The organism is Nocardioides sp. (assembly GCF_044226765.1).
Taxonomy (GTDB): domain Bacteria; phylum Actinomycetota; class Actinomycetes; order Propionibacteriales; family Nocardioidaceae; genus Nocardioides.
The window spans coordinates 169,715-227,385 of sequence record NZ_JBGAGJ010000006.1 but is presented as its reverse complement, the minus strand read 5'-3'; the positions used below and the strand labels follow the sequence as shown (position 1 = coordinate 227,385).

The window sequence follows — 57,671 nt, the reverse complement described above, 5'->3', positions numbered from 1 at the left end:
ACCGCTCTGCGGGCCCGGCTGGCCAAGGAGGTCGTGACGGCCGGGCTGGCGGACGACGGCGAGCGGTGGATCGAGGAGGCGGCGGGTGCGGTCCTCGCCCGCCTGGTGGACGGCTCCGAGCTCTCGGCACAGCAGCTGCGCGACGAGCTGCCCGAGCTCGCCGGCCGCCTCGACATGTCCCCGGGCAAGCCCTACGGCGCCAACGTGCCGATCGCGCCGCGGGTCCTCACCCAGCTGGGCGTCGAGGGCCTGATCGTCCGCGGGCGCAACAGCGGGCACTGGCGCACCTCGCGGCCGCAGTGGACGGCCATGAGCACCTGGTTGGGCGACGTGCCTGAGCCCGCCACGGAGCGGGACGGGTACGCCGAGCTGGTCCGGCGCTGGCTCACGACCTTCGGACCCGGCACGGAGGCGGACCTCGTGTGGTGGCTCGGGTCGACCAAGACCGCCGTGCGCGCGGCGCTGGTCGACCTGGCTGCGGTCGAGGTGGCGCTCGACGGCGGGGCCACAGGCTGGGTGCTCCCGGACGACCTGGAGCCGGAGGTCCAGGACCCCCGCCCCGGGGCGGCGCTGCTGCCGGTGCTCGACCCGACCGTGATGGGCTGGAAGGAGCGGGGGTTCTTCCTCGGCCCGCACGCGTCCGCCCTCTTCGACCGCAACGGCAACGCCGGCACCACCTGCTGGTGGGACGGCCGGGTGGTCGGGTGCTGGGTGCAGGACCCCGACGGCGTGGTGGTGGTCCACCTCCTGGAGGACGTCGGTGCCGACGGCGTGGCCGCGCTGCGGGCAGAGGCTGCGCGCCTCTCTGCCTGGCTCGACGGCCACCGGGTGAGCACGGTCTACCCCTCGCCCGCGATGAAGGAGGCGGCCGCACCGTAGCCTGAGCGGGTGCGCGACCAGCCCGAGCAGCAGGCCCCTCCCGTCCAGCGGCTCCGGATCCGCTACGCGAAGCGGGGGCGGCTGCGCTTCACCAGCCATCGCGACTTCAGTCGGGCGTTCGAGCGGGCGGTCGTCCGGGCGCGCGTCCCGATGGCCTACTCCTCGGGGTTCAACCCGCACCCGCGGATCTCGTACGCCGGGGCGGCACCGACGGGGGCGGCCAGCGAGGCCGAGTACCTCGAGATCGGCCTGGCGCAGGTCGTCGACCCCGCAGAGGTCCGCGACCGCCTGGAGGAGGCGCTGCCCGACGGCCTGGACGTCCTCGAGGTCGTCGAGTCGCCGGGCGGAGCGCTCGCCGACCGGCTCGAGGCGAGCCGCTGGTGGATCGACCTGGACGCTGATGCCGGCGCCGCCGCTCGCGCGGTCGCGGCGTTCCTGGACGCCACCGAGGTCACGGTCCAGCGGATGACCAAGAAGGGCCTGCGGCAGTTCGACTGCCGGGCGGCGGTCGTGTCGCTCACGACGGCGGCGCGTCCCGGGGGGAGCCGGCTCGACCTCGTGCTGCGCCACCTCGAGCCGGCGGTCCGCCCGGACGACGTCCTGGCCGGCCTGGCCGCCGTCGCCGTGGACGACACGCCCGGAGCACCGCCGCTGGCGGGGCTCGCGCCGCTCCTCACCCGGGTGGCGCAGGGCCCGCTCGATGCCGCCTCGGGCGGCGTCGGTGACCCCTTGGCCGCCCCGGGCTGAGCCGGACCGCGCCGCCGTCCCCGGGTGTCGCGATGACCGACGGGCCGTCCGGGTGTGCGATACTCGCCGTGGTCGGACCGGGCACCATCCGGATCGACCCGGAGACGTTCTCGCCGGTCCTCGAGCACCACAGGGGTCCGGCACGCCGGACGGCACGGAACGACACCAGACCGCGACGCGGCCCGGTCGGTCGGTGACAGCGACCAACCGCCAGGTGGTCCCACGGGACCCGCCTGAAGGGCCCGGCGACCGCGGCAGGTGCGCGACGGGCCCCCGGTGACGCACCGCGGAGGGTGTCGCCGCCACACGAAAGCTTTGCGTCGCCTGCCTTGTGTGCCCGGGCTCGTGACGTCGGACCGCCCAGGCGCAGTGCGCCGGGCGCTAGGAGTGCACCAGATGGCCGACGACCTCCAGGCCGGAGCAGACCAGACCACCTCCGCCGGCGCTGATCCCGCCGACGACTCCGTCGCGAAGCCGGCGAAGAAGGCAGCCGCCAAGAAGACGGCGGCCACCAAGGCCGCCGCCAAGAAGACGACGGCGAAGAAGGCTGCCGCGAAGAAGACGACGACGAAGAAGGCGGCGAAGAAGAAGGCCGCGACCACCGACGTGGTGGCCGAGACCGCGCAGGCCCCGGCTCCCGAGGAGCCCGCTGACGCCGCGCCCGCGAAGAAGGCGAGCACGCGGAGGTCCGGCGCCACGACCTCGACGAGGAAGAAGACCGCCTCCTCCCGGGCTGCCGCCACGACCGAGGAGGGCGCCAGCGCGCCCCACGGTGACGCCCTCGGTGAGGACGGGCCGGCGGCTCCGGCCGTGCTGTTCCAGACGCCCGAGGTGACGACGACCACCCGCCGGCGTGGTCAGAAGGCCGCCGAGCCCGAGCCGACCCCTGAGCCGATCGCTGAGCTGGCCACCGAGGGGGAGGGCCCCGAGGAGAAGAAGGCGGCCGCGAAGAAGTCCGCCGCCAAGAAGTCCGCCGCGAAGAAGACCGCCGCGAAGAAGACCGAGAAGAAGTCGTCGGCGAAGAAGACGTCGAAGGCGGACCCAGGCTCGACCCCGGCCGAGGAGTCCGAGGAGTCCGAGGACGCAGCGGACGAGCACGCAGCGACCGAGGACGCGACCGCGCCGGAGACCGGCGACGAGACCGGCGACCAGACCGGCGACGAGGCTGGCGACGAGGCTGCAGGCGAGGGCGGGACCGGCCGTCGCCGCCGTCGCCGCGGGGGCCGGCGCCGCCGCAAGTCCGGTGATGGTGGCGACGCTGCCACCGACGCGAACGCCGAGGGCGACTCCGCCGCCGAGGCGACCGACGGCTCCGCCGCCCCGGCCGAGGACGCCGCCGGCGGTGGTGACGAGGGCGGCGGGGAGAGCACCTCCTCGCGCCGGCGCCGGCGTCGGCGCCGTTCGGGTGACGACGGTGCGGAGGGCGCCGACGACCCCGAGAAGACCGTCACCCGCGTGCGCAGCCGCCGGGCGGCGGAGGACGAGATCACCGCGGTCTCCGGCTCGACGCGCCTGGAGGCGAAGAAGCAGCGCCGCCGCGAGGGCCGCGAGGCCGGCCGCCGCCGCGCCCCGATCGTCAGCGAGGCCGAGTTCCTCGCCCGCCGCGAGTCGGTGGACCGCGTCATGGTGATCCGGCAGCGCGAGGACCTCACCCAGATCGGTGTCCTCGAGGACCGGGTGCTCGTCGAGCACTACGTGGCCCGCGAGTCGCAGACCTCGCTGATCGGGAACGTCTACCTGGGTCGGGTGCAGAACGTCCTGCCGTCGATGGAGGCGGCGTTCATCGACATCGGCAAGGGTCGCAACGCGGTCCTCTACGCCGGCGAGGTCAACTGGTCGGCCCTGGGCCACAAGGACGGGCAGCCGCGCAAGATCGAGTCGGTGCTGAGCTCGGGGCAGACGGTCCTCGTGCAGGTCACCAAGGACCCGATCGGCCACAAGGGCGCGCGACTGACCAGCCAGATCAGCCTCGCGGGGCGGTTCCTCGTCTACGTCCCCGACGGCACCACGAGCGGCATCTCCCGCAAGCTGCCCGACACCGAGCGCAACCGGCTCAAGACGCTGCTCAAGGAGATCGTCCCCGACACCGCAGGCGTGATCGTCCGGACGGCGGCCGAGGGCGCCAGCGAGGACGAGCTGACCCGTGACGTCGAGCGCCTCAAGGCCCGCTGGGAGGACATCGAGAGCAAGGCCAGGGGCAACGCGCCCCAGCTGCTCTACGGCGAGCCCGACCTGACGCTCAAGGTCGTGCGCGACCTGTTCACCGAGGACTTCTCCCAGCTGGTCATCCAGGGTGACGACGCGTGGGACACCGTGCAGGCGTACGTCGAGCACGTGGCCCCGGACCTCGCGGCCCGGCTGGTGCGCTACGAGCCCGGCCCCGACGGCGCGGGCGGCAAGGCCGACGTGTTCGCCGAGTACCGCATCGACGAGCAGATCGCCAAGGGGCTGGACCGCAAGGTCTGGCTGCCGTCCGGAGGGTCGCTCGTCATCGACCGCACCGAGGCGATGACCGTCGTCGACGTCAACACCGGCAAGTTCACCGGCTCCGGGGGCAACCTCGAGGAGACGGTCACCAAGAACAACCTGGAGGCCGCCGAGGAGATCGTGCGCCAGCTCCGGCTGCGTGACATCGGCGGCATCATCGTGGTCGACTTCATCGACATGGTGCTGGAGTCCAACCGGGACCTCGTGCTGCGCCGACTCGTGGAGTGTCTGGGCCGTGACCGCACCCGCCACCAGGTCGCGGAGGTCACCTCCCTCGGCCTGGTGCAGATGACCCGCAAGCGGATCGGCACCGGTCTGCTGGAGGCGTTCAGCGAGACCTGCGAGCACTGCCAGGGCCGCGGCCTGGTCGTCCACGACCACCCGGTCGAGCCCCGGCGCGGTGACGACGAGCCGCGCCGTGGCGGCGCCGGCGGGCGTCGTGGCCGTCGTGGCCGTGGCGCCGACTCCGCGGGCAACTCCGCGGGCAACTCCGCGGGCAAGGAGCAGGACGCCCCGAAGCCTCCGCCGTCCCCGAAGGACGTCGCCGCGATGGCGGTGCGTCCCGAGCCGCCCGCCGACACCGAGCCGCCTGCCGACAGCGAGTCGCCCGCCGACACGGAGCCGACGGAGCCCGACGTGCTCGCGGAGGCACCGGTGACGGCTGCGGCCACCGAGTCGACCGACCCCGCTGTCCAGTCCGAGACGGAGCCCGTCACCGAGCCGGCTGCCGAGACGGGGTCGCAGCCGGTGGCGCCCGAGCCCCCGCAGGTGGTCACCCGCACCCGTCGTCGATCGGCCAGCCGGCCGGCCGGTGAGCCGACCCCGGTCACCCCGGTCGCGGTCGTCGAGACCGTCCCGCAGGCCGAGCCGGAGCCCGAGGTCGCTGCCGAGCCCGCCGCCGAGCCCGCCGCCGAGACCGCCGCCGAGCCCGCCGCCGAGACCGTCGCCGAGACCGAGGCGACCCCGGCTGCGCCCGAGCCGCCCAAGGTGGTGACCCGGACCCGTCGTCGCTCGGCCAGCCGCCCTGCCGGACCTCCGGTGGCCGAGCCCGACCAGGCAGCGGACCTGGCGGCGGAGCCGCCGCCCCCGCCGGGAGCGATCGGCAGCGTCGGCTCCCCGCCCCAGGACGGGGCCGTCGAGCCCGGGACCGCCGAGGGCGAGCCGGGGGAGGACCACGCCCACGTCGAGCACGTCCCGGTCAAGAAGAAGGGCTCGCGCAAGCGCTGACGGCCGCCCGCTCCGCCGGCGCGGACCGGCGCAGCCTGGGGGTGTTCGCCAGCGTCACGAGCGCCGACGCGACCGCCATCACCCCCATGGCGTGGGCCGGCGAGACGACGCTCGCGACCAGCCCGCCGAGGAGGGCGCCGATCGCCTGCCACACCATCAGCCCGGTGCCGTAGAGGCCCATCGCCTGGCCGTGGACCGCCTCGTCGGTGTGCGTGAACAGCCGCTCCTGGAGCGGCAGGCCGGCGGCGTACCCCACCGAGGCGACGAAGGCCACGGCCACGGTCACCGCCGGCGGCGGGCCGAGGAGCAGCAGCAGGTACGGCGCCGCCAGCACGAACCGCAGCGGCCCGATGAGGGCGTCGCGCCGGTGGGCGGGCACGAACCGCCCGACCAGGAGGTCGCCCACCATCATCCCGGCGGCGCCGGCGGCGAAGAGGTAACCGGCGACCGACCCGTGGCCGTAGGGCACGAAGAGGGCCTCGGCGCCGACGACCAGCCCGTTGGGCACCCACATGGCCACGTAGAGGGGCCGGGTCACCCGGGACCCGAGCAGTCGCCGGTTCACCGCAGCGGTGCGGCGCACCACGCCGGCCTCGCCGTCGGCGCCCCGGGCGGGCCGGTCGCGCAGCCCGAGCCGGACGTTGACCAGGCACACCGCGTCCGCCACGGCCGCCACGAGGAAGAGGTCGCGGGGTGAGAGCCACAGCAGGGCGAGCCCGCCCAGCCCGTAGCCCACGACCTGCATGCCGCCGACGGCGAGGTTGAAGGTCGACCGGGCGAGGACGTAGGAGCCGTCCGGCACGATCTCGCGGACGACCACCCACTGGGTGCCCGAGAACATCGCGTTGACGACGTAGGGGATCGCGAGGAGCGCGAACCGTGCCTGCCACGGCAGCCCGGGCAGGGCCTGGAGCCCATTGGCCACCAGGGGCGCGGCCATCTGGAGCATGAGCGCGGTCCGTGGGCGCACCGAGTCCGACGCGGCCAGGAGCAGCTGCGAGGCGACCAGGGACATCAGGGGCCCGCCGAACATCGCCAGCGCGGTGAGCACGGCCGACCCGGTGGACTCGTACGTGAGTGTGCCCAGCGCCAGCCCGGACGCGGCGACCGAGAGCATGACGACGCAGCGGTTGACGAACAGCACGCGGAACTCGGCGATGGCGAACAGGTCGCGGTAGGTCGGCACGCCACGACCCTGCGGCCCGACCCGACCGGTGGGACAATGATTCGCGAGGAGGCGAAACATGGGGACGTGGCGGGTGCCGGCCGACCTGCTCGCGCGCAGCCGGTTCCAGGTGTCGCCGCTCAACGAGACCGTGGCCGCGCTCACCCTGCTCGACGAGGGGGCCACCTTGTCCGCGCCGTGGCAGCGCGCCTTCCACGCCCGGCACCGCGAGGCGTACGCCGAGATGCTGGCTGCCGACCCGGTGCGTGCGGCGCTCCGCGGTCGCCTGTGGCGTCCCCGTCGTGGCCGCACGCCCGGGTGGATGGCGGACTTCCTCACGCTCCCACCGCGAGGACCGGGTGCCACGTTCGAGGACGAGCTCGCCCAGCTCGGCACCTGGGACGACGCTCGGGTCCGCGACGAGATACGGAGTCTGCGTCCCGAACCGCTTCCGGCGGCGCTGGAGGCGCCGGGTCTGCGCCGGGGCGTGGCCGAGGTCCTGACCTGGGTCTGGACGGCGACCGTGGCCGCCGACTGGCCGCGCCGGCGCCGGGTGCTGGAGGCCGACATCGTCGCGCGCACCCGACGGCTGGCCACCCAGGGCTGGGCCGGGGTGGTCCCGACGCTGGGCCGGCAGATGGAGTGGCGGGGCGACGGCCACCTGCAGATCAACGGCTACGACCTGCCCACCCGGGACCTGGCCGACGCCCGGGAGCTCTCGTTCGTGCCGGTGCACAGCGCCGGTCAGTGGATCGCCTGGCAGCTGCCGGAACGGTTCGCGGTCGTCTACCCCGTCACGGGTGCCCAGGCGCCGGCGGACCGGTCCGCTGCCGGCGGGCTGGCCCGGCTGGTCGGCGCCAACCGCGCCCGGGTGCTGGTCCTCCTGGACGTGCCCCGGTCGACCACCGCGCTGGCGGCGCTCACCGGCCTGCCCGTGGGTGCGGTCGGCAACCACCTGCGCGTGCTGCTGGACGCCGGAGCGGTGCTGCGGAGACGCTCGGGCCGGGAGGTGCTCTACTGGCGCACCGCTCTCGGTGACGACCTGGTCGCCGCCGGTTTTGCCGACGGAGCACCTCGTCCGTAGTATTGACCCTCGGTGCGCGCTCTGGCGCGCCCGTCCTGTGTGGCGCCGACAGCCTGGCGCCCCAGGCCTGGACGCAGCAAGGACCCGACGAAGGAGACCGCGGTGTACGCGATCGTGCGCGCTGGCGCCACCCAGCAGAAGGTTGCCGTGGGCGACGTCATCGAGATCGACAAGGTCGCGACCGAGGTCGGCGAGTCGGTGACCCTGCCCGTGGTGCTCGTCGTGGACGGCGAGACGGTCACCTCCGACGCCGCGAAGCTCGGCAAGGCGTCGGTGACCGCCGAGGTCCTCGGAGCCACCAAGGGTCCGAAGATCGTCATCCAGAAGTACAAGAACAAGACCGGCTACAAGAAGCGCCAGGGTCACCGTCAGAAGTACACCCAGGTCAAGGTCACCGCGATCAACGCCTGATCGACTCTGATCGGCTCCACGACTCCTCCGAAGGACTGAAGAGATGGCACACAAGAAGGGCGCCGCGTCCACCAAGAACGGTCGCGACTCCAACTCCCAGCGCCTCGGCGTCAAGCGCTACGGCGGCCAGGTCGTCAACGCCGGCGAGATCATCGTGCGCCAGCGCGGCACCCACTTCCACCCCGGCAGCGGCGTCGGCCGCGGCGGCGACGACACGCTCTTCGCGCTGGTCGGCGGCGCCGTGGAGTTCGGCACCCGCCGCGGTCGCCGGGTCGTGAACGTCGTCCCGGGTGAGTGACCTGACGTCACTCGCACCCCAGCACCACTCGAAGGGCGTCCCGTCTGCGGGGCGCCCTTCGTGATTTCCACCGAACCTCCAAGAGAGTAGGCACCATGGCAGTCCCGACCTTCGTCGACCGGGTGGCGCTGCACGTCAGCGCCGGCCGTGGCGGCAACGGCGTGGCCTCGGTGCACCGCGAGAAGTTCAAGCCGCTCGGTGGACCCGACGGTGGCAACGGCGGGCCCGGCGGGTCGGTCATCCTGCGTGTCGACCCCGACGTCACGACCCTGCTGGACTACCACCACAGCCCGCGGCGTCGGGCCGAGCACGGCGGCCACGGAGCCGGGGGGCACCGCAACGGGGGTCACGGCGCGGACCTGGTGCTCCCCGTCCCCGACGGCACCGTGGTGACCGACGCCCGGGGCACGGTCCTCGCCGACCTGGTCGGCCCGGGCACCGAGCTGGTGGTCGCCCAGGGTGGTCGCGGCGGTCTCGGGAACGCGGCGCTGGCCTCCTCCAAGCGCAAGGCCCCCGGCTTCGCCCTGCTCGGCGAGCCCGGCGACGAGCTCGAGATCGTGCTCGAGCTCAAGGTGGTCGCCGACATCGGCCTGGTCGGCTTCCCCAGCGCCGGGAAGTCCAGCCTGATCGCCGCGATGTCCCGCGCCCGGCCCAAGATCGCGGACTACCCCTTCACCACCCTCGTCCCGAACCTCGGCGTGGTGACCGCCGGGGACACGACCTTCACCGTCGCCGACGTGCCGGGCCTGATCGAAGGCGCCAGCGAGGGCCGCGGCCTCGGCCACGACTTCCTGCGCCACATCGAGCGCTGCGCGGCCCTGGTGCACGTCGTGGACACCGCCAGCATCGAGCCGGGCCGCAACCCGGTGGACGACCTCGACGTGATCGAGCGCGAGCTCGCCAGGTACGGCGGCCTGGAGGACCGGCCCCGCCTCGTGGCCCTCAACAAGGTGGACGTCCCCGACGGTCGCGACATCGCGTCGTTCGTCGTCGACGAGCTCCGCGAACGCGGCCTCGCCGTGTTCGAGGTGTCCGCCGCCTCCGGCGAGGGCCTGCGCGAGCTCACCTTCGCGATGGCAGCGGTCGTCGAGGCGGCGCGGGCGGCGAAGCCGGTCGTCGAGGCCACCCGGATCGTGCTGCGACCCGCGTCGGCCGACGGCAGCGACGACTTCACGGTCAAGCGCACCGGCGAGGGCTGGCGGGTGCGCGGCGAGAAGCCCGAGCGGTGGGTGCGCCAGACCGACTTCAGCAACGACGAGGCCGTCGGGTTCCTCGCCGACCGCCTCAATCGGCTCGGTGTCGAGACCCGGCTGCTCGAGCTCGGCGCCGTCGAGGGCGACGCCGTGCTGATCGGTCAGCCGGACAACTCGGTGGTCTTCGACTTCAAGCCCGGCATCGACGCCGGCGTCGAGATGCTCGGGAGACGCGGGGAGGACCAGCGGTTCGGCGAGTCCCGCCCGGCCGCCCGCCGTCGCCGGGCCATCGACGAGGCGATGGACGACCGGGCCGAGGGAGAGACCCGCGCGGACGTCGCACGCCGCCTGGACCGCCCCGAGGACCACGGACCCACGTCCTACGAGATCGGGGGCGCGGACGACCCGGACTCCGTCGGTGCGGGCTCCGCCGACTCCGACTGGGCCGAGGACGACCCGGACCGATGACCGCGCGCACCGAGGTGACCGGGGCGAGGCGGGTCGTCGTCAAGGTCGGGTCCTCCTCGCTCACCACCGCGACCGGGGGGATCGACCCCGCCCGCGTCCGCGAGCTGGTCGACGTCCTGGCCGCCCGCCGGAGCGCCGGCACCGAGCTCGTGCTGGTGTCCTCGGGCGCGATCGCGGCCGGGCTCGCCCCCCTCGGCATGCCGAAGCGGCCGCGGGCGCTCGCGGCCCAGCAGGCCGCGGCGTCGGTCGGCCAGGGCCTGCTGGTGCACCGCTACACCGAGGAGCTGGCCCGTCACGGCGTGATCGCCGGCCAGGTGCTGCTCACCGTGGACGACGTGACCCGGCGCTCCCACTACCGCAACGCCTACCAGACCTTCGCCAAGCTCCTCGACCTCGGCGTCCTGCCGATCGTCAACGAGAACGACACGGTCGCGACCACCGAGATCCGCTTCGGTGACAACGACCGGCTGGCGGCCCTGGTCGCGCACCTGGTCCACGCCGACCTGCTGGTCCTCCTCTCCGACGTCGACGGGCTCTACGACGCCGACCCGGCGCACCCGGAGAGCACGCTGCTCGCCGACGTGACCTCGGTCGACCAGCTCGCCGACGTACGGATCGGGCGGACCGGCGCCGCGGGCCTGGGCACCGGCGGGATGCGGACCAAGGTCGACGCCGCTCGGATCGCCACCGGCGCGGGCATCCCGGTGGTGCTCACCTCGGCCGACAGCGCCTCCGCCGCGCTGGCGGGGGAGCCGGTCGGGACGCTGTTCCACCCCACCGGCCGGCGCCGGCCGACCCGGCTGCTGTGGCTGGCCCACGCCACCGAGCCCCAGGGCACCCTGCTGCTCGACGCCGGTGCCGTGCGGGCGGTCGTGGAGCGACGCGCGTCGCTGCTCGCGGCCGGCATCACCGGGGTCCAGGGCAGCTTCCACGCCGGGGAGCCGGTCGACCTGGCCGGCCCGGACGGGACCCCGGTCGCGCGCGGGCTGGTCAACTTCGACGCCACGGAGATCCCGTCGTTGCTCGGGCGCTCCTCGCGCGACCTCAAGCGGGAGCTGGGGGCCGAGTACGAGCGAGAGGTCGTCCACCGCGACGACCTGGTGCTGCTCTGAGCGTCGTGGCGACGGCCGCCTGGGTCGTCGCGGTCGGGCTGCTGGTCGCGGGTGTGGTCCTCACCAGCGCCCGGCTGGTCCAGCCGGCCGGCCGGTTCGGGATCCTGCTGGTGGCGCTCACCCCGCTCGGCCTGGTGGCCTACGGCCTCGCCACGCTCGTGCTCGGCGCGATGCTCCTCGCCGCACCCGTCCTCGGGCTCTGGGCGCTCGCGGTCGTCGCGGTCGGCGGCCTGGTCGTGCACGCCCGCTGGCTCGCTCCGCTGGTCGCCGGCGCCGGTCCCGCCCCCGCCGCCGATGCCCGCAGGCTCGTCGTCATGACCGCCAACCTGGCCCAGCGCGACGGTGACCCGGCCGCACTCGTGCGGCTCGCCGGTGCCGAGCGGGTCGACCTGCTGGTCGTCGAGGAGATCCTTCCCGAGGCCCTGGCCGCCATGGACGACGTCGGCCTGGCCGGGCTCCTCCCGCACCGGCTCGGCGAGCCGCTGGCCGGTGCCGCCGGCACGATGGTGTTCGCGCGCTCCCCGCTGACGCTGGTCGCACCGCTGGCCACCACCCAGGAGGGGTGGGTGGCGCGGGTCGACGGGCTCGTGGTCGTCGCGGCGCACCCGCAGGCACCGACGCTGCCGGCGGACTGGCACGCCGACCAGGCCGCCCTCCTGGCCGCCGTGCACGAGCACGCGCCGGACCTGGTCCTCGGTGACCTGAACGCCACGACCGACCACGCGTCGCTTCGGCGCCTGGCCCGCTCGGGCCACCGCGACGTGGTCGAGCTGACCAACGGCGGGTGGCAGCCGACCTGGCCCGCCGGCCGCCGCTGGGCCGTCCTCGGCTCGGCGTTGCCGGTCGCGCGGATCGACCACGTGCTGGCCGGCCCCCGGATGGCCGCCCTGAGCACGCGCACGGTGGCGCTCCCGGGCAGCGACCACCGGGCGGTCGTCGCGACGGTCGCCGTCCGTTGACACAGGTGGTTTGGACCAGACCTCACGGCATCGTCGGTTCGCCGGGGCGAGCCCCGTCGGCTTCGCCAGACTGACGGCCGTCTCGGGCCACCGTCCGACGTCTCCTGGGGGAACCGATGACCCGACACACCACCCTGCTGCGGATCCTGACACCCGTCGTCGCGTGCCTGCTCGCCCTCGTCGGCAGCCTCGGGCTCGCGGCCCCGGCCCACGCCCTCGGCGGGAAGGCGACCTACACCTGCAGCTACTACGACCCGATCATGATGATCACCCAGCAGTGGACGATGCCGACGACGTTCACCACGACCCTGCCCACCTCGGTCAAGCAGAAGACGATCGTGAAGAACGCGAAGGTGACCATGGTCCTCGCCTGGCCGGCGGCCACGGCGGCCGCGATGCACGACGTCACCGGCTCCCTGAGCGGGGCGTACCCCCGCCTCGACTCGCGCGTCCTCCCCGTGCTCTCGTCGAAGGCCACCACGATCGGCTCCGGTGACTCCACCAGGCTCAAGGTCGTCTTGACCCTGGGCCCGTTCCGTGCGCCGGCCACGGGCACGCACCGTCTCTACGGGCCGTCGGGGTTCTTGATGATGCTGCTGAACTTCGTCGGTGGACAGGCGTTCCCGACGAACCCGCAGTGCTCGACGACGGGACGCGTCGACCTCGGCACCCTGCGGACCACCGCCTAGCCACCACCGAGCGAGGCCACCACCGAGCGAGCGGCCCGGCGTCCGACGCCGCGCCGGGTGCGGCTCGTCCCACCGGGCGGAAGTAGGCTGGCGGGTGCGATGACCGACCACGCCCCGACCGTCTACCTCGACCACGCCGCCACCACCCCCATGGTGCCCGCGGCGGTGGAGGCGATGACCCAGCACCTGCTCGAGGTCGGCAACGCCAGCTCGCTGCACGCCTCGGGTCGCCGGGCGCGCCGCGTCATCGAGGAGTCGAGGGAGACCGTCGCCCAGGCGCTCGGGTGCCGCCCCGGCGAGGTGGTCTTCACCTCCGGCGGGACGGAGGCGGACAACCTCGCCGTCAAGGGCGTGTTCTGGGCGCGGCGCGGCGAGGACCCCCGCCGTACCCGGGTCCTCAGCACCGCGGTCGAGCACCACGCCGTGCTCGACGCCCTGCAGTGGCTCGCCGACGCCGAGGGCGCCGAGGTCGAGCTGCTCCCGGTCGACGCGCGCGGCCGGCTGGACCTCGCCGCGCTGCGCGCCTCCATCGAGCGCGACCCGGGCAGCGTGGCGCTGGTGACCGTGATGTGGGCCAACAACGAGGTGGGCACGCTGCAGCCCGTCGACGAGGTCGTGGCGGTGGCGGCCGAGCACGGCATCCCGGTGCACACCGACGCCGTGCAGGCCGTCGGCCAGGTCCCGGTCGACTTCGCCGCGTGCGGCGTGGACGCGCTGACCCTCACCGGCCACAAGCTCGGCGGCCCGTACGGCGTCGGCGCCCTCGTCGTGCGGCGCGAGCTCAGCGTCAGTCCGCTCGTCCACGGTGGCGGGCAGGAGCGCGACATCCGCAGCGGCACCCTGGACACGCCTGCGGTCGCCGGCTTCGCGGCTGCCGTCGAGCTCGCCGTCAAGCACCAGCCCGAGCACGCCGCCCGGGTCGCCGCGCTGCGCGACGACCTGGTACGCCGGGTGGTGGCGGCCGTCCCCGACGCCCACCTCCACGGCGCGCTGCTGGACTCCGGCGAGCGGCTGCCGGGCAACGCGCACCTGGGGTTCCCCGGCTGCGAGGGAGACTCGTTGCTGATGCTGCTCGACGCGCGTGGCATCGAGTGCTCCACCGGCTCCGCCTGCTCCGCCGGCGTCCCACAGCCCTCGCACGTGCTGCTGGCGATGGGCTGCGACGAGGAGTCGGCCCGGCACTCGCTGCGCTTCAGCCTGGGACACACCACGACGCCTGCCGACGTCGACGCGGTCGTCGACGCGATCGCGCCTGTCGTCGAGCGGGCCCGGGCCGCCAAGCGGTGAGGCCCTCTCGATGAAGGTCATCGCTGCCATGTCCGGTGGCGTGGACTCCGCCGTCGCGGCCGCGCGGGCGGTCGAGGCGGGACACGACGTCACGGGCATCCACCTCGCCCTCTCCCGCAACCCGCGGTCCTACCGCTCGGGCGCCCGCGGCTGCTGCACCATCGAGGACGCGAACGACGCCCGCCGGGCGGCCGACGTGATCGGGATCCCGTTCTACGTGTGGGACCTCAGCGAGCGCTTCCACGACGACGTCGTCGAGGACTTCCTCGACGAGTACGCCGCCGGCCGCACCCCGAACCCCTGCCTGCGCTGCAACGAGAAGATCAAGTTCGCCGCGGTCCTGGACCGGGCGCTCGGCCTCGGGTTCGACGCGGTCGCGACCGGGCACTACGCCCAGCTGCGCACCGGGCCCGACGGGCTGGTGGAGATGCACCGGGCCGTCGACCACGGCAAGGACCAGTCCTACGTCCTCGGGGTCTTGGACCAGGAGCAGCTGCGCCACGCGCTCTTCCCGCTCGGCGGGTCCACCAAGGCCGCCGTGCGCCAGGAGGCGGCCGAACGGGGCCTCCTGGTCGCCGACAAGCCGGACAGCCACGACATCTGCTTCGTGGCAGACGGTGACACCGCCGGGTGGCTGCGCGAGAAGCTCGGGGACCGGGCGCCCAACCAGGGCGGCGACGTCGTCGACGAGTCCGGGGCCGTCGTCGGCGCCCACCAGGGCACCTACGGGCTGACGATCGGCCAGCGTCGCGGCCTCCGCCTGGGCCGGCCCGCCCCCGACGGCCGCCCGCGGTTCGTCCTGGACATCGAGCCCGTGTCGGGGACCGTCACGGTCGGGCCGCGCGAGCGGCTGGCCGTGCACCACGTGACCGGCATCCGACCGCGGTGGTGCGGGACGGTGCCGACCGAGCTCTCCGGGACCGTCCAGCTGCGCGCGCACGGCGAGGAGCTGCCGGCCCGCGTGCAGGTGGGCGAGTGCGTCGAGATCGAGCTCCTGGAGCCGGCGTACGGGATCGCTCCCGGGCAGGCCGCCGTCCTCTACGACGGCACCCGCGTCGTCGGCTCGGCCACCATCGCCGCCACGGAGCGGGTCGGTGACCGGTCGTGGTGACCGCGACAGGGGTCGGCTCCTACCCGGGGGAGGACATGCACGAGGCGCTGCGGGTGGTGCTCGGAGAGCTCCCCGGCGACCGGCACGGCCTGCCACACCTGCCCGAGCTACCGGCTCGCGGGGCCGTCGCCGGCATGACCGGTCGCGCGCTGGCCGTCGTGGCCGAGCTCGGCGCCGACCTGCAGCCGGCCGGGTGGCGGCTGACCGGCGGGGGTGGTGGCGTCGACCAGCGCCGTGCCCGCAGCCTGCTCGCCCAGGACCTCGATGCCCTGGAGGAGCAGACCCAGGGATGGTCGGGCACCTTCAAGCTGCAGGTGGCGGGGCCCTGGACGCTCGCGGCGACCGTGGAGCGGCCGCGCGGCGACAAGGTGCTCGCCGACGTCGGTGCCCGCCGGGAGCTGGCCCAGGCGCTCGCCGAGGGGCTGGGTGAGCACGTCGCCGACGTACGCCGACGGCTCGGCGGGCTCGAGCGGATGGTCGTGCAGGTGGACGAGCCGGCCCTGGCGGCGGTCCTCGCGGGGCAGGTGCCGACCGCCTCGGGGTTCCACCGACACCGTAGCGTCGACCTGCCCGAGGCGGCCGCCGCCCTGGAGTGGGTGCTCGAGGCGGTCGGGGAGCAGGGCGCCGAGCCGTGGGTGCACAGCTGCGCGGCCGGCCTGCCCGTCGGCCTGCTGCGCGGAGCGGGAGCCCGCGGGATCTCGGTCGACCTCGCGCAGCTGACCGCCGCCGAGCACGACGCGGTCGCCGAGATGATCGAGAGCGGTGCCACCGTCGCCCTGGGGGTGCTGCCGGCGGTCGACCCGCCGGTCGGGCCGACCGACACCCAGCTCACCGAGTCGGTGCTGCGCTGGCTCGACATGGTCGGGCTGGACCCGGCCGAGGTGGCCGACCGGCTCGTGCTCACCCCCGCGTGCGGGATGGCGGGTGCGTCGCCGGCCTGGGTGCGCCAGGCACTCACCCTGCTGCGCACCGCGGCGGGTCACCTCAGCGGGTAGGAATCGCGCGAGTCGGCCTGGGTACCTCACCGCCATGAGCGACCTGACCGGAAAGACCGTGGCCATCATCGCGACCGACTTCGTCGAGGAGTCCGAGCTGGTCCAGCCCCGCGACGCCCTGCGCGCGGCCGGCGCGACCGTGCGGATCTACTCGTCGTCGACCGACCCGATCCAGGCGGTGCAGGGCGACACCGAGCCGACGCAGCAGGTCGACGTCGACGGGACCTTCGACGACCTCGACGCCGGGGCGATCGATGCGCTGGTGGTGCCCGGTGGCACCGTCAACGCCGACCGGATCCGGGTCGAGCCCGCCGCCCAGGACATCGTGCGTCGCGCCATGGAGGACAAGCTGCCGCTGGCCGTGATCTGCCACGGCCCGTGGCTGCTGGTCTCGGCCGGCCTGGTGCGCGGGCGGCGGCTCACCAGCTACCACAGCCTCGCCGACGACGTGCGCAACGCGGGCGGCACGTGGACCGACGAGGAGGTCGTCGTCGACGGCAACCTGATCACCAGCCGCAACCCCGACGACCTGCCCGCCTTCGTCAAGGCCATCGAGGACGCCCTGTCCTGACCGGCGCGGGCCTGACCCCCGCCCGGGCGCCGCACGACGACGGCCCGCCCGGAGCACCGGGCGGGCCGTCGTACGTCGTGCGGGTCGGTCTCCGGGGTCAGCCGACGTGGACCGGGGCCTCCGGGCCGTCGGTCGCCAGCTCCTCGTGCTTGACGTTGAGGAAGACCCACGTCACCAGCGAGGCGACCAGCATCAGCCCGGCCCCGAGCAGGAACGCGTCGGTCGCTCCCGCGGTGAAGACCTGCTGGGCGGCGACCGCCTGCTGGGCCTGCGTGGCCTGGGCGCCGGCCTGCTGGGCGGCCGCGGCGAACTCCTTGCCCAGGTCGGTCATCGTCTGCGTGGCGATGGTGGCGAGCAGGGACAGTCCGAGCGCCCCACCCACCTGCTGCATCGTGTTCAGCACGCCCGATCCGATGCCCGAGTCCTCGGCACGCAGGTGGTGCACCGCGGTGAGGGTGAGCGGCACGAAGGTCATCCCCATGCCGAACGACATCATCAGGATGTAGGGGAGGATGTGCGTCCAGTAGCTGGCCTGCACGTCCGCCGGCGGGAACGACGTGCTGTGCGGGATCCGCGAGAAGCCGTAGAGCGCGACCGCGGCCAGCAGGGTGCCGAACCCGGCGAGGATGCGCGGGTCGATCCGGTTGATCAGGTTCGACGAGAGGCCGGCCGCGAAGACCAGGCCGAAGCAGAACGGCAGGAACGCGACGCCGGCCTGGATCGGGCTGTAGCCCATGACCTCCTGGATGTACTGGCTGAGGTAGAAGAACATCGCGAACATCGCGGCCGGGGCGAAGAACATGGCCACGAAGCTGGCCGCGCGGGTGCGGTTCATGAAGACGCGCACCGGGAGCAGCGGGTGCTCGACCCGGCGCTCGACCATCAGGAAGCTGACCAGGAGCAGCAGGCCGGCGGCGAGGCTGGCCAGCGTCCAAGTGTCGGTCCACCCGTCGGTGCCGGCGCGGCTGATGCCGTAGACGATGCCGAGCAGGCCGAGGGTGCCGGTGACGGCACCGGGCAGGTCGAGCTCTCCGGGGTGCGACTCCGACTCGGCCAGCAGGCGCGGTGCGAGCAGCGCGGTGACGATGCCGATCGGGGTGTTGATCAGCAGGGTGAGCCGCCAGCCCTCGACGCTGAGGCCGAAGATGCTGTCCAGGCCGGTCAGCCAGCCACCGAGCAGCAGGCCGACGGCCGCGCCCACGCCGGACATCGCGGCGTACACCGCGAAGGCCCGGTTGCGCAGCGGCCCGGCCGGGAACGTGGTGGTGATCAGGGCCAGGGCCGCCGGCGACGCCAGCGCCGCACCGAAGCCCTGCAGCGCCCGCGCAGCGAGCAGCAGGCCCTCGGAGGTGGCCAGGCCACCGAGCAGGGAGGCGACGCTGAAGACGATCAGCCCGGTCATGAAGATCCGGCGGCGGCCGTACAGGTCGCCGAGCCGGCCGCCGAGCAGCAGCAGGCTGCCGAAGGCCAGCGCGTAGCCGGTGACGACCCAGCGCAGGTTCGCCGGGGCGATGTCGAGGTCGTGCTGGATGAAGGGCAGCGCGATGTTCACGATGGTGCCGTCGAGCACCACCATGAGCTGCGCCACCGAGATGAGCACCAGGGCCCAGGCCAGGTGCTGCTTGCGGCCGGAGCTGGTGCTCTCGGCGTTGGCCACGTCGGTCATCGGTCTTCCTCGTCTCGAAAGGTCTCGTGGGTGGGTGGTGGGACAGGTGTCAGGGGGTCGGCGCGCGCTCGCGGGTGGCGGCCGGCAGGATGATCTGGTCGATCACCCGGGTGATCAGCTCGGGGGTGGGCTGCTCGCCCATCATGAAGACGCGGTGCAGCACGATCCCCGCGAGTGCCGGCTCGAGCAGGGACACGTCGACGTCGTCGCGCAGCTCACCGCGCTCGCGGGCGCGCTCCCAGATCTGCTGGGAGACGGCGATCTTCGGTCCGACGACCTCGGTGCGGAACGCCTCGGCGAAGTCGGCGTCGCGGGCGATCGCGGTGATGACGCTGGCGAAGGTCGCCACCGTCTCGGGGTCGACCAGGCCGCCCATGCCGCAGAACACGCCCATCAGGTCGCCGCGCAGCGACCCGGTGTCCGGGACCTCGGTCGGCCCCTTGCTGTGGTGCAGCGCGTCGATGACCAGGCTCACCTTGTTGGTCCAGCGCCGGTAGAGCGTCGCCTTCGAGGCCTTGGCCCGCGCGGCGACGGCGTCCATGGTGAGCCGGTCGTAGCCGACGTCGGCGAGCACCTCCAGCGTGGCGGCCAGGATCTCCAGCTCGCGGTCGCCCTCGATGCGGGGCCGCTCGACGGGGGTCATGGTCTGGCTCTCCTGGGGGTCGGCGACGGTTAACAAAGATGAAACGAAACGGTTTCGTTTCATCGTGAACACGGTACCTCGGCCGGGCATTCCGTCCCCACCGATATTTCTTCCACCGATCCTGACCGGGACCACCGACAGTCCCGGCCCGGTCGTTCGCGATGTCGGCGCCGGCGGGCACAATCGGCGCCATGACGGACGCGCGCGAGGAGCATCGGCTCATCGCAGAACAGGTCGAGGACGCCCGCTGGCGCTACTACGTCCTCGACAGCCCGACCATCGACGACGCCGAGTTCGACCGGCTGATGCGGCGGCTGGAGGAGCTCGAGGAGGAGCTGCCCGAGCTGCGCACACCCGACTCGCCGACGCAGAAGGTCGGCGGTGCCGTCGCGACCGACTTCACCGCCGTCGACCACCTCCAGCGCATGGAGAGCCTCGACAACGCGTTCTCCTTCGAGGAGCTCGCGGCCTGGCACGCGCGCCTGGCGCGCGACGGCGTCACCGACCCCGCCCTGCTGTGCGAGCTCAAGGTCGACGGCCTGGCGATCAACCTGCTCTACGAGCAGGGCAGGCTGGTGCGGGCGCTGACGCGCGGTGACGGCACGACCGGGGAGGACGTCACACCGAACGTCCGCACCATCGACGTGGTCCCCCACCGGCTGCGGGCCGACGGCGACCTCCCGGTCCCCGAGCTGCTGGAGGTCCGCGGCGAGGTGTTCTTGCCCGTCGAGGCGTTCGAGCGGCTCAACGAGTCGATGACCGACGCCGGCCGGCCGGTGTTCGCGAACCCGCGCAACGCCGCCGCCGGGTCGCTGCGCCAGAAGGACCCCCGGGTCACCGCGACCCGCGCGCTCGGCATGGTGTGCCACGGCATCGGCGCGCGGCAGGGGTTCGAGCCCGACGCGCAGTCGCACTCCTACGAGGCCCTGCGGACCTGGGGGCTGCCCGTGTCCGACCAGGTCCGCGTCGTGGCGACCCTGGCGGAGGTCGAGGAGTACGTCGCGCACGCCGGCGAGCACCGGCACACGATCGTGCCCTACGAGATCGACGGCGTGGTCGTGAAGGTCGACGACGTCGCGCTGCAGCGTCGCCTCGGGTCCACGAGCCGGGCGCCGCGGTGGGCGATCGCCTTCAAGTACCCGCCCGAGGAGGTCAACGCCAAGCTCCTCGACATCCGGGTCAACGTGGGCCGCACCGGCCGGGTGACGCCGTTCGGGGTGATGGAGCCCACCAGGGTCGCCGGCTCCACGGTCGAGAACGCCACCTTGCACAACGCCCACGAGGTGCGGCGCAAGGACGTGCGCCCGGGTGACACCGTCGTCCTCCGCAAGGCCGGCGACGTCATCCCCGAGATCGTCGGGCCCGTGCTGCCGCTGCGTCCCGAGGGGCTCGCGGAGTGGGTGATGCCGACCGAGTGCCCCGCCTGCGGGACGACGCTGGCCCAGCAGAAGGAGGGCGACAAGGACCTGCGGTGCCCCAACCACCGATCGTGTCCCGCCCAGGTGCGCGAGCGGGTCTTCCACGTCGCCGGCCGCGGGGCCTTCGACATCGAGGGCCTGGGCTACGAGGCGGCCGCGGCCCTGCTCGACGCGGGCGTCCTCGAGGACGAGGGCGGCCTCTTCGACCTCGACGAGGCCGCGCTGCTCCGCGCGCCGCTGTTCACCCGGGCGCCGAGGAAGGGGGAGGAGGGCCCGCAGCTGTCCGCGAACGGCGAGCGGCTGCTGAGCAACCTGCGCAGCCGCCTCGAGGTGCCGCTGTGGCGGGTCCTGGTCGCGCTGTCGATCCGCCACGTCGGACCGACCGCCGCTCGGGCGCTCGCGGCCGAGTTCGGGTCCATGGACGCGATCCGGGCCGCCACCGAGGAGCAGCTGGCCGCCGCGGAGGGCGTCGGACCGACCATCGCCGAGGCCGTCATCGAGTGGTTCTCGGTGGACTGGCACGTCGGGATCGTCGAACGCTGGGCCCGTGCCGGCGTCTCGATGGCCGACCAGCGCGACGAGTCGGTGCCGCGCACGCTCGAGGGCCTCACGGTCGTCGTCACCGGCTCGCTGGTCGACTTCAGCCGCGACTCGGCGAAGGAGGCGATCCTCTCCCGTGGCGGCAAGGCGGCCGGCTCGGTGTCGAAGAAGACCGACTACGTCGTGGTCGGCGACAACGCCGGGTCCAAGGCCGAGAAGGCCGAGCAGCTGGGCGTGCCGATCCTGGACGAGGCCGGCTTCACGGCCCTCCTCGACGGCGGCCCCGACGCCCTCTGAACGTTGAGTTGTGCGTTGTGACCACATGACTCGAGGGTTCTGACCATCCGGGTCGAGGGGATCGACCATCGACCGGGACCCCGGTCGGTCATCTTCTCCAGCTCGAAGGTCACCACTCCTGATTCGACCGGTCACAACCCTCAACTCGACGGGGATCAGGGGACCAGTGGCCGGTGCGGCGGGACGTAGGCCTCTCGTCGCCGGGGGAGCGCCGTGCGCATGCTCGGGGCAACCCGTCAGGCCACGAAGGAGGCCGTCATGTTCCTCGCACTGATGATCGCCGCCGGGATCGTCGCCGTCACCGTCATCGTGGTCGTGGCGATGCGCAGCTGGGGCAAGGACGTCGAGCGGACCGAGGCGGAGCTGCACGAGCCCGGCACCCGCACGGTCGCGTACGACGTGCCGCCGGGTCGCGACCCGGCCGAGCTGATGGCCGCGCTGACGCACGCCGGCTACCGCGCCGTCGAGGAGCACCCGGGGCGGCTGCTGATCGCCTGTCCGCAGGACGACGACCCGGCGAAGGTCAAGACGCTGCTCGCCGAGGCGTAGCCGACGCGGGCCGGTGTGATGCCCAGGCACGTTGGTCGAGATCCTGCGACGACACGGTCTGACCTGTAGGTCGACGAAGGCCTCCCCGGTGTGGAGTGGAGCTGTCTAAGAACCGTTCCGCCACCCAGGAGGCCTTCGTGTCCCACGCTACCCATGCCAACGCTGCCCTGACCGTCCGCGCCCGACTCCGGCTCGCGCGCCTGATCGTCGAGCACGGCTGGCCGCCGGCCCGCGCTGCTGAGCGTTACGACGTCTCGTGGCGGACAGCGACGAAGTGGGCTGATCGTTACCGCGAGGAAGGTCCGGCCGGGATGTTCGACCGGTCTTCGGCGCCCCGGCACCAACCGAACCGGACGCCGGCCCCCGTGGTGCGCAGGATCGTGCATCTGCGCTGGAAGCAACGGCTCGGCCCGGTCGAGATCGCCGACCGGCTCGGGATGGCGTCCTCGACGGTCCACGCGGTCCTGGTCCGCTGTCGGATCAACCGGCTTTCTCACATCGACCGCGCCACCGGGGAGCCGATCCGCCGCTACGAGCACGAGAACCCCGGTGATCTGATCCACGTGGACGTGAAGAAGCTCGGCAAGGTGCCCGACGGCGGCGGTTGGCGCTACCTGGGCCGCCAGGACGGCAAGAAGAACCGCGTGGCGACGGCAGCACGCACCGGCTTGCGCAACCAGTACCGCAACCCGTTGATCGGGACCTGCTACCTGCACACCGTCATTGATGACCACTCGCGCGTGGCTTACGTCGAGGCACATGACGACGAGACCAAGGAAACCGCGACCGAGGTCCTCAAGAACGCGGTCGCCTGGTTCGCCGATCGCGGTGTCACCGTGCAGCGCGTACTCAGCGACAACGGCAGCTGCTACCGGTCGAACCTCTGGAGGCAGACCTGCGTCGAGCTGGGCATCACGCCGAAGAAGACCCGGCCCTACCGCCCACAGACAAACGGCAAGATCGAGCGCTTCCACCGCACCCTCGCCGAGGGATGGGCGTTCAAGAAGTTCTACAACTCCGAGTCAGCCCGCCTCGCGGCTCTGCCAGCATGGGTCCACGAGTACAACCACCACCGGCCCCACTCAGCGATCGGGAAGGCGGCGCCCATCACCAGGTTGAACAACCTGGCTGGGCATCACACCTGATATGTAGTGGCCGCCTGTCAAGAGCAGGGTGAGGCGCCCGTCCCGATCGTTGCGGGGCGGGCGCCTCGTGCTTCGCCGTCGTGGTTGCTGGTGAGCGTGTCGTTGGCGACGCGCGGTCAGACTGATATGCGCGGGTTGGTTACCGCAGGACGGTGCTTTCGGCAGGAGCGGGACCGCTTGTCTAGCGTCGAGCGTCGCGGACGAGGGTGTCGGCTGCTCATAGGTGTTTCGCGGGTCGCTCCACGCGCTGCCACCGGCCGCCGTGAACGACGAAGCAGATCGTGGTCGGCTACTCCTCGAGCACGGCCAGGGACCAGCACCAGCCGGCCAGTTCGCGGGCGATCGCGACGTTGGCGATGGTGGGCTTCTTCTTGCGGTCGATGAACTTCACCCACCGCTGGTGCAGCCGCCGGTTGCCCTCGTCGCCACGAACCCGAGCAGCTGCGGGGGCCAGGTCCCACCGATCCCGCATGGTCTTGCCCACGACGTAGCGGGCACGGTGGTGCCAGGCCGCCTCGACCAGTAGCCGACGCACGTGGGTGTTGCCGGTCTTGGTGATCGACCCCTGAACACGTGAGGACCCGGAGGAGTACTCGCTGGGCACCAGACCGACGAAGGAGCCGATGGTGTTGCCGGTGAACCGGTGCCAGTCACCAATTTCGACCGCAAGTGCGAACCCGGTCAGGGTGCTGACCCCACGCAGGCATCCGAGGCGGTGCACCAGGTCGGTGAACTCGGAATCGCCTGCCATCTGGCCGATCGCGGTGTCGAGCCGGTCCCGGCGAGCTTTGGCCGTCAAGACGTTCTCGTAGTCGGAGTCAAAGGTCAGCCGGGTCGCACGGCTGGTCAGCTGCGGGAGGGCTTGGTGCCGCAGCCAAGCGTCGTGCTTCCCGGTCCATGCCTGACCGCCGTAGTAGACGATCCCGTGGCGCAGCAGCAGCTTGGACAGCCGGTGCCGGGCCCGCATCAGGTCACCACGGCAGTCCTCGCGAGCACGGACCAGGTCGCGGGCGGCCTCTTGGTCCGCGGTGGGAGTCGCCACTGCGGTGATCTCGTCGAGTCGCAGCAGCCGGGCCAGGTGGACCGCGTCCTTGGCGTCGGTCTTGATCCGATCGCCCGAGGGCCTCTGCAGTTTCGATGGCGCCGCGACCACGCACCGGATCCCGGCTGCATCCAGGTGACGCTGAAGCCCGAACCCAGTCGGGCCGGCCTCATAGGTGACCGCCACCGGACCCGGCAGCTCTTCGATCCAGGACCGGATGTGCTCGTGCGAAGGGGTCAGCTTCGCTTGGACCAACTCGCCCGTGACGCCATCGATCGCCGCCGCCGCGACTGATCGTGCGTGCACGTCGAGCCCAACGCTCGTACGCTCGGTGAACACCGGGGCCTCCCACAACTGTTGGATAGGCCGAGCAGGCCAGCCCTACTCGGTAACCCACGACCATTTGTGAGTGGGGCCCCGGCCTACAACCCTCAGCAGCCCTGAGAGGTCACTCCATACCGTCTAGGCCTCGTAGCTCGTGCCGCCGAGTCGCAGGTCACGACCGCCGACCTCGACCGGTGTCGACCGGCAGGTGCCGGTGTCGGGGGAGCACACGTCGACGGAGTCCCGGTCGACCCGCAGCAGGTCGCCCCGTGGGGTCCAGCCGTAGGACGCGTCGGTCAGGTCGACCCGCACGTGGGTGCCGCGGTCGACGTCGTAGACCTGCGCCGTGGGCCGGTCGTAGGTGCAGGTGCCGTCCTCGTCGCACGTGCGCCAGGGCAACGCCATCGCGTGCCGCCCGTCCGGGGCCAGCGACACGATCACGTCGGGGTCGGCCACGCGCAGCAGCACCTCACCGGTCCCGACGTCGACGACCCGCGAGCCGCCGGAGCGGTTCTCCAGCACGCCACGGCCACCCTGCACGGTCGGCATCCGGCTGGGGGGCAGCACGTCGGACGTGGTGACGGCACCGCTGCGCCAGTCCACGACGAGCGTGGCGGCGTCCATGCCGACGTACACCCGGTCGCCGTCCAGCGACACCGGTGGGGCGACCCAGCCACCCCAGGTGAACCTCCCCTCGACCGGCACCGAGGCCGCGACCTGCCCGGATCTGACGTCCCGCAGGACGACGTCCCAGCGCGCGGGGTCACCGGTCGGCTCGGCGTACGCGAGGTAGGGCTCGTCGGGGTCGGTGCCGGGCACCCGGTCGCCGAGGTCGAGCGAGAAGTCGCTGGTCGTGCCGTCGTCCGGCACCAGCGTGTAGGCGGAGTCCGGGGCGTCGGTCGTCGCCGAGCGGCCGGTGCGGACCAGCACGCCGGCCGAGGTGTAGTAGACGGACTTGACCGTCCCGTCGACGTGGACCGTGCGGCCGTTGCCGAGCTCGACCGTGGAGCCGGACGCGGCCGCCCACCCCTGGAGCTCCGGCGCCGTCGCGTAGGTGTCGGGCGACCCGTCCCCGAGCAGCTGGCTGGTGATCCCGGCCAGGCCGACCGCGCCGAGGACCGTCGTGGCCGCGACGGTCGCACCGAGGACGCGGCGCCGGTGCTGGCGGGCGCGCCCCGCGGCCAGGATGCGGTGGGGGTCCGGTGCGGGGACGTCGAGGGCGTCGGACTCCTCGCGCAGGAGGAGGGCGAGTCGTTCAGTCATGCTGGGCTCCCAGGGGCTGCGGGACGACGGCCTCGCCGAGCACGGCGCGCAGCCGGGCGAGGGCGTCGGAGGTCTGGCTCTTGACGGTGCCCTCGGAGACGCCGAGGGCGTGGGCGACCTCGCGGACGCTGAGGTCGTCGTAGTAGCGCAGCACCACCACCGCCCGCTGTCGCGGGGCGAGGGTGGCCAAGGCGTCCAGGACCGCCGGCCGGGTGCTCGGGTCGTGCTCCACCCCGGGGTCCGGGAGGACCTCGGCGGGGTGCTCGGCCCGCCAGGACCGACGGCGGAACCACGAGGCGGCCGTGTTGGCGAGCACCACGCGGGCGTACGCCGGCGCGGCGCCGCGGTCGCGCACCGTGCGCCAGCCGGCGTAGGTCTTGGCCAGGGACGTCTGCACCAGGTCCTCGGCCAGCTGGTGGTCGCCCAGCATCAGGTACGCCGTGCGGTACAGGCCCGGCCACGCGGCCTGGACGAGCTCGGTGAACTCCTCGTCCGTCAGCGGTCTCGCCATCGATCCTCCTCGAGCGGTCACCATCGAAGACGCGGCGGGCGCCGGATCGGTTGGGTCCGGTCAGGAGAGGACGCGCACCGCCTCGGGGTACTCCCGCAGCCGGTCGGTCAGCGCGGTCCAGAGCGACTCGACCGCCGCCACCTCGCCGCCCCGGTGCACGACGACCTCCTCCAGCCAGACGCGCTCCTGCGCGACCACCGCCGGGTCGTCCACGAGGAGAGCACCGACCACGCAGTCCACGACGTGGGGGACGAACGTGGCCAGCACCGTCGTCCAGTGGTCCGGCGACCCGGGGCGCGAGCCCAGCGCCGCCGCGACCGCCGGGTCCGCGAGCACGTCGCGGGCCACCTCGTCGCCGCTCGCGGAGATGCTGCGGGCCTCCAGCGCGGCCGGGGTGCGCAGCGGCGCCGCCGGCGGGACGTGCCGGGGCAGCGTGTCGAGCATCCGCACCACGTCCGCCGGAGTCGCGGCGTACGCCGTGGCGCCGAGCCGCTGCGCGCGCAGCGCGTCGGCCCCGAACGCCCGACCCCCGACGACGACGGGGGTGCCCGTGCCGCGGATCGCCTCGACCTGACGGCGCACCCGGGGGAGCGAGGACGCCACGGACGCGCTCAGCAGCACCAGCCGGGGTCCGGTGTCCAGGATCCTGGTGACGACCTGCTCGCGCGAGGCGCTCGCCCCGAGGAACTCCGCCCGCACGCCGGCGGCGCGCAGTGTGTGGGTGACGACGAGCGCGGGCAGTGAGTGCCACTCGCGCTCGGCACAGGCGACGAGCACGAGCGGGCCGGAGGGCTCGACGACGAGCGGGGCGAGCCGGGTGACGACCGCCTCGCTGACCGCGGTCGCCGCGTGCTCCTGGGCGACGGTGAAGGCGTTGGTCGACCACAGGTCGCCGACCCTCGCCTGGCTGCCCGTCACCAGCCCGTCCAGCACGGCGGGCAGCAGGACGCCGCGCGACACGCAGTCGGCGGCCACGGCGTACGCCGCGTGCGCGTCGCCCGCGAGCACGGCCGACCAGTAGGCGTCGCGCTCGGTGGCGGCGACGGTCACCGGGCCTGCTCCCGGCCCGGCCGGTGCTGGACCGCCACGAGCGCGATGTCGTCGTGGGGCCGGTCGCCGAGGTGGTCGGTGACGGCGATCGCGACCGCGTCGACGACCGAGCGGGCCGGCAGGCCCCCCATGCCGGCGAGCGCGGCGCGCAGCCGGTCGTCGCCGAACATCCCCTCCGCACCGCGGGCCTCGGTGACGCCGTCGGTGTGGAGCAGCAGGGTGTCACCGGGCGCGAGGTGCACGGTGGTCTCGTCGTAGTCGCTGCCCTCGAGCAGGCCCAGCGCGATGCCACCGGCGGTCACCTCGGTGACCTCGCCGTCCGCGCGCAGCAGCAGAGCGGGCGGGTGCCCCGCGTTGGCGACGTCGACCTCGAAGCGGCCCTCGCGGTGGCGCAGCCGCAGGCAGGTGGCGGTGGCGAGGGACTCGTCGTCGGGGCCGGCCTCGGCGACGACGACCTGGTTGACCAGTCCCAGGACCCATCCGGGGCGGCGGTCGACGAACGAGGCGGTGCGCACGGCGTTGCGGATCCGCTTGGCGTGCACGGCGGCCTCGACCCCCTTGCCGGCGACGTCGCCGCACAGCACGAGCACGTCGTCGTGCGGGCCGTGCACGTCGAGGAAGTCGCCGCCCACGTCCTCGGACTCGTGCGCGACGCGGTAGAACGTCGCGAGGTCGAGGTCGGGGATCTCGGGGAGGTCGTCGGGTGCCAGCGAGCGGCGCAGGACGCCGGCGACGTAGCGGCTCTCGGCGACCACCAGGGTCGCGTCCAGCCCGACCGCGACCCGCTCGGCGAGGTCGTCGAGGAAGCCGTGGGACTCGCCGAAGCCGAACCCCTGACCGCGGCCGAGGACCAGCACGCCGAAGCTGCGGCCGCGCGCCCCGAGGGGGAGCGCCACGAGCTGCTCCACACCGAGCGAGTCGACCTGGGCGACCGCGTCCTCGTCGGCCAGCAGGGAGCGCAGCACGCGGGCGCGCCCGGGGCCGGACGCCGGCAGCGCGACCTCCTCGGCGACGCTGCTGCGCAGCACCTGCTCGATCGCGGACGGGGAGCCGTCGACCACCCACCTGCTGGTCTGGCTGTGCGGCTGCGCACCCTGGGTGCCGACGGTGCTCAGCTGCCACGCCCCGGAGCGGACGACCACGCCGGCGACGTCGACGAGGTCGTCGAGGAGCAGTGCGACGAGGGCCTCCAGCGCGCGCTGGGGGTTCTGCACTGCGGAGACCGAGCGCGAGGCCCGGAGCAGGAACTCTGCTCGGCTGACCGCCTGCGCCAGGCGGGCGCGCGGCTCCGAGGAGCGGGAGTCAGCAAGCAGGCGAGCATGCCGCTCCCGGACCGAGATCGACAAACGCGTGCGCCTCTCCTGGGGGTGAGGGCCCAGTCTACGGGGACCCGGCCTGGGCCCGGCCTCCCCCCAAAGGAGGTGGTGACGCGGGACTCCTAGGATTGCCCCCATGCCCGAGATCACCCGCGACGAGGTCGCCCACCTGGCGACGCTCGCCCGGATCGACCTGTCCGACGAGGAGCTCGACCACCTCGCACCCCAGCTGAGCGTCATCTTGGAGTCGGTCGCCTCGATCACCGGCGTCGCCGGTGACGACGTGCCGCCGACCTCGCACGCCCTCCCGCTGACCAACGTGTTCCGTGAGGACGTCGTCGCGCCGAGCCTCACCCCGGAGCAGGCCCTGTCGGGCGCTCCCGAGGTCGAGCAGCAGCGCTTCTCGGTGCCGCGGATCCTGGGGGACGAGCAGTGAGCCGCGACTGGACCCGCGCGACGGCTGCCGAGATCGCCGACGGGCTCGCCGCGGGCGAGACCACCTCGGTCGAGGTGACGCAGGCACACCTGGACCGCATCGCCGCCGTCGACGGCGCCGTCCACGCGTTCCTCCACGTCGACGCCGACGGAGCCCTCGCCCAGGCGGCCGAGTCCGACGCCCGCCGCGCGGCTGGCAGCCTGCTGTCGCCGCTGGACGGCGTGCCGATCGCGGTCAAGGACGTGCTGGCCACCGAGGGGCTGCCGACCACCTGCGGGTCGCGGATCCTCGAGGGCTGGGTGCCGCCGTACGACGCGACCGTGGTCCGCCGGCTGCGCGCGGCGGGACTGCCGATCCTCGGCAAGACCAACATGGACGAGTTCGCGATGGGCTCCTCGACCGAGCACTCGGCGTACGGCCCCACGCACAACCCGTGGGACCTCGACCGGATCCCGGGCGGGTCGGGCGGCGGCTCCGCGGCCGCCGTGGCGGCCTTCGAGGCACCCCTCGCGATCGGCACGGACACCGGTGGCTCGATCCGCCAGCCCGGCGCTGTCACCGGCACGGTCGGGGTGAAGCCGACGTACGGCGGGGTGTCGCGCTACGGGCTCGTGGCGCTGGCCAACTCCCTGGACCAGGCCGGTCCGGTCACCCGCACCGTGCTCGACGCCGCGCTGCTGCACGAGGTGATCGGCGGCCACGACCCGCTCGACTCCACCTCGATCGACCAGCCGCTGCCCGCGCTCGTCGAGGCCGCCCGCCAGGGTGCGGCCGGCGGCCTCTCCGGCCTCCGGGTCGGCGTCATCACGGAGCTGGCGGCCGGGGGTGGGCAGAGTGGGTGGCAGGCGGGCGTGATGTCCCGCTTCCAGGAGTCGGTCGACCTGCTGGTCGCGGCCGGTGCGGAGGTCGTCGAGGTCTCCTGCCCGTCGTTCGTCCACGCGATGGCCACCTACTACCTGATCCTCCCGGCCGAGGCGTCGAGCAACCTCGCGAAGTTCGACGCGATGCGCTACGGCCTGCGGGTCTGGCCCGAGGGCAAGCCCGAGGCCAGCGCCGAGGATGTGATGCGCGCGACCCGCGACGCCGGCTTCGGCGACGAGGTCAAGCGCCGCATCATCCTGGGCACCTACGCGCTGTCCAGCGGCTACTACGACGCCTACTACGGCCAGGCCCAGAAGGTCCGCACGCTCATCGCGCGCGACTTCGAGGCCGCGTTCGCGCGGGCCGACGTCCTCGTCTCGCCGACGGCGCCGACCACGGCGTTCAAGCTGGGGGAGAAGCTCGACGACCCGATCGCGATGTACCTCAACGACCTCGCGACCATCCCCGCCAACCTCGCCGGCGTCCCCGGTATCTCCGTGCCGAGCGGGCTCGCCGACGAGGACGGGCTGCCGGCGGGCTTCCAGGTGCTGGCGCCCGCGCTGGCCGACGACCGGCTCTACCGCGTCGGTGCGGCCCTCGAGGCGGCCCTGGAGCAGAAGTGGGGCGGTCCGCTGCTCGCGCAGGCGCCGACCCTGGGTCTCGATATGCTCGCTGGCGCTCGCAACTCGACCACCGAGGTGAACTGACATGAGCGACACCCTCGTCGCCTTCGACGATGTGCTGGCGGCGTACGACCCGGCGCTCGGCCTGGAGGTCCACGTCGAGCTGAACACCGCCTCGAAGATGTTCTGCGGCTGCCCGACCGAGTTCGGCGCCGAGCCGAACACCCAGGTCTGCCCGACCTGCCTGGGCCTGCCGGGCGCGATGCCGGTCGTGAACGGCAAGGCCGTCGAGTCCGCGATCCGGATCGGGCTGGCGCTGAACTGCCAGATCGCGGAGTGGTGCCGGTTCGCGCGGAAGAACTACTTCTACCCGGACATGCCGAAGAACTTCCAGACCTCGCAGTACGACGAGCCGATCTGCTTCGAGGGCTGGATGGACGTCGAGGTCGGCGACGGTGAGACCTTCCGGGTCGAGATCGAGCGCGCCCACATGGAGGAGGACACCGGCAAGTCGCTCCACGTGGGCGGCGCCACCGGCCGCATCCACGGCGCCGACCACTCGCTGGTCGACTACAACCGCGCCGGCATCCCGCTCATCGAGATCGTCACCAAGCCGATCGTCGGCGCCGGCGCGAAGGCCCCCGAGGTCGCGCGCGCCTACGTCGCCCAGCTGCGCGACCTGATCGTCGCGCTCGGCGTCTCCGACGCCCGGATGGACCAGGGCTCGATCCGCGCCGACGTCAACCTGTCCCTGTCCCCGAAGGGCTCCGGCGTGTTGGGGACCCGCACCGAGACCAAGAACGTGAACTCGCTGCGGTCGGTCGAGCGGGCCGTGCGCTACGAGATGTCGCGGCACGCCGCCGTCCTGGGCGCGGGCGAGAAGGTCCTCCAGGAGACCCGGCACTGGCACGAGGACACCGGCGTCACCACGAGCGGGCGGGAGAAGTCCGACGCGGAGGACTACCGCTACTTCCCCGAGCCCGACCTCGTGCCGGTCGCGCCGTCGCGCGAGTGGGTCGAGGAGCTGCGGGGGACGCTCCCGGAGAACCCCACCGCCCGCCGCGCCCGGCTGCAGGCCGACTGGGGCTTCACCGACCTCGAGATGCGGGACACCGTCGGTGCCGGCGCGCTGGATGCCATCGAGCTGACGATCGCCGCCGGCACGTCTCCCCAGGCCGCCCGCAAGTGGTGGCTGGGCGAGCTCGCCCGGCGGGCCAACGAGCAGGGCGTGGAGGTCACCGCGCTCGCGGTCACCCCGGCCGACGTGGCCCGGGTGCAGGCGCTGGTCGACGAGGGCACGCTCAACGACAAGCTGGCGCGGCAGGTGTTCGACGGCCTGTTCGCCGGCGAGGGCACGCCCGACGAGATCGTGGCCTCTCGCGGTCTCGCCATCGTCTCCGACGACGGTGCCCTGTCGACGGCCGTCGACAACGCGATCGCCGCCAACCCCGACGTCGCCGACAAGATCCGCGACGGCAAGGTGGCGGCCGCCGGCGCGCTCATCGGCGCGGTGATGAAGGAGATGCGCGGGCAGGCCGACGCCGGGCGGGTCCGCGAGCTGATCCTCGAGAAGCTGCAGTAGCCCCGACCCGGGCCGAGCGGGGTTTGTCACACCCGCCGGCGGGGTCGGTCGCCCGTCGCAGCGGGTTATGCTGCGCCGGCACGCCCACCAACAACTCGATACCGTTCACGCCCGCACACGGGGGAAGCCGGTCCAAGTCCGGCGCTGTCCCGCAACCGTAGGCACCCGGCCCACCGTGGCCGGGGCGAGCCGGAGCACCCGGTGCGTCGCGTCCCGAACACGCGCTGTCGTGGAAAGCAGCTGCGGGAAGGAACAACCATGCGACTCCGCTCGCGACGCACCGCCACCTTGCTGGCGGTCCCCACCCTCGTCCTCGGCGGGCTGACCCTCACGGGCCCGTCCGCGTCCGCCGACCCGGTCGTGCCCGCGACCGCGGTGTCGGCACGCACCTGGCTGACCGGTCAGCTGCAGGACGGTCTCATCCTGAGCCCCTACGACGACCCCGACGGCAACCCCTACCCCGACTACGGGCTGACCATCGACGTCGCGCTCGCGGCGCATGCCGTCGACCCGTCGGGACCGGTCGTCGGCGAGGTCAGCGCCGCGATCGCCGACCACCTGGATGCCTACCTCACCCCGGGCGGCGGCACCGACCTGGCCGCAGGTGGCGTGGCCAAGGCGCTGGTGCTGGCACAGACGGCCGGCGCGGACACCTCTTCCTACGGCGGGCACGACCTGGTCACCGATCTCGAGGGCCGCGTCGCCACGGAGGGGGCCCTGGCCGGCCGCATCCAGGACCAGTGGCACGAGGTGGACCAGTACTCCGGTGACTTCGCCAACGTGATCGGCCAGGCCTTCGCCGCCCAGGGCCTCGACGAGGCAGGCAGCAGCGACACCGACGAGGTGACCGACTTCCTCCTCCAGCAGCAGTGCGCCGCGGGCTACTTCCGCCAGTACTTCGCGGCCGCGGACGCCGCCGACCAGACCTGCGACGGCGGCGACGGCAAGCCCAGCGTCGACACCACCGCCATCGTGGTCCGCGCCCTCCAGTCCCAGACCGACGACACCGACGTCGCCGCGCGCGTCGATGACGCGGTCGCCTGGCTGCTGACCCAGCAGCGGGGGAACGGCGGGTTCGGCTCGGACGCCGACATCCCGACGGCGAACGCCAACAGCACCGGCGTCGCGGCGTACGCCCTCGCGATCACCGGGCACCCGACGGCGGCCGGGCGGGCTGCTGCCTGGCTGCGCGCCCACCAGGCGGCGAACGTCGGGACCTGCCGCCCCTTCGGTGCGGCGGACCGCGGCGCGGTGCTCTACGACGACGCCGCCCGCACGGCGGGACTCGCCGGGCCCATGGACGACCAGCTCGTCTACCAGTCGGCTCGCGCCACCGCGGACGCCCTTCCCGGGCTGCTGGCAACACCGGCGGGTCCGGGTGACCCGAACGTGCTCTACGCGCCCGGCTACGTGCACACCGGCAGCCGGACCCAGGTCGGCGTCAACGACGCCACGCCCGGCGCGCCCCTGTGCGCGGTGCTCGGCGCGCAGCGGGTGCTCCGCTGGGCGAACCCCGCCGGCGACGCGCACCTGCCGCTGGGGGTCCCGGCCCGTGCGGGCACCTACACCGCGACGGTGTCGGACGCGAGCGGTGCCGTCGGCACCGCGCGGATCCGGGCGCTCGGGGCGAAGAAGCTCTCCCTCTCGGTCAAGGAGCGGGTCCACGCCGGTGGCACCCAGGTGGTCAAGGTCCGCGGCCTGGCCGCCGGCGAGCAGGGGTCGGTGGTCGTCAGGTGGCCGGCCGGCCGGGGCGGTGCGGCGGGCTCCGGGGCCGCTGGGCAGGCCAACGGCAAGGGCGTCCTGCGGGTCGCCTTCCCCGTCCCGAAGAAGGTGTCCGGCCGGGCCACGGTGCGCGCGCACGGTCAGTTCCGCGACCGCGCGGGTCGCACGTCCTTCACCGTGACCCGCTGACGTGCGACGTCTCGTCACGCGACTCCTCGCCGCGTCCGCCCTGGCCGCGGCGGGGTACGCCGTTGCGCCCGTCGCCCCGGCGGCCGCGGCGGGGTGCACGGCCGACCACGGGGTCACCGTCGTCGCGGACTTCCACCAGCTCGGGGGCGGCGTGCAGACAGTGTGCGTCCCGGACGGGGGCGGTGACACGGCGGCCGCACTCTTCCCGGCGGCCGGGTTCACCCTCAGCTATGTCCAGCGGCAGCCCGGCTTCGTCTGCCAGGTCTCGGGCAAGCCGGCGGACAGCTCCTGCGTGAACACCCCGCCCGCGGACGCCTACTGGGGCCTCTTCTGGTCCGACGGCGAGTCGGGCGGCTGGACCTACGCCACGGCCGGGGCGGGGGGCCAGCACGTGCCGGACGGGGGCTACGTCGGCTTCTCCTGGCAGGGCAGCGACACCCGCAGCCCGCCGGGCTACCGGCCGGCCCCGCACCCCAGTGCCGCGCCGACCCCGACGGCCCAGCCGACGCACGCCCCGACGCGTGCACCCGGTCACGGCGGTCCGTCGGGCGGGGCGGCCGGGCCGCCGTCGACGGACGCGAGCCCGTCGGCCACCGGGTCGGCCACCGGGTCGGCCACGGCGTCGGACCCAGCATCCTCGACAGCCGTCCCCGGCGGGCCGTCGTCCCGGCGGGCCCACCACCGCGGTGGAGCGGCGGCCGGCTCGGCCTCAGCCACGCCCCCGGCGACCCCCGACGCGGAGGTCCCGGCGGATCCGGCCTCGTCCGCCGACGTGGCGCCGGCCGCCGCCGAGGCGGCCGAGCCCGACCACGGCCTGCCTGCCTGGGTCGCGCCGGCGGTGGTGGCAGCACTCCTGGCCGCGGCCGGGGCGGCGGCCGTCGTGCGTCGGAGGCGGGCCGCGCCGTGAGCCTCGCGACGGGCGACCGCCTCGCACGCGACCTGCACCCGGTCGCGTGGTGGGTCTGGGCGCTCGGGCTCGCCGTGGCGGCCTCGTTCACCACCAACCCGATGGTGCTGCTGATGCTGGTCGGTGTCGCGGCGCTGGTGGTCTCGTTGCGACGCTCGGACCAGCCGTGGGGTCGGTCGTTCCGGCTCTACGTCGGTCTGGGCGCCGTCATCGTCGCGGTCCGGGTGACCTTCTGGGTGGTCTTCGGGGGCTGGTCCGGCGGCCGGGTGCTGCTCGACCTCCCGGAGGTCCCGCTCCCGGCGTGGGTCGCCGGCATCACGCTGCTCGGACCGCTCTACGCCCAGGCCCTGCTGTTCGCGCTCTACGACGGCCTCCGGCTGGCGACGATCGTGATCTGTGTCGGTGCCGCCAACTCGCTGGCCAACCCCAAGCGGCTGCTGCGCTCGGTCCCGCCGGCGCTCTACGAGATCGGTACCGCACTCGTCGTCGCCGTGACCGTGCTCCCGCAGCTGGCCGAGAGCGCCCGCCGGGTCCGGGCCGCCCAGTCGCTGCGGGCGGGCGAGACCGGGCGGGTGCGGTCGATGCGCCGGCTGCTGGTCCCGGTCCTCGAGGACGCCCTGGAGCACTCACTCGCCCTCGCCGCCGGCATGGACGCCCGCGGCTACGGCCGGGCCGGCGGCGCGAGCCGGGCGCAGCGGCGTACCACCGGCGCGCTGATGCTGGCGGGGCTCTGCGGGATCTGCGTGGGCACCTACGCCGTCCTGGACACCACGGCACCGCGGTTGCTCGCGCTGCCCATGTTGCTGCTCGGCGCCGCCACCGCGACCGCCGGGCTGCTCAGCGCGGGACGCCGGGTCGACCGGACCCGCTACCGCCCTGACCCGTGGCGGTGGCCCGAGGTCGCGGTCGTCGTCTCCGGCGTGGTCACCGGTGCGCTCGGCTGGTGGCTCAGCGCCCACCAGCCCGACGTGGCCTACCCGTCGCTCGACGCCCTGCCGCCGGTGAGCGGCGCCGGCCTGGTGCTGGCAGCGGTCGCGCTGCTCGGTCCGCTCTGCTCCCCGCCGCCCCGGCTGACCCTGGGGGTGGCCGCGTGATCGAGCTGCGCGGCGTCACCGTCCGCTACGACGACGCCACCGACCCGGTCCTCGACGGCGTCGACCTGACCGTCGACGAGGGTGAGCTGGTGCTCGTCTCCGGCCCCACCGGCGTCGGGAAGTCGTCGCTGCTCGGGGTCGTCACCGGGCTGGTGCCGCGGTTCAGCGGCGGCGTCCTCGAGGGTGACGTCCTGCTGGACGGCGTGAGCATCGTGCGGACGCCGCCCCGCGACCGGGCGCACGTGATCGGGTACGTCGGACAGGACCCGGCCGCCGGCTTCGTCACCGACACCGTCGAGGAGGAGCTCGCCTACGGGATGGAGCAGCTCGGGCTGCCCCCGGAGACCATGCGGCGCCGCGTCGAGGAGACCCTCGACCTGCTCGGCATCGCCGACCTGCGCGCCCGCGACCTGCGTACGCTGTCGGGCGGTCAGCAGCAGCGGGTCGCGATCGGCTCGGTACTCACCATGCACCCACGGCTGCTGGTGCTCGACGAGCCCACCTCGGCCCTCGACCCGACGGCTGCCGAGGAGGTGCTGGCGACCCTGACCCGGCTCGTGCACGACCTCGGCGTCTCGGTGCTGCTCGCCGAGCACCGGCTGGAGCGGGTCGTGCCGTTCGCGGACCGGATGTGCCTGATGACCGGTGCGGGGCAGGTGCACGTGGGGGAGCCGGGCGAGCTGCTCGTCGACTCGCCGGTCGTGCCTCCGCTGGTCGAGCTGGGCCGGGTCGCCGGCTGGCACCCGCTGCCGCTCAGCGTGCGCGACGCCCGCCGCCGCGCCCGCGGTCTCGCCGAGCGGATGCGCCCCCCGCTCGAGCCGGCCGTCGCGGCCGAGCCGTCGGTCGTCGTACGCGACCTGACCGTCGCGCACGGCCGGTCCGTGGCGCTGCGCGAGGTCGGCCTGGCCCTGGGGACCGGGCGGGTGACCGCCCTGATGGGGCGCAACGGGGCCGGCAAGTCCTCCCTGCTCTGGGCCCTGCAGGGCAGCGGCCGCAGGTCGGGTGGCTCGGTCGACGTCGACGGCACGGACCCGGCCGGACTCGCGCCCGCGCAGCGACGGGCGCTGGTGGGGCTGGTGCCGCAGAACGCCGCCGACCTGCTCTACCTCGAGACCGTCGCGGAGGAGTGCGCCGCCGCCGACAGCGGGTCCGGCGACTCCCGGACGCTGCTCGACCGGCTCGCCCCCGGCATCCCCGACGGGCAGCACCCGCGCGACCTCTCCGAGGGGCAACGGCTCGCGCTGGCCCTCTCCCTCGTGCTCGCCAGCCGGCCGCGGATCCTGCTGCTCGACGAGCCGACCCGCGGGCTCGACTACACCGCCAAGCGCGTCCTCGCCGGGGTGCTGCGCGGGCTCGCCGCAGACGGGCACACGGTGCTGGTCGCCACCCACGACGTGGAGTTCGTCGCGCAGGCCGCCGACGACGTCGTGGTGCTCGCCGACGGCGACGTCGTGTCCTCGGGTCCGGTCCGCCGTGTGGTGGCCGAGTCGCCGTCGTTCGCGCCGCAGGTCACCAAGGTCCTCGGCCCGCCGTGGCTGCGGGTCGACGAGGTGGCCCGCGAGCTCGCCCGGCTGGACGCGTCGTGAGCGTGCCGCACCGGGTCGCCGCCGTCCGGGTCTCGCCCCGCTCGGCCCTGGTGCTGGTCGTGGCGTCGGCGGCCGGGGTGGCGATGCTGTGCTGGCCGCTGCTGCTCCGCGTGCACGGCAGCACGCGGGTGGACCCGCCCTTCCTCTTCCTCGCCCTGCTCCCGGTCGTCCTCGCGGTCGTGCTCGCCGAGCTCAACGAGGGCGGGCTCGACCCGCGGGTGCTCGCCGTCCTCGGGGTGCTCAGCGCCGTCAACGCCGTGCTGCGCAGCGTCTCGCCCGGGACCGGCGGCATCGAGCTGACGTTCTTCGTGCTCATCCTGGCCGGCCGGGTCTTCGGCCCGGGGTTCGGCTTCGTGCTGGGCTGCACGTCCCTGTTCGCCTCCGCCCTCCTCACCGCGGGCGTCGGACCCTGGCTGCCCTTCCAGATGCTGTGCGCCGCGTGGGTCGGCATGGGGGCCGGGCTGCTGCCGCGCCGACTCACCGGCCGCAGCGAGCTGTTCCTGCTGGCGGCGTACGGCGTCGTCTCGGCCTACCTCTACGGCCTGTTCATGAACCTGTCCGGGTGGCCGTTCGTCGCGGGCATCGCGGTCGAGGGGCACGAGGGCTCGCTGTCCTACGTCGCCGGCGCGCCGGTGCTGGACAACCTGCACACGTTCGTCGTCTACACCCTGCTCACCTCGACCGGCAGCTGGGACACGGCCCGGGCGATCACCAACGCCGTCGCGATCCTGGTGCTCGGGCCGGCCATCCTCACGACCCTGCGGCGCGCGGCCCGGCGGGCGACCGTGACCGGGGTCGTCACGGGCCAGGAAGGCTAGGGCCGCACCAGCAGGATCCGGTCGTCGCCGGGCCGGGGCTCGCCACGGCCGTCGCGGTTGCTGGTGGAGACCCACAGGTTGCCGTCGGGGGCGACGACGACGGTGCGCATCCGGCCGTACCGCCCGACGAAGTAGTCGACCGGGTGGACCGCGTGGTCGCCGTGCACGTCGACGCGCCACAGCCGCTCACCGCGCAGGGCGGCCATCCACAGGTGGCCGTCGAGGTAGGCCAGCCCCGAGGGGGAGGCGTCGTCGGTGTCCCAGACGACCTGCGGGTTGGTGAGTCCCGCTCCGTCACCGCGGCCCTCGACCATCGGCCAGCCGTAGTTGCGGCCCTTCTCGATGAGGTTGAGCTCGTCGTAGGTGTCCTGTCCGAACTCCGAGGCCCACAGCCGGCCGTCGTCGTCGAAGGCGAGGCCCTGGACGTTGCGGTGGCCGTAGGACCAGATCTGGGAGCCCGGGAACGGGTTGCCCGGCGCCGGCCTGCCGTCGGTGGTCATCCGCAGGACCTTGCCGGCCAGGGTGCTCCGGTCCTGGGCCAGGTCGGGCTGCCCGGTCTCGCCGGTCGAGGCGTACAGGTAGCCGTCCGGGCCGAACACCAGCCGGCCGCCGTCGTGGATGAAGCCGTTGGGGATGCCGTCGAGGACCACCGACGTCGGCCCGAGCCGGCCGTCGTCCAGGCGGGCCCGGACGATCCGGTTGTCCGAGGCGGTGCTGAGGTAGAAGTAGAGGAGGTGGTCCTGGGCGAAGTCGGGGGAGACCGCCACGCCGAGCAGCCCGGCCTCGCCGCCCTGGTCGCCCAGCGGCACGGCCGCGCTGATCGTGCCGGCCTCGCGGACGTCGTACGCCGGCGGGCTCAGGACGAGCACGCGACGGGTGTCGCGCTCCGTGACGACCGCGTCACCGTTCGGCAGGAAGCCGATGCCCCACGGAGCCGCCAGGCCGGTGGCGATCGTCCCCAGCACCTTCGGCGGGCCGTCGTCGACGGAGGGCGTGTTGTCGCCGACCGGCTTGGAGGGCGAGGGCGTCGCGGACGACGGCGGTGCCGAGGACGTCGGGCTCGCGGTGATGGTGTCCCCGGGGGCCGACGTGCCGGCGTCACTGCTGCAGGCCCCGGCCAGGGCGGTCGCGAGCAGCGCGACCCCGACAGTGGCGGCCCGGACGGCAGGACGTCGCATGTCACCCGACCCTATGCAGGAACTCCAACAGCTGCCGGTGGACCTCGTCGGGGTGCTCCATCTGGAGGAAGTGGCTGCCCCGGAGCTCGGTGTAGGTGGCGTCGGCCATCCGGGCCGCGGCCGAGCGCATCGCGCGGTGCCCGGCGAGCAGGTCCCACCGGCCCGCGACGAACGCCGCCGGCACCCGGACCCGGCTCAGGCGGATCCGCGGGTGGCGCGAGGTGTGGAGGGCGACGTGGAAGTACCACTCGACGGGCGTCTGGAGGAACGCCGACACCGCCCGCCGGGCCAGCTCGGGATCGGCCACGGGCAGCATGAAGCCGCTGTGGCTGACGACATCGATGGCGCGGCGGCCCACCGGGAGCCGGGTCGTCACCGGGCTGATCAGGTGCCCCGCCGCGTTGAGCGCCTTCGCGGCGCCGACCGTCATCGTGCGCGCGGCCAGCGGCGGCACCCGCAGCGGGCCGAGCATCGTGGCGAAGGTGTCTCCCGGGACGCCGGCGACCGCGAAGATGCCGGCGACCCGCTCGGGGTGCTCGACCGCGATCTCGAACGCGGTGTTGACGCCCATCGACCACCCGACCAGCACCGCCCGCTCGAGGCCGAAGTGGTCCATGACCGACAGCCCGTCCTCGGCGAACGCCTCGATGCCGACGTGGTCGAGGTCCGCGGGTCGCGCCGAGCCGCCGGTGCCACGGTGGTTCCAGGACACGACCCGGACGTCGCAGGCCGGGTCGAGGAACGCCGGCCAGGCGTACGGGCTGGTGCCCAGGCCGTTGCAGAGCAGGACCGTCGGCCCGTCGAGCACGCCGTCGGCATCGTTGGTCCAGGCCCGCAGCCGGGTGCCGTCGTCGGACAGCACGTCGTGGTAGGCGAGGCGGGGCGCGGTCGTCGTGCCGGACGGGGTGACAGGCATGGTCCCGATTCTGCCGTCCGGCCGGGGTCGTCGGGCGGAGGTGTGGCTGAGTTCACCGGCCGGCCGTGGGAGGGCGGCCGGGGCCGGTGAACTCAGCCGTGCGCAGCCTGGGCTGCCGCCTCCGCGACCGGAGTCCTGACGACAGCGGCCAGGAACTCCTCGACCTCGTCGAGCTCCGCACGCCGTTGTGCCAGAGCAGTGGAGGCGACCATGGCGTTGCGCCGGGAGCGCTGCTGCGACTCCACCGGCCAACGTCGTACCGCAGCGAGCGGGCGGCGCAGGAGGTGCGTGACGACCATCGGCTTGCTCCCCAACGTGCGGTTCCGAGAACGGGTGTGGCTCCACGCTAGGCGCCGGCCGGGTCGCCGGGGTCAACGCCGTGTGACGCTTGCGTGAACTCGGCCCCGGCGGCTTCCGGTGGTCGAGCACCCCGCGCGGGGCCTCCGGTGGTCGAGCCTGTCGAGACCCCCGCACCCGCGCGGGGGGTGACTGTCGACGTGCCGCGGGTCCGTTTGGGGGCGTGACCGAAGGGCTGGCTACGCGGGTACGGCGGGCGTCGGGCGCAGTTTCATCACGGGATGCAGGCGAAACAGCGCCTCCCGTGCTGGGCCCGCCGTGGGAGGCGCGGGTTCACCACCAGACCGTGGTGGACCTGTGACGGCTGGGGCGCCGGACTCCAGGACCCAGCAGCGGTACCACCTAGCGAGCCGCGTAGCCGAGCATCAGGTGGTCGTGGTGGCTGCCCCAGGTCAGGTCGAGCGACCAGCAGCCGGGGGAGGGGAGGTCGATGCCGGAGGGCCCAGGGGCGGGCTCGACGGTGCGGGTGACCGTCTTGCCCGTGCCGGCGAGCGTGGCGCGGATGTCCAGGGGTCCGTCGGCTGCCCCGACCCGCGCGACCCAGAGGATCTTGTTGGTCGTGCCGTCGGAGCGAGGCGGTGCGACCAGCGGGTGGTGGGTGCCCCAGACGACGGCCACCATGTCGCCGCGGTCGCCGAGGACGTACGACACCGGCTGGTCGGGCGGCGTGAACCCGGAGCGTGCCCAGGTCGGGAGCGGCTGCGGTGAGTAGTCGAGGGTGCAGGTGGCCGGGGGCGTCCCTGCCGGCACGCCGTCGGGCGCGGTGTCGGGGCCGTCCAGTGCGAGGGCCACCAGCACACCGCCCACCACCACGGCAGCGGCCGCGGCGACCAGCAGCGGTGCGGCACGCCGGCGCCGCCAGGTCGGTGGCCGCACGGGCTCCGAGGGCCGCGGGACGGCGGAGTCCGCCACCCTCCGCATCGTCGTGGCGATGAAGTCATCGGTGTCCAGGTCCGTCGGGCTGTCCATCGGGCTACCTCCCTTGATCCTCGGACTGCGCCGCGCGAGCGGCCTCGGCCGCCCGCCGCAGCGAGTCGCGTCCACGTGCCAGGTGCGTCTTCGCCGTGGCCACCCCACACCCGAGGATGTCGGCGACCTCGCCGATCGGCCGGTCCTCCAGGTAGGTCAGCGCCACCGCGACCCGCTGCCGGTGGGGCAGCGAGCGCATCGCGGCGTCGAGCCACGCGTCCAGCGCCGACGCGTCCGCTGGGGCCGCCGCCGCCCGGTCGAGAGGCTCGGCGACCAGCACCTCACGCCGACGGCGGCGCGCGTTGCGGTGCAGGTTGGCCAGGGTGGTGCGGGCGTACGCCGGCAGGTTGTCGTGGTGCGCGAGCCGGTCCCACCGGGCCGAGACGCGCGCGAGCGTCTCCTGGGTCAGGTCCCACGCGTCGTGGTCGTTGCCGCACAGCACGCGAGCGAGACCCAGCAGTCGTGTGGTCTCCACGGCGGCGAACTCGTCGAAGCCGATCTCCACGGTGGCCTGCCGCCCTCCTGTCACACCCATAGAACACATGGGGAGCCGGATCGGACTACACGCGCGCCCGATCAGTCGGGGGCGGGTGCCACGGTGCGTGCGGACCGGGTGGCACCGACCGACGCCACGACGACGCAGGCCATGGCGAGCCACTGCTCGGCGCTGAGCACCTCGCCGAGCACCACGATGCCGGCCAGGGCTGCGGCGGCCGGCTCCAGGCTCATCAGGATCGAGAACACCGAGGGCCGCAGCGAGCGCAGCGCGACCAGCTCGCAGCTGTACGGGATGACCGAGGAGAGCAGGCCAACCAGGGCGCCGAGCAGCAGGATGCGCGGGTCGAGCAGGTCGGCGCCGCCGACGGCGACCGCGGCCGGGGCGAGGGCGACCGTCGCCGCGAGGGAGGCGAGCGCCAGCCCGTCGAGGCCGGGCCAGCGTCGTCCGGTCTGCGCGCTCAGCAGGATGTACGCCGCCCAGCTGGCGCCGGCGAGGAGCGCGAACAGTACGCCGGCGAGCGTGACCGTCCCGCCGCCGCCGAGGCCGAGCAGCGCGACGCCGAGGCCGGCGAGAGCCACCCACAGGAGGTCGCGGGGGCGGCGTGACCCGACCACGGCCAGGGTCAGCGGACCGACGAACTCCAGCGTCACCGCGACGCCGAGCGGGATCCGCGCGAAGGCCTGGTAGATCGCCCAGTTCATCGTGCCGAGGGACAGCCCGAAGGCGAGGACGACCAGCCAGTCCGTCCGACTCCGACCCCGCAGCCGGGGCCGGGCGATCGCAAGCAGGACGACCGCGCTGGTCGCGAGCCGCAGCCACACCATCGTCGTGGGGTCGACCTCGTCGAAGAGCGACTTGGCGATCCCGGCGCCGAGCTGGACCGAGAGGATGCCGACGAGCACGAGCCAGACCGGCGAGGCTCCGCGGACCGATGAGTTCCGGGTAGCCACCGGGTCAACCTAACGGCACAGTGAGATGGGCAGTGGGACGGGCACAGTGCGATGGACACAGTGGGATGGGCACAGTGCGATGGGCAGTGCGATGGGCACAGTGGGACCACGAGAGCGGAGGGCGCAGATGGCAGACCGGACCGTGCTGATGGTCGGGACCCGCAAGGGCCTGTGGATCGGGACCTCGGACGAGTCATGTCGGGACTGGGACTTCACCGGCCCCCACTTCGACATGGAGGAGGTCTACTCCTGCCTGGTCGACAAGCGCGGGTCGGCGCCTCGGCTCCTCGCGGGCACGTCGTCACCCTGGCTGGGTCCGCAGGTCCGTCGTTCCGACGACCTCGGCGCCACCTGGGCGGACACCCCGAACGGGGCCGTCCGGTTCCCCGACGACACCGGCGCCACCGTCGAGCGCGTCTGGCAGCTCGTCCCGGGCGCCGAGGACGGCGTGGTGTACGCCGGCACCGAGCCGGCTGCGGTCTGGCGCTCGACCGACGGCGGCGAGACCTTCGCGCTCGAGCGGGCGCTGTGGGACCACCCCCACCGGCCGGAGTGGAACGCCGGCTTCGGTGGCCAGGCCTTCCACACCGTGCTCCCGCACCCGGGCGACCCGCTCTCGGTGACGGCGGCGCTCAGCACCGGGGGCGTCTACCAGACCTCCGACGGCGGCCGGACGTGGGAGCCGCGCAACCACGGCATCCGCGCGGAGTTCCTGCCGGAGGGCCAGCAGTACCCGGAGTTCGGGCAGTGCGTGCACAAGGTGACCCGCCACCCCTCGCGCCCCGACCGGCTCTACCTGCAGAACCACGGCGGCGTCTACCGCTCCGACGACCACGGGGCCACCTGGTCCTCGATCGCAGACGGCCTGCCCGCCGACTTCGGCTTCCCGATCGTGGTCCACCCCCACGAGCCGGACACCGTCCACGTGTTCCCCATCAGCGGCGGCGACGGCCGCTACCCACCCGAGGCCAAGGCCCGGGTGTGGCGCTCCCGCGACGCCGGCGACCACTGGGAGGAGCTCGGCGACGGCCTGCCCGACGCCTTCTACGTCGCCGTGATGCGCGATGCCATGTGCGCCGACGACCACGAGCGGGCCGGACTGTACTTCGGTGCCCGCAACGGCTCGGTCTGGGGCTCGGCCGACGAGGGCGACACCTGGCACCAGGTCGTCTGCGACCTCCCGGACGTGATGTGCGTTCGGGCGGCCGCCCTGTAGCCGCTCAGGTGGACTGCAGGGTCTCCTCCTCGACCTCCGACTCGTGGAGGGAGTCCTCGATGTGCTGCTCGATCTCCTCGCGCGGCAGAGGGAACCGCAGCGCGAGCGCGTAGATCAGGCCGGAGAACACGAAGAGGACGGGGATCGCGGTCCCGAAGCCGAGCACGCCCAGGTTGCCCGCGGCCGGCTCGGGGTAGCTGCCCACCCACGAGATCACCAGCAGGCCGACCAGCCACGGCACCACCCAGCTGGCGCCCGAGCGCAGGTCCAGCTTGGGGGTGTCCTGGCCCAGCAGGTGGTAGACGGGGAGCAGCACGAAGCCGATGGCGACCGCGACCGCCAGCTTCCACACGATGTCCCAGCCCGACCAGTAGACGATCAGGTTGGACGCCCAGAAGGCGAGGAACGGCAGCACGTGCCCGCCCGGGACCCGGAACGGCCGCTCGGCCTCGGGGAGCCGCTTGCGGAGCGCGGCCAGCACGAGCGGGCCGGAGGCGAAGGAGAGCACGGTGGCCGAGGTGATGAACCCGACCAGCTGCTGCCAGCTGGGGAACGGGAGGAAGACGATGAGCCCGACGACGAAGGTGACCAGGAGCGAGATGAACGGCACCCCCCGGTTCGTGGTGCGGGCCAGCGCCTTCGGCGCGTTGCCGTTGCGAGCCATCGCGTAGGAGATCCGCGACGTCACCGTCGTGTAGATCAGGCCGGTGTCACCGGGGGAGACGATCGCGTCGATGTAGAGCAGGATGGCCAGCCACCCCATGCCGAGCAGCGTGGCGACGGCGGCGAGCGGCCCGAAGTCGTTCTCGAAGCTCAGCTGCGCCCACCCGCCGGAGTCGCTGATCACGCTCGGCGGCAGGGCTCCGATGAACGCGACCTGGAGCGCGATGTAGATCAGCCCGGTGATCACCACGGAGCCGACGACCGCGATCGGCACGTTGCGGCGCGGGTTGTCGGTCTCGCCCGCCAGCTCGATGCCCTGGCGGAAGCCCAGGTAGGAGAACACGATCCCCGACGTGGCGATCGCGGTGAAGACGCCGTGCCACCCCTCGGGCCTGAAGCCGTGGCTGGTGAAGTTCTCGGTGTGGAAGGCGGACAGCAGGAAGGCGGCCACCACGAGCAGGATGATGAAGATCTTCCATCCCACGAGCACGTTGTTGATCCGCGCGAACCACCGGATGCCGAAGTAGTTCACGACCACGAACAGCGCCATCAGCACCACCGCGGCGGCGTAGCCCAGGGCGGTGAGGGTGTGCACGATCTCGCCGTTGACGGTGTGCTCGGACGTGAACGGTGCGTACTTGGTGGCGTACTGCAAGGCCGCCATCACCTCGATGGGTGCGGTGGTCGCCACCGCCACCCAGGTGATCCACCCGGCGCTGTAGCTGGCGAACGAGCCGAACGCCAGGTGGGGGAAGCGGACGACTCCACCCGAGAGCGGAAACATCGTGCCGAGCTCGGCGTACACGAGCGCGATCAGCAGGATCATCACGCCGCCGAGCGCCCAGGAGATGATCGCGGCCGGTCCGGCCTGCTGGGCGGCGTTGAGGGCGCCGAAGAGCCACCCGGAGCCGATGATGGACCCGACGCTGGCGAAGAGCAGGCCGACGATGCCGACGTGCCGCCGGAGCTTGGTCCCCTCGCCCTGGCTGTGCCCGCGTGCCTGCGTGGCGGTGGTCATGGCGGTCCTCCGAGATCCGAGACGAGACGGGCTCTCCGTTCGTGCCCGACCCCACGGCGCGCCAAACGTCGCCGGACCGGTCAGACAGGCGGTCCGACCGTCGGGGACTCCAGGAGCTGCGCCGGGATCTCGCCGGTCGCGTCGGTGAGGTCGTCGTGCGGGTGGATCGGCTCGGGCACGCCCGCGGTGATCGTGCTGCCGTCGGCGCGCTGACCGCCGACGATCGGCCGGTCGCCGAGCAGGCCGTCGATGCGCTCACCCTGGTCGGGCAGGTCCACCCGCACGGGTGCGCCCGGGCGGACGACGTACGCCGACCCGCGCACGGTGAGCGGGACCTCCCCGTCCCCGTCGACGACCTGGAACGAGACGGACCCCTCGACGAGCGATACGAGGATCCGCGTCCCGCGCCAGCACAGCCGGAACGTCAGGCTGTCCCAGGTGGCGGGCAGGCGCGGGTCGAAGCTGAGCCGGCCGTCGTGGTCGCGCATCCCGCCGAACCCGAAGACCAGTGCGCTCCAGACACCACCGGTGGAGGCCACGTGCAGTCCGTCGACGGTGTTGTCGTGCAGGTTCATCAGGTCCACGTAGAGCGACTCGTGGAAGTAGTGCAGCGCGGCCTCGTGGTAGCCCACCTCCGCGGCGATCACCGACTGCACCACGGCCGACAACGTCGAGTCGCCGGTGGTGATCGGGTCGTAGTACTCGAAGTCCGCGCGCTTCTCCTCCACGGTGAACCGGTCGCCCTGCAAGAAGAGGGCGAGCACGACGTCGGCCTGCTTGAGCACCTGGAAGCGGTAGATCACGAGCGGGTGGTAGTGCAGCAGCAGCGGGCGCAGCTCGTCGGGCGTCTGCGAGAGGTCCCAGACCTCGCGGTCCAGGAAGTAGTCGTCCTGCGGGTGGATCCCGAGGCCCTCGTCGTAGGGGATGGTCATCCCGTCGGCGCACCGCTGCCACTCCTCGACCTCCTCCGGGTCGAGGTGGAGCCGCGCGGTCACCCGGACGTGCTCCTCGGGATGGTGCTCGCGGATGAACGCGATCGCCGCGGCCGCCTGCTCGAGGTTGAAGCGGGCCATCACGTTGGTGAAGAGGTTGTTGTTGACGACGGTCGTGTACTCGTCGGGCCCGGTGACACCGTGGATGTGGAACGTCGGCTCGCCGTTGCTGCGCCAGAAGCCCAGGTCCGCCCACATCCGGGCGGTCTCGACCAGGATGTCGATGCCCTCGCGCACCAGGAACCCGTCGTCGCCGGTCGCCCGGACGTACTTCATCAGCGCGTAGGCGACGTCGGCGTCGATGTGCACCTGCGCCGAGCCCGCGGCGTAGTACGCCGACGCCTCCTCGCCGCTGATGGTCCGCCAGGGGAACATCGCGCCGCTCTGGGCCATCTCCCGGGCACGCTCGCGCGCGGCCGGCAGCATCAGCGACCGGAAGTGCAGGGCGTTGCGTGCCACCTCGGGCTGGGTGTAGGTGAGGAAGGGCACGACGTAGATCTCGGTGTCCCAGAAGTAGTGGCCCTCGTAGCCCGACCCGGTCACCCCCTTCGCCGGCACGCCCAGACCGTCGATCCGGCCGGTGGCCTGGGCGAGGCTGAAGAGGTTGAACCGCACCGCCTGCTGGACCGCGGCGTGCTCGGGTCCGTCGCCGCCGATCTCGACGTCCGCGCCGGCCCAGAAGTCGGCGTACCACGCCCGCTGGTCCTCGAGGTAGTGCTCGGCGCCGTGCCGCTTGGCCCGGTCCAGGGTGCGGTCGCACCGGTCGGAGAGCTCACGCACGGGGACGCCGCGCGAGCTGTGGTAGGTCACCGTCTTGACCAGTCGCATCGTCGTGCCGCGGGTCGCGTCGACCCGGAACACCTGCTTGGCCTGGTCCTCGTCGGCACGGGCGACGAGCTCGTACTCGTCGGTGGTCTCGAGGTGGTGGTCCGCCGCGACCGCCAGCGTCATCCCGGAGTGGGCGCACTGGTAGCCCAGCAGCATCCGCTCCTCGGTGGCGTAGCTCATCCGCGGCAGGAGGACGCGCTCACCGAAGACCGCGGCCTTGCGCGGGTCGATGGTCGCGGCGCTCGCGTCCTGCGGCATCCGGTACTCGTCCATCCCGTCCTGGCGGTTGAGGATCTGGGAGGAGATCACGAGGGGGGCGTCGCCGGTGAGCACCTCGATCTCCAGCGTCATGATCGCCAGGTGCCGCTGGGTCATCGAGACCATCCGGGTGGAGTCGATCCGCACCCGCTTGCCCGACGGCGTGCGCCAGACGAGGTGCCGGCGCAGCACGCCGTCGCGGAAGTCGAGCCGGCGCTCGTAGTGCTCGAGGTCGGCCGTCTCGAACATCAGAGGCTCGTCCTCGACGTAGATCTTGAGGACCTTGGTGTCCGGGGCGTTCACGATCGTCTGGCCGGTGCGGGCGAACCCGAAGGCGGCCTCGGCGTGCCGGATCGGCCAGGTCTCGTGCAGCCCGTTGACGAACGTGCCATGGGCGTAGGCCGGCCGTCCCTCCTCGGGGTTGCCGCGCATCCCGAGGTAGCCGTTGGCGACGGTGAACAGCGTCTCGGTCACGCCCAGGTCGTCGGGCCGGTAGCCGGTCTCCACCAGCGCCCACGGGTCGGTCGGGAAACGCCCCCGGTTGAGCGGGTCGGGGCCCACCGCCGGCCGGCTCACGCGGCCTCGTCCGGGACGAGCTCGGCCAGGTCGGAGACCACGATCCCCGCACCCGCCTCGCGCAGCACGTCGGCGCCGGCGCCGCGGTCGACGCCGACGACGAGCCCGAAGCCGCCGGCAGCACCGGCGCGGACGCCGGAGACCGCGTCCTCCAGCACCACCGACCGGTCCGCGGCACCCCCGAGCACCTGCGCGGCGTGGAGGAACGTGTCCGGCGCCGGCTTGCCGGCCAGCCCCAGCTCGGTGGCGACCCGCCCGCTGACGACGGTCCGGAACCGGTCGAGCAGCCCGGCCGCCTCGAGCACCGCGGGGGCGTTGGCCGACGAGGAGACGACGCCCATCGGCACGCCGACCCGGTCGAGGTGGTCGAGCAGGCGCACGGAGCCGGGGTAGGCCGTGACGCCGTCGCGCGCGAGCACGGCGTTGAAGGCGTCGTTCTTGCGGTTGCCCAGGCCGCACACGGTGTCCACGTCCGGCGCGTCGTCCGGACTGCCATCGGGGAGCTCGATGCCGCGCGCGGAGAGCAGGTCGCGGACGCCGTCGTACCGCGGCTTGCCGTCGACGTGGGCGAAGTAGTCGGCCTCGGTGTACGGCGTCGTGTCACCGCCCCCGTCCCAGGAGCCCAGGAACGCGTTGAACATCTCCGACCAGGCGCGCATGTGCACCTCGGCGGTCGGGGTGATGACCCCGTCGAGGTCGAACAGCACGGCGTCGTAGTCCTGCCACGTCACGGTCACGAGCACCAAGGCTAGGACGTGTTGGCCCCGGGACCGGCCAGAACCCAGGTGACGGCACGCGACGGGTCGGGCTCCGCGACGCACGAGGTGCCGGTGTGCACCGTGTCGCGCAGCAGCCTGGCGACCGCCGGGTCGTGCCGTTCGACCCGCGCCACGGCGGCGGCGATCGTCTTGCGCACCGCGGTCCGGGCGCGCTCGCCGGTGGCGCCGGGTCGTCGGTCGCGCCCACCGAGTCCGGTCGCGTGGGCGAGCTCCTCGACCAGGGCGGAGCGCTCGAGGGTCGCTCGCTCGGACCGGGCGGGGTCGGCGCACCTGTCCGCCTCCTCGATCTCCGCGTCCAGGTCGGCGAGCCGGTCACGGTAGGCCCGTCGAGCCTGATCGTCGAGCACCGGCCCCAGGTCCCCCTCTCGCGGCCCTCCGGCGATCCCGGCCAGGTCCGCCGCGGGGACGGCCACGCCGGGACGCTCGAGCAGGCGGTGCAGGTGGTGGAGCCCGCGCAGGTCGGGCAGTTCGAACGTCGCACCAGCGCGGCCGACGGTCCAGGTCTCGCCGCGGCCGGGGTGGAGGTGGACGACCAGGTGGTCCGTTGGGGCGGCGGGGGGTGGAGCGCCGAGCCGGTCGGCCCACCACGCCGCCCCGATCCGTCGGTACGCCGCGAGAGCGGCCGAGCGCCGTGCGGCGTCGGACGTCACCCGGGCCAGTGCGTCGTCGACGACCCCGTGGAACGAGACGGCAGCGGCGTTGACGACGGCCCGGCCGCTGTAGGGCGCCAGGACGTCGGCGCACTCCGCGGCGAGCTCGGTCCGCTGGGTGGCCGTCGCGACGTACGCGGTGCACGTGACCGTCAGCAGGAGGTCGACGTCCGCCGGCAGGTCGACGGGACGGGGGAGCCGGTCGACGACGTCGCCGGCACGGCCGGCGTCGCCGGCGTCGAGCCACAGCACCGCCGCCTCGGCGAGTACCGACGCGATGCCCTCCGCGGCACCGAAGGACTCGAACGCGGCGGCCTCGACGCGCAGTGCCTCGACATCGTGCCGCTGCCGCGCCAGGTCCGCGGCGAGGCTGTGGAGGACCGCGTCGACGTCGGGCTCGCTGATCGAGCGGCCCGCCTCGACGACCTGCTCGAGCAGCGTGACGGCACGGTCGAGCTCACCGACGACGAGCGCCTGCATGGCGAGCCGGGAGCGGACGTAGAAGCTGACCCGTGCCGATCCGGCCTCGGCCTCGAGCAGCTCGAGCGCGCGCAGCTGGCGGCCGACCGCGACGACGTCGAGGCACTCCCACGCCGTCGTGAGCCGCCACAGGTGGGCGGTCAGCCGGGTGGCGGGGTCCGCGAGGTGCGCGCTGACGGCCTCGAGGCGGGCGGCCAGGAGGACCCGGTCGGTGAAGTCGTCCGGTCCCCAGTGCGCGAGGAGCGCGGCGTCGAGCACGTCGGCGGTCAGCACGGGGTCGTCGACCTCCTCGGCGAGGTCCTGCGCCTCCGCCGCGAACTCGGCGCCGCGCTCGGCCTCGCCGCCGTACACCCAGGCTCGTGCCAGCCCGGCCAGCAGCCGGGCCCGGGTGCGGTCGTCCGGGGCGGCGAGCAGCGCCTCGTGGAGGTACGCCGGCAGCTCGCCCGGGTGGGTGCCGAACCCCTGGGCCTGGGGGAGCGCGAGGGCGGCCTCCGCCAGCTGCGCGGGGTCGCCGGACGCGCGGGCCTCCCGGAACGCAGCGACCAGCTGCGCACGCCTGCCGGACATGGGGCGAGTATCCCGCCGTTCGCGGGGTCAGGGCCGGGGCAGGGTGACGGCGTCTCGGTGCCGGGCGACGGTCGCCTCGTCCCAGTCGCCGGTGCAGTAGACGGAGATCTGGGTGACGACGCCGTCGGTGACGTCGCACCGCATCAGCTCGCGGCAGTACCAGGTCTGGCCCCGGTCCTCCCACTCCTCCTCGACCTCGAGGAGGAACCCGGTACTCGTCTCGTCCAGCCGGGTCCGCGGCACCCGGCCGCTCCCGGGATGACCGTTGCGGCGCAGCTGGACGCCGGCGTCCCGGCCCTCGGCCTGGAGGCGCCACAGCGGCATGGTGAAGTCGGTGAAGAGGTCGTCGGCGAAGAGCCCCTCGGGCGGGGTGTTGGTCTCGAGGAACCGGACCAGCCTGGCGGCGAGCTCGTGGGTGGTCCGACTGGGCTGCGTGGTGGTGGAGGTGGTCATGCCCTCCAGGCGTGACCCGTCAGGTCACATCGTGACCTCGGCCCCTGCGGGGCCGGGTCCGGCACTACTCTTCGGGGCATGACCGGCCCCGACATCAAGCCCCGATCCCGCGACGTCACCGACGGTCTCGAGCGGGCCGCCGCGCGCGGGATGCTGCGCGCGGTCGGCATGGGTGACGACGACTGGGAGAAGCCGCAGATCGGCGTGGCGTCGAGCTGGAACGAGATCACCCCGTGCAACCTGTCCCTGCAGCGCCTGGCCCAGGCGGTGAAGAACGGCGTGCACGCCGCGGGCGGCTACCCGCTGGAGTTCGGCACCATCTCGGTCTCCGACGGCATCTCGATGGGTCACGAGGGCATGCACTTCTCGCTGGTCTCCCGGGAGGTGATCGCGGACTCGGTGGAGACCGTGATGAACGCCGAGCGCCTCGACGGGTCGGTGCTGCTCGCCGGCTGCGACAAGTCGCTGCCGGGCATGATGATGGCGGCCGCACGGCTGGACCTGGCCAGCGTGTTCCTGTACGCCGGCTCGATCATGCCGGGGCAGGTCGACGGCAACGACGTGACGATCATCGACGCCTTCGAGGCCGTCGGCGCCTGCCTGGCCGGCAAGATCACGCGTGCGGAGGTCGACCGCATCGAGCGGGCGATCTGTCCGGGCGAGGGGGCGTGCGGCGGCATGTACACCGCCAACACGATGGCCGCGGTGGCCGAGGCGATCGGCATGTCGCTGCCGGGGTCGGCCGCCCCGCCGGCGGTGGACCGGCGGCGCGACGGCTTCGCGCACCGCTCGGGTGAGGCGGTCGTCAACCTGCTGCGCCAGGGCATCACGGCGCGACAGATCATGACGAAGGAGGCCTTCGAGAACGCCATCACCGTCGTGATGGCGCTCGGTGGCTCGACCAACGCGGTGCTCCACCTGCTGGCGATGGCCCGCGAGGCCGAGGTCGACCTGACGATCGACGACTTCAACCGGGTCGGCGACAAGGTCCCGCACCTCGCCGACCTCAAGCCGTTCGGCCGCTACGTGATGAACGACGTGGACAAGATCGGCGGCATCCCGGTCGTCATGAAGGCGCTGCTCGACGCGGGCCTGATGCACGGCGACTGCCTCACCGTGACGGGCCGGACGATGGCCGAGAACCTCGCCGAGCTGTCGCCGCCCGACCTCGACGACGACGTGATCCGCAGGCTCGACCGGCCGATCCACCGCACGGGTGGGCTGACCATCCTCAAGGGCTCCCTGGCCCCCGAGGGCGCCGTGGTCAAGACGGCCGGCTTCGACGACTCCGTGTTCACCGGCACCGCGCGGGTCTTCGACGGCGAGCGCGCCGCGATGGACGCCCTCGAGGAGGGGCGCATCCAGCCTCGCGACGTGGTCGTGATCCGCTACGAGGGCCCCAAGGGCGGCCCGGGCATGCGCGAGATGCTCGCGATCACCGGGGCGATCAAGGGCGCCGGGCTCGGCAAGGACGTCCTGCTCATCACCGACGGCCGCTTCTCCGGCGGCACCACCGGGCTGTGCGTCGGGCACATCGCGCCGGAGGCCGTCGACGGCGGCCCGATCGCGTTCGTCCGTGACGGCGACACCATCACCCTCGACGTGGCGAACCGGCTGCTCGAGGTGGAGGTCGCCGACGCCGCGGAGTGGGAGCAGCGCACGGTCGGCTGGGAGCCGCTGCCGCCGAAGTACACCCGCGGGGTGCTCGGCAAGTACGCCAAGGTGGTCCAGTCCGCCGCCCACGGCGCCATCACCAGCTGACCGGGCGGGCACCCGCGCGCCTGGCCGGACCGGTCCGGCTCTGCCCGTTTGCACCAACCCGCCGCTCGAAGTTCTCTACGATGACCGGGCCTCACCCCCGGAGGGACTTCCATGATTCGACGCGTCCTGATCGCGCTGGCACTCGTCGTGGCCACGCTCGCCCTGGCGCCGGTGGGACCGGCGGCAGCCGTCGGCTTCACCGTCGACAGCAACGGTGACGCCCCTGACGCCAACCTCGCGGACCCGGCGTGCGCCACGGCCGCGAACGTCTGCACCCTGCGGGCCGCCATCATGCAGGCCAACGCCACCGCAGGCACCGACGTCGTCACCGTGCCCGCGATGACGATCGAGCTGGGATCGGCGCTGACCCTCTCCACCAACGTCACCCTGCGCGGTGCCGGAGCCCGCAAGACGATCCTGCACGCGACCGGGGGCGCGCACGCCATGCTCCTGGTCAGCTCCGGGATCGCCGTCGTCTCAGGTGTGACCGTCACCGGCGCGACCGGCGGCGGCGCGCTGGCGGTCAACCAGAGCGGCGGCGACCTGACCCTGAAGGCGGTCAGGGTCACGAAGAACATCGCGTCGGCGGCCGGCGCAGCGTACGGCCCGGTCTACTCGGTCAACGGCACCTTGACGGTGCGCGACTCCGAGATCAGCGGCAACAGCACGACGAGCACGAGCTCGAGCGCCTGGGGCGGGGGGCTGTCGCTCTACGGCAGCACCGTGACCGTCCTCAACACCACGATCGCCGGCAACAGCGCCGTAGGCGCGTCCGGCCAGGGTGCACTCGGCGGAGGCGTCTGGGCCGGGTTGAACAGCAACGTCACGATCACGTCGTCGACCGTCGCCGGCAACACCGTGTCGTCCACGAGCGCGTACGGCGCCGGGATCTACCAGAACAGCGGCGGGTCCGGCAGCACCGAGGTGAAGGACTCCATCGTCGCCCTGCCACTGGGCGCCACCAGCTGCACCGGAGGTGTCGGCTCGAAGATGCCGGTCTTCCTCGGCCGCAACCTGCTCGACGACACCAGCTGTGGCGCTGCCGGAGCCACCCGCACCATCGCGCCTGCGGGCCTCACCGCGCTGGCCGACAACGGTGGTCAGACGAACACGCGGGCGCCCGCCCCGGGCAGCCCGGCGATCAACGCCGCGTCCACCTGCGCGACGCCGGCCGACCAGCGCGGCCAGGCCCGTCCGGTCGCCGGCGCGTGCGACCTCGGCGCCGTGGAGCTGGGCTCGGACCGGAGAGCGGCGGTGTCGGTGTCCAACCGGAGTCCGCTCGCCGGATCGGACATCATCGCGACTGCGACCGCCCGCAACAACGGACTCGACCGCAGCACCGGCACCGTGCTCACCGTGACCGCGTCCCGAGCGAGGGTGCTGTCGGCGACCGCGACGAGGGGATCGTGCAAGGTGTCCGGCGGCAAGGCGACCTGCAAGCTCGGCACGGTCGCCGGGGGCACGTCCGTGAAGGTGCTGCTGGGCCTGCGGATGCCCTCGTCCGGGACCGTCACCGTCCGAGCGACGATGAGCGGCAAGCAGCCCGACCCGGTGAGGGCGAACAACTCGGCCGCGACCAGGGCCGTGGTGCGCCGGGTCCGCTGACGGTCCGGGTGCGCTCAGCCGGCGATCACGAACGCCAGGCGGTGTGACTCGCCCGGCTGGAGGACGACGAGGTCGGTGCCGTTGCGGAACGCGTCCGGGGGGCAGCTGGTCGGCTCGATGGCGACCGCGCCCCGGTGCGGCTCGACGGTGTCACTGGTGTAGACGTGCAGCCACTGGCAGCCCTCGCCCAGCCGCAGCGTCACCTCCCGGCCGGTTCCGGGGTCGCGCACGCTCGCGGTGTCCCCGGTGAGACCGCCGAAGGGATGGTCCAGGACCAGGTCCCCGATCACGCGCGGCTGGCGGAAGTCGTACGGCGTGCCCTCGACCGGCCGCGCCTCGCCGGGCAGCTGGCGGTCGTCCATGGGGCACCAGGTGCTCGCCGGAAGGGTGAGCTCGAGTCCGTCGACCGGCCGGCCGAGCGTGAAGTACGGGTGGTGGCCCGAGCCGTAGGGTGCCGGCGTCGCCCCGACGTTGGTGCCCGTGATCGTCACGTGGACACCGTCGTCGCGCAGGTGGTAGTCGACCCCGAGGTCGAGCGCGAACGGGTACCCGGTGCGCGGGACCAGCTCGTGCCGCAGCACGGCGCGCGAGGCATCGGGGTGGTGCACCTCCCAGTGCGTCCAGCCGGCCAGCCCGTGCAGCGCGTTGCCGCGCTCGGGCTCGGTGAGGGCGAGCTGGTGGGTCGCACCGGCGAAGTCGTAGCGGCCGTCCCCGACGCGGTTGGGCCACGGCTGCAGCACCCAGCCGCGGTAGTCCGGGCAGATCTCGCCAGCCGGCCACCCGGACAGCAGCTCCTGGCCGTCGTGGGAGAGCGAGCGCAGCGCCGCGCCCACGCCGACCACCTCGGCCGCCCAGGGTCCGTGCCGGAGGAGGAGGGTGTGTCCGGAGGGCTCGCGCATGCCGTCACCCTGACACAATCGCGGCATGCCGCTCGTCGCCGGGATCGACTCCTCCACCCAGTCCTGCAAGGTCGTCGTCTGCGACGCCGCGTCCGGTGCCCAGGTGCGGGCAGGGAGCGCGCCGCACCCCGAGGGCACCGAGGTGCACCCCGACCACTGGTGGGACGCCCTGCAGCAGGCGATCGCCGCGGCGGGCGGGCTCCACGACGTCGCCGCGGTCGCCGTCGGCGGCCAGCAGCACGGCATGGTCTGCCTCGACGAGGCCGGCGCGGTGGTGCGGCCGGCGCTGCTGTGGAACGACACCCGCTCCGCGCCGGCCGCCCTCGACCTGATCGCCGAGCTCGGCGGTCCGCAGTTGTGGGTCGACGCGGTCGGGCTGGTGCCCGTCGCGTCGTTCACCGTCACCAAGCTGCGCTGGCTGCGCGACCACGAGCCCGAGCACGCGGCGCGCACGGCGGCGGTGTGCCTGCCGCACGACTGGCTGACCTGGCGGCTCGCCGGTGCCGTCGGGCTCGACACCCTCGTCACGGACCGCGGTGACGCCAGCGGCACCGGCTACTGGTCCCCGACGACGGGGGAGTACCGCCGCGACCTGCTCGAGCTCGGGCTCGGCCACGACGCGGTCCTGCCCCGGGTCCTCGGTCCGGCCGAGCGCGCCGGCACGACCCCCGCCGGCCAGGTGCTCGGCCCCGGCACGGGCGACAACGCCGCCGCGGCGCTGGGCCTCGGCGCCACCAGCGGCGACGTCGTCTTGTCCATCGGCACGTCGGGCGTCGCCTGCGCGGTGGCGGACCGGCCGGTCGGCGACCCGACGGGCGCGGTGGCGGGGTTCGCCGACGCGACCGGGCGCTACCTGCCGCTGGTCGCCACGATGAACGCGGCGCGGGTCCTCGACGCCGCCGCGCGGATGGTCGGCACCGACCACGCCGGGCTCTCGGACCTGGCGCTCTCCGCCCCGGCAGGAGCCGGCGGCATGGTCCTGGTGCCCTACCTCGAGGGCGAGCGCACTCCCAACAAGCCCGACGCCACCGGGGCGCTGCACGGGCTGCGGCTCGAGACTGCCAACCCGGCGTACCTCGCCCGAGCCGCCGTCGAGGGCATGCTCTGCGGCCTCGCGGACGGCCTCGACGCCGTCCGCTCGCTCGGCACACCCGTCGAGCGGGTGGTGATGGTCGGCGGGGCCGCGCGCTCGCGCGCGGTGCGCGAGATCGCGTCGGCCGTCCTGGGGCTGCCGGTCACCGTGCCGCAGCCGGGGGAGTACGTCGCCCGCGGGGCCGCCCGGCAGGCCGCCTGGGTGCTGGCCGGCACCGCGTCCCCACCGGACTGGCCGCTGGCCGACGTCGTCGAGACCGAGGTGCCGCCCACGCCGGCGGTGCGCCAGCGGTACGCCGAGGTGCGCGACCTGACGGCGGTGCGGCCATGACGGCCCGGGGCGCCACGCTCGACGAGCGCGACCCGCTGGCGTCGTACCGCGACCGCTTCGTCGGCGCCGGGACCCCGCTGGTCTACTTCGACGGCAACTCCCTGGGCCGACCGCTGGCGGTGACCGGGCCGCGGCTGGCACGGTTCGTCGAGGAGGAGTGGGGCGGCCGACTCATCCGCGGCTGGGACGAGCGGTGGTTCGACCTCCCGCGCACCATCGGAGACGAGCTCGGCCGGGTGGTCCTCGGGGCCGCTGCGGGCCAGACCGCGATCGGGGACTCCACGACGGTCCTGCTCTACAAGCTGATGCGCGCGGCCGTCGCCGCGCGGCCCGGCCGCACCGAGATCGTCATCGACCGCGACAACTTCC

Annotated in this window: 50 protein-coding genes and 1 riboswitch (2 of these 51 running past the window's edge); of the genes, 30 read left to right on the top strand and 20 right to left on the bottom strand. The window is 73.6% G+C overall.

What is annotated here, in order from left to right; all coding sequences use genetic code 11:
- The 3 genes from ACILRH_RS14720 to ACILRH_RS14710 all read left to right on the top strand — a co-directional run.
- Positions 1-879, top strand: the 3' portion of a protein-coding gene (locus ACILRH_RS14720) for a winged helix DNA-binding domain-containing protein (protein ID WP_395694476.1). Its footprint begins 306 nt before the window's first position; the window shows 879 of its 1,185 coding nt (coding positions 307-1,185); the start codon falls outside the window, past its left edge; the stop codon is at positions 877-879.
- 9 nt (positions 880-888) lie between these two features.
- Entirely contained in the window at positions 889-1,626 is a 738-nt protein-coding gene (locus ACILRH_RS14715; protein ID WP_395694474.1) for a TIGR03936 family radical SAM-associated protein, read from the top strand.
- A gap of 396 nt (positions 1,627-2,022) precedes the next feature.
- Positions 2,023-5,340, top strand: a complete 3,318-nt coding sequence (locus tag ACILRH_RS14710) for an Rne/Rng family ribonuclease (RefSeq protein WP_395694472.1) — start codon at positions 2,023-2,025, stop codon at positions 5,338-5,340.
- On the opposite strand, the gene ACILRH_RS14705 is transcribed toward ACILRH_RS14710, so the two are convergent.
- Complete coding sequence (locus ACILRH_RS14705) at positions 5,312-6,526, bottom strand: hypothetical protein (RefSeq protein WP_395694470.1); 1,215 nt, start codon at positions 6,524-6,526, stop codon at positions 5,312-5,314. The two genes, ACILRH_RS14710 and ACILRH_RS14705, sit on opposite strands and share 29 nt — an antisense overlap.
- Before the next feature lie 58 nt (positions 6,527-6,584).
- Here ACILRH_RS14705 and ACILRH_RS14700 point away from each other — a divergent pair, with 58 nt between their 5' ends.
- From ACILRH_RS14700 to ACILRH_RS14650, 11 genes are all read left to right on the top strand, one after another.
- Positions 6,585-7,589, top strand: coding sequence for an ArsR family transcriptional regulator (locus tag ACILRH_RS14700; RefSeq protein WP_395694468.1), 1,005 nt, complete (start codon positions 6,585-6,587; stop codon positions 7,587-7,589).
- Positions 7,590-7,691: 102 nt separating this feature from the next.
- On the top strand, positions 7,692-8,000 hold the full coding sequence (gene rplU, locus ACILRH_RS14695; protein ID WP_395694467.1) for a 50S ribosomal protein L21: 309 nt from the start codon (positions 7,692-7,694) through the stop codon (positions 7,998-8,000).
- Between the two features lie 43 nt (positions 8,001-8,043).
- On the top strand, positions 8,044-8,298 hold the full coding sequence (rpmA, locus tag ACILRH_RS14690; RefSeq protein ID WP_395694465.1) for a 50S ribosomal protein L27: 255 nt from the start codon (positions 8,044-8,046) through the stop codon (positions 8,296-8,298).
- A gap of 95 nt (positions 8,299-8,393) precedes the next feature.
- Entirely contained in the window at positions 8,394-9,959 is a 1,566-nt protein-coding gene (gene obgE, locus ACILRH_RS14685) for a GTPase ObgE (RefSeq protein WP_395694463.1), read from the top strand.
- Positions 9,956-11,071, top strand: a complete 1,116-nt coding sequence (proB, locus tag ACILRH_RS14680) for a glutamate 5-kinase (protein ID WP_395694461.1) — start codon at positions 9,956-9,958, stop codon at positions 11,069-11,071. The genes obgE and proB overlap by 4 nt, the downstream gene beginning before the upstream one ends.
- 5 nt (positions 11,072-11,076) lie before the next feature.
- Positions 11,077-12,030 carry an endonuclease/exonuclease/phosphatase family protein gene (locus tag ACILRH_RS14675; protein ID WP_395694459.1) on the top strand — a complete coding sequence of 318 codons (954 nt, stop codon included), beginning with the start codon at positions 11,077-11,079 and terminating at the stop codon, positions 12,028-12,030.
- Between the two features lie 116 nt (positions 12,031-12,146).
- A complete protein-coding gene (locus ACILRH_RS14670; protein WP_395694457.1) occupies positions 12,147-12,719 on the top strand; it encodes a hypothetical protein in 573 nt (190 codons plus the stop codon).
- A gap of 99 nt (positions 12,720-12,818) precedes the next feature.
- Positions 12,819-14,006 carry a cysteine desulfurase family protein gene (locus ACILRH_RS14665; protein WP_395694455.1) on the top strand — a complete coding sequence of 396 codons (1,188 nt, stop codon included), beginning with the start codon at positions 12,819-12,821 and terminating at the stop codon, positions 14,004-14,006.
- Positions 14,007-14,016: 10 nt separating this feature from the next.
- Entirely contained in the window at positions 14,017-15,117 is a 1,101-nt protein-coding gene (mnmA, locus tag ACILRH_RS14660) for a tRNA 2-thiouridine(34) synthase MnmA (RefSeq protein ID WP_395694453.1), read from the top strand.
- On the top strand, positions 15,111-16,112 hold the full coding sequence (locus tag ACILRH_RS14655; protein ID WP_395694451.1) for a methionine synthase: 1,002 nt from the start codon (positions 15,111-15,113) through the stop codon (positions 16,110-16,112). The genes mnmA and ACILRH_RS14655 overlap by 7 nt, the downstream gene beginning before the upstream one ends.
- Positions 16,113-16,146: 34 nt before the next feature.
- A complete protein-coding gene (locus ACILRH_RS14650) occupies positions 16,147-16,683 on the top strand; it encodes a type 1 glutamine amidotransferase domain-containing protein (RefSeq protein WP_395694449.1) in 537 nt (178 codons plus the stop codon).
- A gap of 97 nt (positions 16,684-16,780) precedes the next feature.
- Here ACILRH_RS14650 and ACILRH_RS14645 read toward each other — a convergent pair whose 3' ends face one another.
- Together ACILRH_RS14645 and ACILRH_RS14640 are read right to left on the bottom strand one after the other, a co-directional pair.
- Positions 16,781-18,349, bottom strand: coding sequence for an MFS transporter (locus ACILRH_RS14645; RefSeq protein ID WP_395694448.1), 1,569 nt, complete (start codon positions 18,347-18,349; stop codon positions 16,781-16,783).
- A gap of 49 nt (positions 18,350-18,398) precedes the next feature.
- Positions 18,399-18,992, bottom strand: coding sequence for a TetR/AcrR family transcriptional regulator (locus tag ACILRH_RS14640; protein WP_395694446.1), 594 nt, complete (start codon positions 18,990-18,992; stop codon positions 18,399-18,401).
- A gap of 161 nt (positions 18,993-19,153) precedes the next feature.
- Here ACILRH_RS14640 and ligA point away from each other — a divergent pair, with 161 nt between their 5' ends.
- The 3 genes from ligA to ACILRH_RS14625 all read left to right on the top strand — a co-directional run bounded on the left by ligA (position 19,154) and on the right by ACILRH_RS14625 (position 22,941).
- Positions 19,154-21,247, top strand: a complete 2,094-nt coding sequence (ligA, locus tag ACILRH_RS14635) for an NAD-dependent DNA ligase LigA (RefSeq protein ID WP_395694444.1) — start codon at positions 19,154-19,156, stop codon at positions 21,245-21,247.
- A 258-nt stretch (positions 21,248-21,505) separates the two neighbouring features.
- Positions 21,506-21,796, top strand: a complete 291-nt coding sequence (locus ACILRH_RS14630; protein ID WP_395694443.1) for a hypothetical protein — start codon at positions 21,506-21,508, stop codon at positions 21,794-21,796.
- Positions 21,797-21,933: 137 nt separating this feature from the next.
- Positions 21,934-22,941, top strand: coding sequence for an IS481 family transposase (locus ACILRH_RS14625; RefSeq protein ID WP_395694442.1), 1,008 nt, complete (start codon positions 21,934-21,936; stop codon positions 22,939-22,941).
- Positions 22,942-23,230: 289 nt separating this feature from the next.
- On the opposite strand, the gene ACILRH_RS14620 is transcribed toward ACILRH_RS14625, so the two are convergent.
- The 5 genes from ACILRH_RS14620 to ACILRH_RS14600 all read right to left on the bottom strand — a co-directional run bounded on the left by ACILRH_RS14620 (position 23,231) and on the right by ACILRH_RS14600 (position 28,477).
- Positions 23,231-24,289, bottom strand: coding sequence for an IS110 family transposase (locus ACILRH_RS14620; protein ID WP_395693973.1), 1,059 nt, complete (start codon positions 24,287-24,289; stop codon positions 23,231-23,233).
- Between the two features lie 156 nt (positions 24,290-24,445).
- Positions 24,446-25,570, bottom strand: coding sequence for a hypothetical protein (locus tag ACILRH_RS14615; protein ID WP_395694441.1), 1,125 nt, complete (start codon positions 25,568-25,570; stop codon positions 24,446-24,448).
- A complete protein-coding gene (locus ACILRH_RS14610; RefSeq protein WP_395694440.1) occupies positions 25,563-26,081 on the bottom strand; it encodes a SigE family RNA polymerase sigma factor in 519 nt (172 codons plus the stop codon). The genes ACILRH_RS14615 and ACILRH_RS14610 overlap by 8 nt, the downstream gene beginning before the upstream one ends.
- Positions 26,082-26,141: 60 nt before the next feature.
- Positions 26,142-27,131, bottom strand: a complete 990-nt coding sequence (locus tag ACILRH_RS14605) for a B12-binding domain-containing protein (protein ID WP_395694438.1) — start codon at positions 27,129-27,131, stop codon at positions 26,142-26,144.
- On the bottom strand, positions 27,128-28,477 hold the full coding sequence (locus ACILRH_RS14600; protein ID WP_395694436.1) for a PP2C family protein-serine/threonine phosphatase: 1,350 nt from the start codon (positions 28,475-28,477) through the stop codon (positions 27,128-27,130). Before ACILRH_RS14600 ends, ACILRH_RS14605 begins: the two co-directional genes overlap by 4 nt.
- A gap of 106 nt (positions 28,478-28,583) precedes the next feature.
- Between ACILRH_RS14600 and gatC the strand changes: the two genes are divergently transcribed.
- From gatC to ACILRH_RS14560, 8 genes are all read left to right on the top strand, one after another.
- Positions 28,584-28,883, top strand: a complete 300-nt coding sequence (gene gatC / locus ACILRH_RS14595; RefSeq protein ID WP_395694434.1) for an Asp-tRNA(Asn)/Glu-tRNA(Gln) amidotransferase subunit GatC — start codon at positions 28,584-28,586, stop codon at positions 28,881-28,883.
- Positions 28,880-30,451, top strand: coding sequence for an Asp-tRNA(Asn)/Glu-tRNA(Gln) amidotransferase subunit GatA (gene gatA / locus ACILRH_RS14590; RefSeq protein WP_395694432.1), 1,572 nt, complete (start codon positions 28,880-28,882; stop codon positions 30,449-30,451). Before gatC ends, gatA begins: the two co-directional genes overlap by 4 nt.
- Before the next feature lies 1 nt (position 30,452).
- Positions 30,453-31,949, top strand: coding sequence for an Asp-tRNA(Asn)/Glu-tRNA(Gln) amidotransferase subunit GatB (gatB, locus tag ACILRH_RS14585; RefSeq protein WP_395694431.1), 1,497 nt, complete (start codon positions 30,453-30,455; stop codon positions 31,947-31,949).
- A gap of 120 nt (positions 31,950-32,069) precedes the next feature.
- Positions 32,070-32,149: riboswitch (cobalamin riboswitch) on the top strand.
- Between the two features lie 58 nt (positions 32,150-32,207).
- Entirely contained in the window at positions 32,208-33,860 is a 1,653-nt protein-coding gene (locus tag ACILRH_RS14580; RefSeq protein WP_395694430.1) for a prenyltransferase/squalene oxidase repeat-containing protein, read from the top strand.
- A gap of 1 nt (position 33,861) precedes the next feature.
- A complete protein-coding gene (locus ACILRH_RS14575; RefSeq protein WP_395694428.1) occupies positions 33,862-34,767 on the top strand; it encodes a hypothetical protein in 906 nt (301 codons plus the stop codon).
- Positions 34,764-35,861 (top strand): energy-coupling factor transporter transmembrane component T, encoded by a 1,098-nt coding sequence (locus ACILRH_RS14570; protein WP_395694427.1) that lies wholly within the window; start codon positions 34,764-34,766, stop codon positions 35,859-35,861. Before ACILRH_RS14575 ends, ACILRH_RS14570 begins: the two co-directional genes overlap by 4 nt.
- Positions 35,858-37,447, top strand: a complete 1,590-nt coding sequence (locus ACILRH_RS14565) for an ABC transporter ATP-binding protein (protein ID WP_395694425.1) — start codon at positions 35,858-35,860, stop codon at positions 37,445-37,447. Before ACILRH_RS14570 ends, ACILRH_RS14565 begins: the two co-directional genes overlap by 4 nt.
- Positions 37,444-38,265, top strand: coding sequence for an ECF transporter S component (locus ACILRH_RS14560; RefSeq protein WP_395694423.1), 822 nt, complete (start codon positions 37,444-37,446; stop codon positions 38,263-38,265). The genes ACILRH_RS14565 and ACILRH_RS14560 overlap by 4 nt, the downstream gene beginning before the upstream one ends.
- On the opposite strand, the gene ACILRH_RS14555 is transcribed toward ACILRH_RS14560, so the two are convergent.
- The 6 genes from ACILRH_RS14555 to ACILRH_RS14530 all read right to left on the bottom strand — a co-directional run bounded on the left by ACILRH_RS14555 (position 38,262) and on the right by ACILRH_RS14530 (position 43,134).
- Positions 38,262-39,443, bottom strand: coding sequence for a PQQ-dependent sugar dehydrogenase (locus tag ACILRH_RS14555; protein ID WP_395694421.1), 1,182 nt, complete (start codon positions 39,441-39,443; stop codon positions 38,262-38,264). The two genes, ACILRH_RS14560 and ACILRH_RS14555, sit on opposite strands and share 4 nt — an antisense overlap.
- Before the next feature lies 1 nt (position 39,444).
- The gene (locus ACILRH_RS14550) at positions 39,445-40,359 is read right to left on the bottom strand and encodes an alpha/beta fold hydrolase (RefSeq protein ID WP_395694420.1); all 915 of its coding nucleotides are present in this window, start codon (positions 40,357-40,359) and stop codon (positions 39,445-39,447) included.
- A 92-nt stretch (positions 40,360-40,451) separates the two neighbouring features.
- On the bottom strand, positions 40,452-40,658 hold the full coding sequence (locus tag ACILRH_RS14545; protein ID WP_395694419.1) for a hypothetical protein: 207 nt from the start codon (positions 40,656-40,658) through the stop codon (positions 40,452-40,454).
- 400 nt (positions 40,659-41,058) lie between these two features.
- A complete protein-coding gene (locus ACILRH_RS14540) occupies positions 41,059-41,685 on the bottom strand; it encodes a hypothetical protein (protein ID WP_395694417.1) in 627 nt (208 codons plus the stop codon).
- 4 nt (positions 41,686-41,689) lie between these two features.
- Entirely contained in the window at positions 41,690-42,220 is a 531-nt protein-coding gene (locus ACILRH_RS14535; protein WP_395694415.1) for a sigma-70 family RNA polymerase sigma factor, read from the bottom strand.
- Positions 42,221-42,261: 41 nt separating this feature from the next.
- Positions 42,262-43,134: an EamA family transporter gene (locus tag ACILRH_RS14530; RefSeq protein WP_395694413.1), complete on the bottom strand. Its 873-nt coding sequence runs from the start codon at positions 43,132-43,134 to the stop codon at positions 42,262-42,264.
- A gap of 127 nt (positions 43,135-43,261) precedes the next feature.
- On the opposite strand from ACILRH_RS14530, the gene ACILRH_RS14525 reads away from it, so the two are divergent.
- Positions 43,262-44,350, top strand: a complete 1,089-nt coding sequence (locus tag ACILRH_RS14525; protein WP_395694411.1) for a WD40/YVTN/BNR-like repeat-containing protein — start codon at positions 43,262-43,264, stop codon at positions 44,348-44,350.
- Positions 44,351-44,354: 4 nt separating this feature from the next.
- Here the strand turns inward: ACILRH_RS14525 and ACILRH_RS14520 are convergent, their stop codons facing one another.
- The 5 genes from ACILRH_RS14520 to ACILRH_RS14500 form a co-directional block, all read right to left on the bottom strand.
- A complete protein-coding gene (locus tag ACILRH_RS14520; protein ID WP_395694410.1) occupies positions 44,355-46,031 on the bottom strand; it encodes an APC family permease in 1,677 nt (558 codons plus the stop codon).
- An 80-nt stretch (positions 46,032-46,111) separates the two neighbouring features.
- Positions 46,112-48,685: a glycoside hydrolase family 65 protein gene (locus ACILRH_RS14515; protein WP_395694408.1), complete on the bottom strand. Its 2,574-nt coding sequence runs from the start codon at positions 48,683-48,685 to the stop codon at positions 46,112-46,114.
- Complete coding sequence (locus tag ACILRH_RS14510) at positions 48,682-49,416, bottom strand: HAD family hydrolase (protein ID WP_395694549.1); 735 nt, start codon at positions 49,414-49,416, stop codon at positions 48,682-48,684. Before ACILRH_RS14510 ends, ACILRH_RS14515 begins: the two co-directional genes overlap by 4 nt.
- Positions 49,417-49,433: 17 nt before the next feature.
- Entirely contained in the window at positions 49,434-51,161 is a 1,728-nt protein-coding gene (locus ACILRH_RS14505) for a hypothetical protein (protein ID WP_395694406.1), read from the bottom strand.
- Positions 51,162-51,188: 27 nt separating this feature from the next.
- On the bottom strand, positions 51,189-51,614 hold the full coding sequence (locus ACILRH_RS14500) for a hypothetical protein (RefSeq protein WP_395694404.1): 426 nt from the start codon (positions 51,612-51,614) through the stop codon (positions 51,189-51,191).
- 78 nt (positions 51,615-51,692) lie between these two features.
- On the opposite strand from ACILRH_RS14500, the gene ilvD reads away from it, so the two are divergent.
- Complete coding sequence (gene ilvD, locus ACILRH_RS14495) at positions 51,693-53,375, top strand: dihydroxy-acid dehydratase (protein WP_395694402.1); 1,683 nt, start codon at positions 51,693-51,695, stop codon at positions 53,373-53,375.
- Positions 53,376-53,486: 111 nt separating this feature from the next.
- Positions 53,487-54,980, top strand: coding sequence for a choice-of-anchor Q domain-containing protein (locus ACILRH_RS14490; protein ID WP_395694401.1), 1,494 nt, complete (start codon positions 53,487-53,489; stop codon positions 54,978-54,980).
- Between the two features lie 14 nt (positions 54,981-54,994).
- Here ACILRH_RS14490 and ACILRH_RS14485 read toward each other — a convergent pair whose 3' ends face one another.
- Positions 54,995-55,879: an aldose 1-epimerase family protein gene (locus ACILRH_RS14485; protein ID WP_395694399.1), complete on the bottom strand. Its 885-nt coding sequence runs from the start codon at positions 55,877-55,879 to the stop codon at positions 54,995-54,997.
- Between the two features lie 25 nt (positions 55,880-55,904).
- Between ACILRH_RS14485 and xylB the strand changes: the two genes are divergently transcribed.
- Complete coding sequence (xylB, locus tag ACILRH_RS14480; protein WP_395694398.1) at positions 55,905-57,302, top strand: xylulokinase; 1,398 nt, start codon at positions 55,905-55,907, stop codon at positions 57,300-57,302.
- Positions 57,299-57,671, top strand: the beginning of a protein-coding gene (locus ACILRH_RS14475; protein ID WP_395694396.1) for a kynureninase. The gene runs 842 nt beyond the window's last position; 373 of the gene's 1,215 nt are visible here — the first part of the coding sequence; the start codon lies at positions 57,299-57,301; the stop codon falls past the right edge of the window. The genes xylB and ACILRH_RS14475 overlap by 4 nt, the downstream gene beginning before the upstream one ends.

Excerpts from the sequence above, each read along its gene's own strand:
- proB (WP_395694461.1), top strand. The coding sequence starts at position 9,956 with ATGACCGCGCGCACCGAGGTGACCGGGGCGAGGCGGGTCGTCGTCAAG.
- xylB (WP_395694398.1), top strand. The coding sequence starts at position 55,905 with ATGCCGCTCGTCGCCGGGATCGACTCCTCCACCCAGTCCTGCAAGGTC.
- ACILRH_RS14615 (WP_395694441.1), bottom strand. The coding sequence starts at position 25,570 with ATGACTGAACGACTCGCCCTCCTCCTGCGCGAGGAGTCCGACGCCCTC.
- ACILRH_RS14520 (WP_395694410.1), bottom strand. The coding sequence starts at position 46,031 with ATGACCACCGCCACGCAGGCACGCGGGCACAGCCAGGGCGAGGGGACC.
- ACILRH_RS14490 (WP_395694401.1), top strand. The coding sequence starts at position 53,487 with ATGATTCGACGCGTCCTGATCGCGCTGGCACTCGTCGTGGCCACGCTC.
- gatB (WP_395694431.1), top strand. The coding sequence starts at position 30,453 with ATGAGCGACACCCTCGTCGCCTTCGACGATGTGCTGGCGGCGTACGAC.
- ACILRH_RS14535 (WP_395694415.1), bottom strand. The coding sequence starts at position 42,220 with ATGGGTGTGACAGGAGGGCGGCAGGCCACCGTGGAGATCGGCTTCGAC.
- ACILRH_RS14540 (WP_395694417.1), bottom strand. The coding sequence starts at position 41,685 with ATGGACAGCCCGACGGACCTGGACACCGATGACTTCATCGCCACGACG.
- ACILRH_RS14545 (WP_395694419.1), bottom strand. The coding sequence starts at position 40,658 with ATGGTCGTCACGCACCTCCTGCGCCGCCCGCTCGCTGCGGTACGACGT.
- ACILRH_RS14485 (WP_395694399.1), bottom strand. The coding sequence starts at position 55,879 with ATGCGCGAGCCCTCCGGACACACCCTCCTCCTCCGGCACGGACCCTGG.
- ilvD (WP_395694402.1), top strand. The coding sequence starts at position 51,693 with ATGACCGGCCCCGACATCAAGCCCCGATCCCGCGACGTCACCGACGGT.
- ACILRH_RS14500 (WP_395694404.1), bottom strand. The coding sequence starts at position 51,614 with ATGACCACCTCCACCACCACGCAGCCCAGTCGGACCACCCACGAGCTC.
- ACILRH_RS14700 (WP_395694468.1), top strand. The coding sequence starts at position 6,585 with ATGGGGACGTGGCGGGTGCCGGCCGACCTGCTCGCGCGCAGCCGGTTC.
- ACILRH_RS14525 (WP_395694411.1), top strand. The coding sequence starts at position 43,262 with ATGGCAGACCGGACCGTGCTGATGGTCGGGACCCGCAAGGGCCTGTGG.
- ACILRH_RS14710 (WP_395694472.1), top strand. The coding sequence starts at position 2,023 with ATGGCCGACGACCTCCAGGCCGGAGCAGACCAGACCACCTCCGCCGGC.
- ACILRH_RS14580 (WP_395694430.1), top strand. The coding sequence starts at position 32,208 with ATGCGACTCCGCTCGCGACGCACCGCCACCTTGCTGGCGGTCCCCACC.
- ACILRH_RS14505 (WP_395694406.1), bottom strand. The coding sequence starts at position 51,161 with ATGTCCGGCAGGCGTGCGCAGCTGGTCGCTGCGTTCCGGGAGGCCCGC.
- ACILRH_RS14610 (WP_395694440.1), bottom strand. The coding sequence starts at position 26,081 with ATGGCGAGACCGCTGACGGACGAGGAGTTCACCGAGCTCGTCCAGGCC.
- ACILRH_RS14555 (WP_395694421.1), bottom strand. The coding sequence starts at position 39,443 with ATGCGACGTCCTGCCGTCCGGGCCGCCACTGTCGGGGTCGCGCTGCTC.
- ligA (WP_395694444.1), top strand. The coding sequence starts at position 19,154 with ATGTCGGCGCCGGCGGGCACAATCGGCGCCATGACGGACGCGCGCGAG.
- ACILRH_RS14670 (WP_395694457.1), top strand. The coding sequence starts at position 12,147 with ATGACCCGACACACCACCCTGCTGCGGATCCTGACACCCGTCGTCGCG.
- ACILRH_RS14550 (WP_395694420.1), bottom strand. The coding sequence starts at position 40,359 with ATGCCTGTCACCCCGTCCGGCACGACGACCGCGCCCCGCCTCGCCTAC.
- mnmA (WP_395694453.1), top strand. The coding sequence starts at position 14,017 with ATGAAGGTCATCGCTGCCATGTCCGGTGGCGTGGACTCCGCCGTCGCG.
- ACILRH_RS14630 (WP_395694443.1), top strand. The coding sequence starts at position 21,506 with ATGTTCCTCGCACTGATGATCGCCGCCGGGATCGTCGCCGTCACCGTC.
- obgE (WP_395694463.1), top strand. The coding sequence starts at position 8,394 with ATGGCAGTCCCGACCTTCGTCGACCGGGTGGCGCTGCACGTCAGCGCC.
- ACILRH_RS14640 (WP_395694446.1), bottom strand. The coding sequence starts at position 18,992 with ATGACCCCCGTCGAGCGGCCCCGCATCGAGGGCGACCGCGAGCTGGAG.
- ACILRH_RS14665 (WP_395694455.1), top strand. The coding sequence starts at position 12,819 with ATGACCGACCACGCCCCGACCGTCTACCTCGACCACGCCGCCACCACC.
- ACILRH_RS14650 (WP_395694449.1), top strand. The coding sequence starts at position 16,147 with ATGAGCGACCTGACCGGAAAGACCGTGGCCATCATCGCGACCGACTTC.
- rpmA (WP_395694465.1), top strand. The coding sequence starts at position 8,044 with ATGGCACACAAGAAGGGCGCCGCGTCCACCAAGAACGGTCGCGACTCC.
- gatC (WP_395694434.1), top strand. The coding sequence starts at position 28,584 with ATGCCCGAGATCACCCGCGACGAGGTCGCCCACCTGGCGACGCTCGCC.
- ACILRH_RS14645 (WP_395694448.1), bottom strand. The coding sequence starts at position 18,349 with ATGACCGACGTGGCCAACGCCGAGAGCACCAGCTCCGGCCGCAAGCAG.